This window comes from Leucogemmata humicola (assembly GCF_055379415.1).
Window position 1 is genome coordinate 3,966,565 of sequence record NZ_AP040875.1, and the last position, 56,312, is coordinate 4,022,876.

The 56,312-nt window shown below is 62.7% G+C and carries 55 protein-coding genes and 1 pseudogene (2 of these 56 only partly in view); 30 read left to right on the top strand and 26 right to left on the bottom strand.

All coding sequences use genetic code 11. The features are described 5' to 3' along the window. Positions 1-1,151, top strand: partial view of a bifunctional glutamate N-acetyltransferase/amino-acid acetyltransferase ArgJ gene (argJ, locus tag AC6H4Z_RS16900; RefSeq protein ID WP_497543131.1) — the 3' portion only. Its footprint begins 16 nt before the window's first position; the window shows 1,151 of its 1,167 coding nt (coding positions 17-1,167); its start codon lies beyond the left edge, outside the window; the stop codon is at positions 1,149-1,151. Here argJ and AC6H4Z_RS16905 read toward each other — a convergent pair. The 4 genes from AC6H4Z_RS16905 to AC6H4Z_RS16920 are packed head-to-tail and all read right to left on the bottom strand — an operon-like array spanning position 1,148 to position 4,454. Continuing rightward, positions 1,148-1,591 carry a RidA family protein gene (locus tag AC6H4Z_RS16905; RefSeq protein WP_497543132.1) on the bottom strand — a complete coding sequence of 148 codons (444 nt, stop codon included), beginning with the start codon at positions 1,589-1,591 and terminating at the stop codon, positions 1,148-1,150. The genes argJ and AC6H4Z_RS16905 overlap by 4 nt on opposite strands. Positions 1,592-1,623: 32 nt before the next feature. Further along, a complete protein-coding gene (locus tag AC6H4Z_RS16910) occupies positions 1,624-2,154 on the bottom strand; it encodes a DUF2911 domain-containing protein (protein WP_497543133.1) in 531 nt (176 codons plus the stop codon). Positions 2,155-2,164: 10 nt separating this feature from the next. Continuing rightward, a complete protein-coding gene (locus tag AC6H4Z_RS16915; protein ID WP_497543134.1) occupies positions 2,165-3,142 on the bottom strand; it encodes an amidohydrolase family protein in 978 nt (325 codons plus the stop codon). After that, a complete protein-coding gene (locus tag AC6H4Z_RS16920; protein WP_497543135.1) occupies positions 3,132-4,454 on the bottom strand; it encodes an APC family permease in 1,323 nt (440 codons plus the stop codon). Before AC6H4Z_RS16920 ends, AC6H4Z_RS16915 begins: the two co-directional genes overlap by 11 nt. 301 nt (positions 4,455-4,755) lie before the next feature. On the opposite strand from AC6H4Z_RS16920, the gene AC6H4Z_RS16925 reads away from it, so the two are divergent. The 7 genes from AC6H4Z_RS16925 to AC6H4Z_RS16955 all read left to right on the top strand — a co-directional run bounded on the left by AC6H4Z_RS16925 (position 4,756) and on the right by AC6H4Z_RS16955 (position 11,447). Continuing rightward, on the top strand, positions 4,756-5,598 hold the full coding sequence (locus AC6H4Z_RS16925) for a hypothetical protein (RefSeq protein WP_497543136.1): 843 nt from the start codon (positions 4,756-4,758) through the stop codon (positions 5,596-5,598). A 174-nt stretch (positions 5,599-5,772) separates the two neighbouring features. Continuing rightward, the gene (locus tag AC6H4Z_RS16930; protein WP_497543137.1) at positions 5,773-6,918 is read left to right on the top strand and encodes an LIC_10091 family protein; all 1,146 of its coding nucleotides are present in this window, start codon (positions 5,773-5,775) and stop codon (positions 6,916-6,918) included. A 149-nt stretch (positions 6,919-7,067) separates the two neighbouring features. Further along, a complete protein-coding gene (locus AC6H4Z_RS16935) occupies positions 7,068-8,213 on the top strand; it encodes an aminotransferase class V-fold PLP-dependent enzyme (protein ID WP_497543138.1) in 1,146 nt (381 codons plus the stop codon). Next, complete coding sequence (locus tag AC6H4Z_RS16940; RefSeq protein WP_497543139.1) at positions 8,210-9,556, top strand: sodium-dependent transporter; 1,347 nt, start codon at positions 8,210-8,212, stop codon at positions 9,554-9,556. The genes AC6H4Z_RS16935 and AC6H4Z_RS16940 overlap by 4 nt, the downstream gene beginning before the upstream one ends. 16 nt (positions 9,557-9,572) lie before the next feature. After that, positions 9,573-10,088, top strand: a complete 516-nt coding sequence (locus tag AC6H4Z_RS16945) for a thiamine pyrophosphate-binding protein (protein ID WP_497543140.1) — start codon at positions 9,573-9,575, stop codon at positions 10,086-10,088. Continuing rightward, positions 10,085-10,651 carry a thiamine pyrophosphate-dependent enzyme gene (locus AC6H4Z_RS16950; protein WP_497543141.1) on the top strand — a complete coding sequence of 189 codons (567 nt, stop codon included), beginning with the start codon at positions 10,085-10,087 and terminating at the stop codon, positions 10,649-10,651. Before AC6H4Z_RS16945 ends, AC6H4Z_RS16950 begins: the two co-directional genes overlap by 4 nt. A gap of 19 nt (positions 10,652-10,670) precedes the next feature. Further along, the gene (locus AC6H4Z_RS16955) at positions 10,671-11,447 is read left to right on the top strand and encodes a cyclase family protein (protein WP_497543142.1); all 777 of its coding nucleotides are present in this window, start codon (positions 10,671-10,673) and stop codon (positions 11,445-11,447) included. Positions 11,448-11,658: 211 nt separating this feature from the next. On the opposite strand, the gene AC6H4Z_RS16960 is transcribed toward AC6H4Z_RS16955, so the two are convergent. Next, positions 11,659-12,969 (bottom strand): Zn-dependent hydrolase, encoded by a 1,311-nt coding sequence (locus AC6H4Z_RS16960; RefSeq protein ID WP_497543143.1) that lies wholly within the window; start codon positions 12,967-12,969, stop codon positions 11,659-11,661. Between the two features lie 161 nt (positions 12,970-13,130). Between AC6H4Z_RS16960 and AC6H4Z_RS16965 the strand changes: the two genes are divergently transcribed. Both AC6H4Z_RS16965 and AC6H4Z_RS16970 read left to right on the top strand, forming a co-directional pair. Further along, positions 13,131-13,976: a CbbQ/NirQ/NorQ/GpvN family protein gene (locus AC6H4Z_RS16965; RefSeq protein WP_497543144.1), complete on the top strand. Its 846-nt coding sequence runs from the start codon at positions 13,131-13,133 to the stop codon at positions 13,974-13,976. Beyond that, the gene (locus AC6H4Z_RS16970) at positions 13,976-15,874 is read left to right on the top strand and encodes a nitric oxide reductase activation protein NorD (RefSeq protein WP_497543145.1); all 1,899 of its coding nucleotides are present in this window, start codon (positions 13,976-13,978) and stop codon (positions 15,872-15,874) included. Before AC6H4Z_RS16965 ends, AC6H4Z_RS16970 begins: the two co-directional genes overlap by 1 nt. Here AC6H4Z_RS16970 and AC6H4Z_RS16975 read toward each other — a convergent pair. Next, the gene (locus tag AC6H4Z_RS16975) at positions 15,871-16,923 is read right to left on the bottom strand and encodes a cytochrome d ubiquinol oxidase subunit II (RefSeq protein WP_497543146.1); all 1,053 of its coding nucleotides are present in this window, start codon (positions 16,921-16,923) and stop codon (positions 15,871-15,873) included. The genes AC6H4Z_RS16970 and AC6H4Z_RS16975 overlap by 4 nt on opposite strands. Further along, positions 16,920-18,212, bottom strand: a complete 1,293-nt coding sequence (locus tag AC6H4Z_RS16980; protein WP_497543147.1) for a cytochrome ubiquinol oxidase subunit I — start codon at positions 18,210-18,212, stop codon at positions 16,920-16,922. Before AC6H4Z_RS16980 ends, AC6H4Z_RS16975 begins: the two co-directional genes overlap by 4 nt. A gap of 81 nt (positions 18,213-18,293) precedes the next feature. Between AC6H4Z_RS16980 and AC6H4Z_RS16985 the strand changes: the two genes are divergently transcribed. Further along, a complete protein-coding gene (locus AC6H4Z_RS16985; protein ID WP_497543148.1) occupies positions 18,294-18,542 on the top strand; it encodes a CPXCG motif-containing cysteine-rich protein in 249 nt (82 codons plus the stop codon). Positions 18,543-18,549: 7 nt separating this feature from the next. After that, complete coding sequence (locus AC6H4Z_RS16990) at positions 18,550-19,503, top strand: ring-cleaving dioxygenase (RefSeq protein WP_497543149.1); 954 nt, start codon at positions 18,550-18,552, stop codon at positions 19,501-19,503. On the opposite strand, the gene AC6H4Z_RS16995 is transcribed toward AC6H4Z_RS16990, so the two are convergent. From AC6H4Z_RS16995 to AC6H4Z_RS17010, 4 genes are all read right to left on the bottom strand, one after another. After that, the gene (locus AC6H4Z_RS16995) at positions 19,493-19,780 is read right to left on the bottom strand and encodes a DUF3006 domain-containing protein (RefSeq protein WP_497543150.1); all 288 of its coding nucleotides are present in this window, start codon (positions 19,778-19,780) and stop codon (positions 19,493-19,495) included. The genes AC6H4Z_RS16990 and AC6H4Z_RS16995 overlap by 11 nt on opposite strands. Before the next feature lie 2 nt (positions 19,781-19,782). Next, positions 19,783-20,778 carry a ComEC/Rec2 family competence protein gene (locus AC6H4Z_RS17000; RefSeq protein ID WP_497543151.1) on the bottom strand — a complete coding sequence of 332 codons (996 nt, stop codon included), beginning with the start codon at positions 20,776-20,778 and terminating at the stop codon, positions 19,783-19,785. Positions 20,779-20,995: 217 nt separating this feature from the next. Further along, positions 20,996-22,741: a M28 family peptidase gene (locus AC6H4Z_RS17005; protein ID WP_497543152.1), complete on the bottom strand. Its 1,746-nt coding sequence runs from the start codon at positions 22,739-22,741 to the stop codon at positions 20,996-20,998. 31 nt (positions 22,742-22,772) lie between these two features. After that, on the bottom strand, positions 22,773-23,528 hold the full coding sequence (locus AC6H4Z_RS17010; protein ID WP_497543153.1) for an HAD family acid phosphatase: 756 nt from the start codon (positions 23,526-23,528) through the stop codon (positions 22,773-22,775). An 84-nt stretch (positions 23,529-23,612) separates the two neighbouring features. Here AC6H4Z_RS17010 and AC6H4Z_RS17015 point away from each other — a divergent pair, with 84 nt between their 5' ends. From AC6H4Z_RS17015 to AC6H4Z_RS17030, 4 genes are all read left to right on the top strand, one after another. After that, positions 23,613-25,022: an alpha/beta hydrolase family protein gene (locus AC6H4Z_RS17015; protein ID WP_497543154.1), complete on the top strand. Its 1,410-nt coding sequence runs from the start codon at positions 23,613-23,615 to the stop codon at positions 25,020-25,022. An 84-nt stretch (positions 25,023-25,106) separates the two neighbouring features. Continuing rightward, positions 25,107-26,156, top strand: coding sequence for a S1C family serine protease (locus AC6H4Z_RS17020; RefSeq protein WP_497543155.1), 1,050 nt, complete (start codon positions 25,107-25,109; stop codon positions 26,154-26,156). A 57-nt stretch (positions 26,157-26,213) separates the two neighbouring features. Beyond that, positions 26,214-26,957, top strand: a complete 744-nt coding sequence (locus AC6H4Z_RS17025) for an SDR family NAD(P)-dependent oxidoreductase (protein ID WP_497543156.1) — start codon at positions 26,214-26,216, stop codon at positions 26,955-26,957. Continuing rightward, on the top strand, positions 26,954-27,946 hold the full coding sequence (locus AC6H4Z_RS17030; protein WP_497543157.1) for a M14 family metallopeptidase: 993 nt from the start codon (positions 26,954-26,956) through the stop codon (positions 27,944-27,946). The genes AC6H4Z_RS17025 and AC6H4Z_RS17030 overlap by 4 nt, the downstream gene beginning before the upstream one ends. A gap of 12 nt (positions 27,947-27,958) precedes the next feature. Here AC6H4Z_RS17030 and AC6H4Z_RS17035 read toward each other — a convergent pair whose 3' ends face one another. Further along, positions 27,959-28,357, bottom strand: coding sequence for a hypothetical protein (locus AC6H4Z_RS17035; protein ID WP_497543158.1), 399 nt, complete (start codon positions 28,355-28,357; stop codon positions 27,959-27,961). 21 nt (positions 28,358-28,378) lie between these two features. Next, a complete protein-coding gene (locus AC6H4Z_RS17040; protein ID WP_497543159.1) occupies positions 28,379-28,912 on the bottom strand; it encodes a DUF1697 domain-containing protein in 534 nt (177 codons plus the stop codon). Between the two features lie 412 nt (positions 28,913-29,324). Here AC6H4Z_RS17040 and AC6H4Z_RS17045 point away from each other — a divergent pair, with 412 nt between their 5' ends. After that, entirely contained in the window at positions 29,325-30,173 is an 849-nt protein-coding gene (locus tag AC6H4Z_RS17045; RefSeq protein WP_497543160.1) for a hypothetical protein, read from the top strand. Between the two features lie 16 nt (positions 30,174-30,189). Next, on the top strand, positions 30,190-31,596 hold the full coding sequence (locus AC6H4Z_RS17050) for a c-type cytochrome (protein ID WP_497543161.1): 1,407 nt from the start codon (positions 30,190-30,192) through the stop codon (positions 31,594-31,596). Positions 31,597-31,606: 10 nt separating this feature from the next. On the opposite strand, the gene AC6H4Z_RS17055 is transcribed toward AC6H4Z_RS17050, so the two are convergent. After that, on the bottom strand, positions 31,607-33,022 hold the full coding sequence (locus AC6H4Z_RS17055) for a pyridoxal phosphate-dependent decarboxylase family protein (protein ID WP_497543162.1): 1,416 nt from the start codon (positions 33,020-33,022) through the stop codon (positions 31,607-31,609). A gap of 293 nt (positions 33,023-33,315) precedes the next feature. After that, positions 33,316-34,194, bottom strand: a complete 879-nt coding sequence (locus tag AC6H4Z_RS17060) for a hypothetical protein (RefSeq protein WP_497543163.1) — start codon at positions 34,192-34,194, stop codon at positions 33,316-33,318. A 143-nt stretch (positions 34,195-34,337) separates the two neighbouring features. On the opposite strand from AC6H4Z_RS17060, the gene AC6H4Z_RS17065 reads away from it, so the two are divergent. From AC6H4Z_RS17065 to AC6H4Z_RS17085, 5 genes are all read left to right on the top strand, one after another. Continuing rightward, positions 34,338-35,318 carry an aldo/keto reductase gene (locus tag AC6H4Z_RS17065; RefSeq protein ID WP_497543164.1) on the top strand — a complete coding sequence of 327 codons (981 nt, stop codon included), beginning with the start codon at positions 34,338-34,340 and terminating at the stop codon, positions 35,316-35,318. A 66-nt stretch (positions 35,319-35,384) separates the two neighbouring features. Beyond that, positions 35,385-36,638: a multidrug effflux MFS transporter gene (locus AC6H4Z_RS17070; protein WP_497543165.1), complete on the top strand. Its 1,254-nt coding sequence runs from the start codon at positions 35,385-35,387 to the stop codon at positions 36,636-36,638. Positions 36,639-37,151: 513 nt separating this feature from the next. Next, a complete protein-coding gene (locus AC6H4Z_RS17075; RefSeq protein WP_497543166.1) occupies positions 37,152-38,894 on the top strand; it encodes a DUF885 domain-containing protein in 1,743 nt (580 codons plus the stop codon). A gap of 9 nt (positions 38,895-38,903) precedes the next feature. After that, positions 38,904-39,728, top strand: coding sequence for a 5'-3' exonuclease (locus tag AC6H4Z_RS17080; RefSeq protein WP_497543167.1), 825 nt, complete (start codon positions 38,904-38,906; stop codon positions 39,726-39,728). A 118-nt stretch (positions 39,729-39,846) separates the two neighbouring features. Beyond that, a complete protein-coding gene (locus tag AC6H4Z_RS17085) occupies positions 39,847-40,650 on the top strand; it encodes a 3-keto-disaccharide hydrolase (protein WP_497543168.1) in 804 nt (267 codons plus the stop codon). Between the two features lie 13 nt (positions 40,651-40,663). On the opposite strand, the gene AC6H4Z_RS17090 is transcribed toward AC6H4Z_RS17085, so the two are convergent. From AC6H4Z_RS17090 to AC6H4Z_RS17100, 3 genes are read right to left on the bottom strand one after another with little or no spacing between them, the layout of a single operon-like run. Beyond that, entirely contained in the window at positions 40,664-41,326 is a 663-nt protein-coding gene (locus tag AC6H4Z_RS17090; protein ID WP_497543169.1) for an ROK family protein, read from the bottom strand. Then, entirely contained in the window at positions 41,323-42,732 is a 1,410-nt protein-coding gene (locus AC6H4Z_RS17095; RefSeq protein ID WP_497543170.1) for an amidohydrolase family protein, read from the bottom strand. The genes AC6H4Z_RS17090 and AC6H4Z_RS17095 overlap by 4 nt, the downstream gene beginning before the upstream one ends. 19 nt (positions 42,733-42,751) lie before the next feature. After that, the gene (locus tag AC6H4Z_RS17100) at positions 42,752-43,222 is read right to left on the bottom strand and encodes a DinB family protein (protein ID WP_497543171.1); all 471 of its coding nucleotides are present in this window, start codon (positions 43,220-43,222) and stop codon (positions 42,752-42,754) included. A gap of 79 nt (positions 43,223-43,301) precedes the next feature. Between AC6H4Z_RS17100 and AC6H4Z_RS17105 the strand changes: the two genes are divergently transcribed. The 4 genes and pseudogenes from AC6H4Z_RS17105 (at position 43,302) to AC6H4Z_RS17120 (ending at position 46,459) form a co-directional block, all read left to right on the top strand. Next, positions 43,302-44,951, top strand: a complete 1,650-nt coding sequence (locus AC6H4Z_RS17105) for a DHA2 family efflux MFS transporter permease subunit (RefSeq protein ID WP_497543172.1) — start codon at positions 43,302-43,304, stop codon at positions 44,949-44,951. 73 nt (positions 44,952-45,024) lie between these two features. After that, positions 45,025-45,141: pseudogene (locus AC6H4Z_RS17110) on the top strand (NmrA family NAD(P)-binding protein); the annotation flags it as partial. 152 nt (positions 45,142-45,293) lie between these two features. Further along, complete coding sequence (locus AC6H4Z_RS17115) at positions 45,294-45,806, top strand: hypothetical protein (protein WP_497547089.1); 513 nt, start codon at positions 45,294-45,296, stop codon at positions 45,804-45,806. A 137-nt stretch (positions 45,807-45,943) separates the two neighbouring features. Beyond that, entirely contained in the window at positions 45,944-46,459 is a 516-nt protein-coding gene (locus AC6H4Z_RS17120; RefSeq protein ID WP_497543173.1) for a GxxExxY protein, read from the top strand. A gap of 607 nt (positions 46,460-47,066) precedes the next feature. Here AC6H4Z_RS17120 and AC6H4Z_RS17125 read toward each other — a convergent pair. Genes AC6H4Z_RS17125 through AC6H4Z_RS17135 form a run of 3 tightly spaced genes read right to left on the bottom strand, consistent with a single transcriptional unit; the run spans position 47,067 to position 50,227 of the window. Then, the gene (locus AC6H4Z_RS17125) at positions 47,067-48,179 is read right to left on the bottom strand and encodes an ABC transporter permease (RefSeq protein ID WP_497543174.1); all 1,113 of its coding nucleotides are present in this window, start codon (positions 48,177-48,179) and stop codon (positions 47,067-47,069) included. A gap of 12 nt (positions 48,180-48,191) precedes the next feature. After that, a complete protein-coding gene (locus AC6H4Z_RS17130) occupies positions 48,192-49,178 on the bottom strand; it encodes an ABC transporter ATP-binding protein (RefSeq protein WP_497543175.1) in 987 nt (328 codons plus the stop codon). After that, entirely contained in the window at positions 49,175-50,227 is a 1,053-nt protein-coding gene (locus tag AC6H4Z_RS17135) for an HlyD family secretion protein (RefSeq protein ID WP_497543176.1), read from the bottom strand. The genes AC6H4Z_RS17130 and AC6H4Z_RS17135 overlap by 4 nt, the downstream gene beginning before the upstream one ends. A gap of 122 nt (positions 50,228-50,349) precedes the next feature. Here AC6H4Z_RS17135 and AC6H4Z_RS17140 point away from each other — a divergent pair, with 122 nt between their 5' ends. Together AC6H4Z_RS17140 and AC6H4Z_RS17145 are read left to right on the top strand one after the other, a co-directional pair. After that, positions 50,350-51,069 (top strand): TetR/AcrR family transcriptional regulator C-terminal domain-containing protein, encoded by a 720-nt coding sequence (locus AC6H4Z_RS17140; RefSeq protein ID WP_497543177.1) that lies wholly within the window; start codon positions 50,350-50,352, stop codon positions 51,067-51,069. A gap of 51 nt (positions 51,070-51,120) precedes the next feature. Beyond that, positions 51,121-51,993 (top strand): intradiol ring-cleavage dioxygenase, encoded by an 873-nt coding sequence (locus AC6H4Z_RS17145; protein WP_497543178.1) that lies wholly within the window; start codon positions 51,121-51,123, stop codon positions 51,991-51,993. 15 nt (positions 51,994-52,008) lie between these two features. Here AC6H4Z_RS17145 and AC6H4Z_RS17150 read toward each other — a convergent pair whose 3' ends face one another. The 4 genes from AC6H4Z_RS17150 to AC6H4Z_RS17165 form a co-directional block, all read right to left on the bottom strand. After that, positions 52,009-52,389: a hypothetical protein gene (locus AC6H4Z_RS17150; RefSeq protein WP_497543179.1), complete on the bottom strand. Its 381-nt coding sequence runs from the start codon at positions 52,387-52,389 to the stop codon at positions 52,009-52,011. Between the two features lie 40 nt (positions 52,390-52,429). Beyond that, positions 52,430-52,903 (bottom strand): MarR family winged helix-turn-helix transcriptional regulator, encoded by a 474-nt coding sequence (locus tag AC6H4Z_RS17155; protein WP_497543180.1) that lies wholly within the window; start codon positions 52,901-52,903, stop codon positions 52,430-52,432. Then, positions 52,900-53,322 (bottom strand): SRPBCC family protein, encoded by a 423-nt coding sequence (locus AC6H4Z_RS17160; protein ID WP_497543181.1) that lies wholly within the window; start codon positions 53,320-53,322, stop codon positions 52,900-52,902. Before AC6H4Z_RS17160 ends, AC6H4Z_RS17155 begins: the two co-directional genes overlap by 4 nt. Positions 53,323-53,405: 83 nt before the next feature. Continuing rightward, positions 53,406-54,440 (bottom strand): glycoside hydrolase family 43 protein, encoded by a 1,035-nt coding sequence (locus AC6H4Z_RS17165; RefSeq protein ID WP_497543182.1) that lies wholly within the window; start codon positions 54,438-54,440, stop codon positions 53,406-53,408. On the opposite strand from AC6H4Z_RS17165, the gene AC6H4Z_RS17170 reads away from it, so the two are divergent. Further along, entirely contained in the window at positions 54,439-55,266 is an 828-nt protein-coding gene (locus AC6H4Z_RS17170) for a sulfite exporter TauE/SafE family protein (RefSeq protein WP_497543183.1), read from the top strand. The two genes, AC6H4Z_RS17165 and AC6H4Z_RS17170, sit on opposite strands and share 2 nt — an antisense overlap. Positions 55,267-55,332: 66 nt before the next feature. On the opposite strand, the gene AC6H4Z_RS17175 is transcribed toward AC6H4Z_RS17170, so the two are convergent. Beyond that, positions 55,333-56,312 carry the end of a lamin tail domain-containing protein gene (locus tag AC6H4Z_RS17175; protein WP_497543184.1) on the bottom strand. The gene runs 1,678 nt beyond the window's last position, so only the last 980 of its 2,658 coding nucleotides appear in the window; its start codon lies beyond the right edge, outside the window; the stop codon is at positions 55,333-55,335.

The following is a 56,312-nucleotide window of genomic DNA, read 5'->3' on the forward strand; positions in this document are numbered from 1 at the left end:
AACCGGTTTTCCCGCGCGGCTTTCGTTGCGCGAGTCGGAATTGCGGGCTCAAGCCCGTCGCCAAGGATCTCGCACTCTTCGCGAGCGACGTCGAGGCGAATGCTGCTGCAATGTTCACGCGCAACCAATTTCCTGGTGCGCCTGTAGTCCTCGGCCGACAGACGATTCGCGATCGGCGACTCCGTGCGATCGTCGTCAACAGCAAAGTCAGCAACGTTGCGACTGGGGCGAAAGGGCTCGATAACGCCGCGCGCATGGCCGCGGCCGCGGCGGCCGAGGTTGGCACTACGCCGAATCGCGTGCTCGTGAGCTCGACGGGCGTGATCGGCGTCCCGCTACCGATCGACATCATCGAGCGCGGAATCCATGGAATGTCGGGCGATCTGCAGGACAATCCGCTCGTTGGCGCGGAAGGGATCATGACGACCGACACCTACGCCAAGGCGCTTTCGGTGAGCGTGGGCAACGCGACAATCACATGGGTCGCAAAAGGCTCAGGAATGATCGAGCCGAACATGGCGACGATGCTGGCCTATATCTTCACCGACGCCGCCATCGAGGCGGATGATCTCGACACGCTGCTGCGTGACGCGGTGAATGTCTCGTTCAACATGCTGTCCGTCGACAGCGATACGAGCACGTCGGATACCTGCGTGATTCTAGCGAACGGCCTCGCCGGCGCTGTCGATCGTCCGGCGTTCGCCGAGGCGTTGCGGGCGGGTTGTATTCGCATGACGGAAATGCTCGCGCGCGATGGCGAAGGGGCCAAGCACCTCATTCGTGCGACGGTGCACAACGCCGCGAACGACGCGGAGGCCAAACGCATCGCCAAGGCATTGATCAACTCGCCATTGATCAAGACGATGGTGCACGGCGCAGATCCAAACGTTGGCCGGCTCCTCATGGCCGTGGGCAAGTGCTTCGACTGCGACATTCGCACTGATCGCACCGACGCATCGATCAACGGCTTTCCGGTGGTGCGCGGTGGCGAGCGTCTAACGTTCGACGACGCCACCGTGCGCGACAGCCTCAAGACGGAGATCGTAGATCTCGAAGTCTCCGTCGGCGCGGGAAGTTCGAGCGCTACGGCCTATGGCTGCGACCTAACCGCGGGATACATCGAAGAAAACGCGGCGTACTACTCCAGCTAATTCGTCACCGCGATGCACTCGATTTCCATGCGCGCGTTCAGTGCGAGGCCGGTCGAGCCGAAGGCACTGCGCGCCGGGAAGTGATTGCGGAAGTACGTTGCATAGATCTCGTTCATGGCTGGCCATTCCTTCATGTCGGCCATGAACACCGTGCACTTCACGATGCGGTCGAGCGATGAATTGCTCTTCTGCAACACGTCCTTGATGTTGTTCAGCGCCTGACGCGCCTCGGCCTGAATGCCGCCAGGTACGAGCTTGCCCGACGTGTCCGTGCCGATCTGCCCGGCGAGATAGATCCAGTTGCCAACGCGTACCGCGGGCGAGAACGGGTTGCGCGGGGCGCCGTACGGCGTGAGGTATTCGGGATCCGGTGCCGACTGAACCACGCGCGTGCAGCTGCACAGAGCGGCAGCAGCCAAAAGGACGAGCAATTTCCGCATTGTCTTCGTTCGAGGTGGGAGTTGGTGCGCCGTTATTTGACGGCGTGAATCGACAGCGGCACGACGGTCGTTCCCCAGTGCAGCTCGAGCCGAGCGGAATCGCCATCCGCCATTGGGAACGCGAACATTAGCGATTCAACGTGATCGCCGTGCGTGGGCGTGGCGCGAACGCGAAGGACGTCGCGCCCATCAGGATAGTTCTTGTGAAACACCTCGGCGACGCTGTTGAAAATCACGGTCCACGACGCCGAATCAGGAATCGCCCACATGCTGTACGTACCGGCGGCGAGCTTGGAGCCGTTCACTTCAATGGCGTTCGATAGCGTGATGCGCGCGGCGCTATCGGCGCTCGGGGTCCAGACCTGTCCCCAGGGCACGAGCGCGCCGAAGAGCGCGCGCCCGCGGGCCACGGGTCGCCGATAGACTACCTCGATCCGCGTGCCCACGATCGACTGCGAGACGGTGCCAAGTTGGCTCCGCAGGTTGCCCTGCCCTCGCGCAGTTACGGGCGTTGCAGCGAGCAACGCCAGGCCGACCGTAGCGATGAACCGGTAAACGCGCATCGAGACGTTATTAGAGTTTGTATAACAGACGCGCGTTCTCGCCGCGAATCTTCTTGCGTTCCGCTTCCGATACGTTCACCGCGGCGATGCTCGATTTCATTTTCGACAGGCTGCCGATCTGATGTGGGTAATCGCTGGCAGCCATGACGTGATCGGCACCGGCGAAGTCCACGGCAAGGCGCACTGCGGCCGGATCGAAGTTCACGCCGTCATAGTAGAACTCGCGCAGATACTCCGTTGGCTTCCGCGAAATGTCAACGCGACAGTCCGGAAACGCTTCCCAACCACGATCTAGACGCTCGGCGAGATACGGGATCGCGCCGCCGAGGTGGCCGAGGACGAACTTGATGTTCGGGTAGCGCTCGGGGATACCGGCGTAGACGAGCTTCGCCGCGGCGAGCGTGGTATCGGCGAGGAATCCAACCAACGGCATGAGCCAGTAGTCGGTCATCGCTTCGACACCGACGGGATCCGTCGGATGGATGTGCAGGATTGCGCCAAGCCGGTCGGCTTCCGCGTACAACGGATGAAAGCGTGCGTCCGCGAGTGCCACGCCGTTCACATTGCTGAACAGCATCGCTCCCGGCATTCCGAGCTCGGTCACCGCGCGCGTGAGCTCCGTGACCGATGCGGCGGGATCATTCAGCGGCAACGTGGCGAGCGACGAAAAACGGGGCGCGCGCTCGCTGACAATCTTGGCAAACGCGTTGTTCACGAGCTGCGCGAAGCGGACCGCACGTTCGGGCGGTTCGACGTGTGTGCCAGGCGTCGTGAACGTCAGCACCTGCGTGTCGACTCCGTGCTCTTCCATCACCTCGTGGCGGTAGCCGATATCCCGATGACCGCGCACGGCAACATTGTAGTCACCGGGATAGTGCAGACACGGATTCCCTTCGTCGTCGATCGTGAGCTTGACGGCGCTGTCCCCTGCCTTGAGCGCGTCGAGATATTCGGGCGGATAGAAGTGATTGTGAACGTCAATCAGCATGTTGAGCCGTGGAGAGTGAGGGGTTACGAAGCCAGATGAAGTAGATGGGAAGGCCGACCAACACGAGCAGCAATCCGATCAGGCTTTCGTTCACGTCGTGCACGATCTGATTGATAACGATGTAGGCTGACGACAGGATAAAAACGATCGGGACGATCGGATATCCCCAAACGCGGTACGCCGGTGCGTACGACGGGCGCCCGCGAAGACGCATCAGCCCGACCGCCATGAGCGCGAAGAAGATCCATTCGGTGTACACGACCCGAGTGAAGAGCGCACGATACGTCCCCGTGGACACGAGCACAATCGCCCAGACGCCCTGAAGAAGGATTGCGCGATGTGGCGTGCGGAAACGGGGATGAATCGCTGCGGCCCAGTTGAAGAGCAGACGGTCCCGCGCCATCGCGAGATAGGCGCGTGGTCCGGAGAGAATGACACCATTCAGCGCTCCGAAGGTCGAGAGCGCGACAACCGCCGACATCATCGCGGCTCCGCCATGCCCAAGGACCGCGTCGGCTGCGTCGGCCGCGACGCGAGTGGACGACGCAATCTTGTCGGGACGAAGCACGTGGAAGTACGCCGCGTTGAGCGCGATGTAACAGCCGGTAACGATCAACACTCCGGTAACCAGCGCCCGCGGAATGGTTCGTTCCGGATCACGCGTCTCCTCGGCGGCATATGTCACCATGTGCCAGCCGCCGAACGCAAACAGCCCCGCGATGATCGCGATCGGGAATTGAGAGAACGTGAATGCCTGGGCGGTTGCAGAGGTCGGGGGAACCCCAAGCGTCTCGTGCGGACCTAGCGCGAAGGCGAGAGCAATGATCACGACAACCGCCGCGACCTTGACGATCGTCAGCGTGGTTTGGACCAGGCTTCCCTGCCGCACGCCAATGTAGTTGACGCCGGTCAGCGCAATGACCGCGCCGACTGCAAAGAGCCGCATTCCCGTATCGCCAACGGGAAAGAAGAACGCGGCATACCGAGCGAACACCATGGCGATGACCGCAATGATGCCGGTGTGCATGGTCCAGAACATCGCCCAGCCCCACAGGAAGCCGACGGCCGGCGAAAACGCTTCGCGAAGAAAGACGTACACGCCACCTGCGTGCGGATACGCCGATGCCAACTCCGCGGCGATGAGCGCACCGAACAGCGTGAGAATTCCTGAGACGATCCAAACGGAATACACTCCGCCGACCGTAGGCACCGCGCCCGTGATGACGGACGGCTGCACAAAGATCGACGCGCCGATGATAATACCGACGACGAGCGCAGTCGCGTGCAGTGGAGTGATCGATCGTGAGAGCATATCGCCGGAAACGTGCGACCGGCCACGGCGACGTGCTAGAGGCGGGCGCGTCCGTCCCACGCATCGGACGCGGCATTGTCCAGCGTTGCGGACAGTTTCGAGACACGAAGTGTGTCGTTCGTCACTTTGTGCCGGCTCGTTTTCGGCGAACCCAACCTCGCAACCGCCGATGGATCGGGCATTTGCGACGCACCAGTCCGGGCGGCACACGCGCAGGCCAAAACCGGCACAACCGCTGCTTTTCCTTGTGGCCGAAGCATCGATCGTGATGGACGCGATCGGCTCACCAAGGAGCGGTGTTATGACAATGTTTCGTTGGATTCGGCAGTCGGTTCCTTTCGCGACAGTAGCGGTGGTCGCTGCGGCGCCAATGGCGATGGCGCAGTTCGGCAGACAGGCGCCGAGTCAGGGACGCGAACTCTTCGAGTGGACTGGCTCCGTCGACCGCGAGAAGCAGATCGTGATGCGCGGCGGCCAAGTCTGGACGAACGACATCGGCCGCACGGAGCCGCGCGCTGAACGCGCGAGAACGTTCTCGTCGATCCCGCGTCAAGACGGCCACGTTGTGGTTCGGCTGGTCGACGGCCGAGGCGACGTCGACGTGATCGAACAGCCGACGGCGCGCAATAACTATCAAACGGTCGTGCGCGTGGTCGATTCGCGAAGCGGTTCCGACAACTATCGTCTCGCGGCGTATTGGGAGGACAACGGCTACTCGAATAGCGGCGCGGTGTACCCACGCGATCGCGACGGTTACCCCAATCGCGATCGTGACGACGACAACTATCCCAACCGCGGTCGCGATCGGAACGGGCAGAATGGACAGTACGGCCAGAACGGACAGTACGGCAGCGTGATGCACTGGAGCGGGAACGTCGACGACGAGCTGGAGATTCGTCTGCAGAACGGACGCATCGAATACCGCACGGTTCACGGCGCGCAGCCGACGAGCATCCGCGCAACGAATGGCAATGCGTCAATGCCGCGGTCGAACGCGCAGATGATGGTGACGCAGAATCAGGGACGCGGCTCGGTGTCGGTGATTCAGCAGCCGAGTTCATGGAATGGCTACACGACCGTGATTCGCGTGAAGGATCAGCAGGGCGGCTACGGCTACTACGATTTCGATCTGACCTGGCAGTAGCGATATGCGGCGTGTCGTGAGTGGGGACGGGTGAGGCGGACGGGTGGGGAGTGATGGGTCGCGGCGCGCGGAATGCGGAACGGGGGGAAGGGGCGAAGGCCTCTTCCCCCCGTTCTCATCTGTAGACAACGTTCCCTAATCGTCGGTGCTGCTTCCCGCTTCCCGCGAACTCGCATGATTCGAAAAGCGCTACTTCTCGCGACGGCAGTTTCGTTTGCCGCGCCGCGCGCGCCTGTCGCCGCTCAGAGTATACCTACCGCTCCGAGCATTCCCGCCAAACTCGCCGACAGTACGTTCTGGCGATTGGTGACCGACTACTCCGAAGCGAACGGATACTTTCGCTCGGAAAATCTCGTGTCGAACGAGACGACGCTGCAGTGGGTGATTCCCGAGTTGCAACGCACGACCAAAGTCGGCGGCGTGTACTTGGGCGTCGGACCCGACCAGAACTTCACGTACATCGTGGCGTTGAAGCCGAAGATTGCCTTCGTCTTCGACATTCGCCGGCAGAACATGCTGACGCACCTGATGTACAAGGCGCTCATCGAGCAGTCGACCGACCGCGCCGATTTTGTGTCACGCCTGTTCTCGCGTCCTCGACCGAACGGCCTCGACACGACATCGACACCTGAAGCGATTTTCACAGCGTTCGCGACATCGCCACCAGACAGTGCGCGTTTCCGTAAGAACATCACGTCGATTCGTGAAACGCTCACACACCGTCACGGGTTCAAGCTGTCCGAGGAAGATCTGAGCACGATCGCGTACGTGTACGAATCCTTCGTGAGCTCCGGTCCCGACATCACCTACAACACGTCGGCGGGTCGCGGTGGCGGTTACGGGCGCGGCATGATGCCGAGCTACGCGACGCTGCAGATGGAGACGGACAGCGATCGCGTTCACCGGAGCTACATGGCGACGGAGGCGAACTTCCGAACGCTCAAAGACGTGGAGCTGAACAATCTGCTCGTGCCGATCGTCGGTGACTTCGCCGGGTCGAAGGCAATTCGCTCGGTGAGCGACTTCCTCAAGGAGCACAAGGCGTCGGTCACGGCGTTCTATTTGTCGAACGTGGAGCAGTATCTGTTTCAGGATCCGGACAACTGGAAGAAGTTCTATACGAACGCCGGCATGCTGCCGCTCGATTCGAGCAGCACGTTCATTCGATCGGTGTTCAACGGCATGAGCTACGGTCGAGGACCGACGTTTGGGCCGTACATGCGGAGCCAGCAGATGCTGGCGTCGATACTCGATCAGGTGCGTGCGTTCAACGATGGGAAGTTGACGCAATACTACGACGTGATTCAGACGTCGAGGTAGGGCGAGGCGTGAGGCGTACGGCGGGCGGCGGGCGCCGTCGGCTTGACTGGCACGTAGATTCAGCGTACTCCTAACGCGTCACGCTGTTCGCCGAACGCCGCACGCGCCCCGCCGCACGTTTTTCGCGGCCCGCGCCCCGCCTCACGCCCTTGATCCACCCTCCCGCGCTCGAAGCTTGGCGTCGTCGCATCCCTCTCCTGGCGACGCTCATTCCGATGAACAACTGCTCTCAAGCGCCGCAGACTGACGTCACGCGCGCGGCGGCCGAGCGGTATTTGGAGTCGTGGAATCAGAGCGGCATGGACTGGGATGCGTGGGTCGACGAGGTCAACCTCGCGAAGCAGGAATTCGCGCGGCTGATCAACGCGACTGCCGACGAGATCGCGGTGTTCAGTTCAGTTTCCGAGGCAACAAGTGCCGTCGCCAGCGCACTCGATTTCTCGGGAGCGCGCCGGCGCGTCGTGGTGACCGAAGCCGAGTTTCCGACGATCGGACACGTCTGGCTCGCACAGGAACGACATGGAGCGCAGGTGACGTGGGTTCCAGTCGTGAATGGCGAGATCCAACCCGCTGCATACGACACGCTCGTCGACGACCGCACAGCGATCGTCTCGGCCTGTCACGGCTACTACCTGAACGGTTTCACCCAAGACATTCCTCGGCTCGCCAAGCGCGTGCACGATGCCGGCGCCTTGCTCTATGTCGATGCCTATCAGACGCTCGGCACGCTGCCCGTGGACGTACGCGCCATGGATGTCGACTTTCTCGCGGCGGGGAATCTGAAATTCCTCATGGGCATTCCCGGAATCGCGTTTCTGTACGTCCGGCGTGAGCTCGTCGATCGGCTTGCACCAACGATCACCGGATGGTTTGGTCGCGCCAATCCGTTTGCCTTTCAAGTCAAGCAACTCGACTGGGCGCCGACAGCCGCGCGGTTCGACACGGGAACGCCTCCGGTCGCCAATGCGTATATCTCGCGAGCGGGGATGTCGATCATCAACGACGTTGGCCCCGATCGCATCCGCGCCTGGTTGGAAGTACTAGGCCGCCGTTTGATCGACGGTGGACGCGAACGTGGCCTCACCCTTCACGGAACGGCCGATATGGCTCGAAAGACGTCGACGACTGCGTTCGTCGTGGCTGATTCGCACGCCGTCGAGGTGGCGATGCGGAAGCGCGGCGTTCTGCCGTCGGCACGCGGACCCGTGATTCGACTGGCGCCACACTTCTACAACTCCCTCGTCGACGTGGACACGGCGCTCGACGTGCTGGCCGACTCCGTCGGATCGGCGTGAACGACTCGAGCAAGCCGCGCGAGACGTTCGCCTCGCGCATTGGCACGCTGGCGACGATCATCGGTGTCGCCATCGGCCTCGGGAATGTGTGGCGCTTCCCGTACATGGTCGGAAAGTTCGGCGGCGCGGCGTTCGTGCTCTTCTACATTCTCGTTTCGGTGGTAATCGGCGTTCCGGCGCTCATGGCCGAGTTTGCGCTGGGCCGATTCACACGCCGCGGGCCAGTCGGGGCGTTTGCCCTTGGCGGACTGCCCTTCGGAACGTTCGTCGGTTGGTTCTTCTTCGTCGTCGTGATCGCGGCGACAGGCTATTACACCGCCGTCATCGGCTGGGTGTTGTACTACGCGGTCGGACAGCTCGCGATCGGCCTGCACATCCCGCTCGATCCATCGGCGATCCTACCCCCCGACACCGGCTTCAACGCGAAGAGCTTCGTGTTGCAGTTGATCTGCACCGGCGTGGTCATCCTCACCTGTGCGCTCGTCGTGATCAAAGGCCTGCGGGGCGGCATCGAACGCGCGAGCAAGATCGTCTTGCCCACGCTGATGATCGTGATCCTCGTGCTCATGGTGCGATCGCTCACGCTCCCGGGTGCGATGGAAGGCGTGCGCTGGTACATTCTGAAGTTTCGCTTTGCCGACCTCACGCCGGCCGTCATGGTCGCCGCCATCGGACACGCGATCTTTTCGCTGTCGCTCGGCGGAACGTTCATGGTCGTCTACGGATCGTATCTCGACGGCAAGGAAAGTCTGGCCGAGCCGGCGATCTGGACGGTGATTGGTGATACCGGATCCGCGCTGCTGTGCGGATTCGCCATCATCCCTGCCGTCTTCGCGCTCGGACTCGAACCGACGTCGGGTCCGGGCTTGATCTTCGCGACATTGCCAAAGGCATTCGCTGCAATGCCCTTCGGGGCGCTGTTCGGGTGTCTTTTCTTCGTCGGCCTGTTCGGCGCGGGCTATCTCTCCGACGTCGGTGCATTCGAGGTGCTCACCGCCGGGCTGACCGACAACACGAGATTCACCCGCAGTCGGGCGGTCTGGATCGTTTCGGCCGCGGTGTTCATTTTGGCAATACCGCCGACGATCAACAACGCAATCTTCGTCCCGTGGGATCTCACGTTCGGGTCGGGAATGCAGACGCTTGGATCGCTCGTCGCGGTGCTCACTGTTGGCTGGTGCATCAAGCGTTCGGACGCGCTGCGGCAGTTGGGTCCACAGGGCGAAGCGGCCGCTCCGATCTGGTTGTACTACTGGATTCGCTTCGGTATTCCGGTGATCATCGGCGGCACCGGAGTGTGGTGGCTGCTGTCGAGCGTTTTCAACAAGGTCACGGCAGTCTGATCGTTCACGAGGCATCATGCCCGTTTCAGTTACAAGCTCCAAACTGATCTACGAGTCACTCAAGGACATCGGCGTGCGCGTTGTATCGGCGCTGCCGGAAACGTGGCTCGTCCATCTCATTCGCATGTCGGAAGACGATCCCGAGATGACACTCGTCCGCCTCGCAAAGGAGGAGGAGGGCGTCGGCATCTCGGCGGGCGCGCACCTTTCTGGTGTGAAGTCGGCGATGCTGATGCAGAACCACGGCTTTCTCGCGTCGGTGAACGGCATCGTGTCGTGCGCGCAGCTCTATCGAATTCCCCTGCTCATGTTGATCAGCCATCGCGGCGAGTTCGGCGAGCGGGATCCGTGGCAGACGGAAGGCGGTGGCGTCACCGAGCACGTACTCGACGCGCTGCGTATTCCGCGCATCCGACTCGACTCGCGCGATCATGTGGCGAAGCGCATGCATCAGGCACAGACGCTCGCGTATTCGGCCAGCCGTCCCGTTGCGGTGCTCCTCTGCCGCGATCTGATGTGGGAGGACGCATGAAGCGCGTAGACGCGATGAAGGCCGTCTATTCCAAGCTCGAGGGCTGCGCGGTCGTCACGATCATGGGTGCCGTCGCCGCTGAGCTCCAGTCGATCGGACATCAGCAGAATTTCTTCTATCTGCAACACGCGATGGGACTCGCGTCGTCGATGGGACTCGGCATCGCCCTCAGCCGCCCGGAGATTCCCGTCGTCGTGTTCGACGGCGACGGTTCGATCCTCATGAACCTCGGCGGACTGACGACGCTCGCGCGATACCGGCCGAAGAACCTCATTCATGTCGTGTTCGATAACGAGAGTCTGCTGTCGGTCGGCGGATTCCCGACGGCGACGTCGACGGGCAGCGACATCGCTGGTATGGCTGCCGCGGCGGGAGTTCCGCGAACGACAACCGTGCATGACATCGATGCTTTCGTTGCCGCGTTCGACGACGCTCGCGCCGCGAATGAGTTGACGACCATCGTGGCGAAGGTCGAAGCCGTAGGACCGTCTGGGTACGTGACCGATCTATCGCTGTTAGAGAATCGATATCAATTCGCGCGATACCTGAAGTCGCGCTCCTAGGACCTTTCGGAGAATCGCCATGTCGCTGCTCATTCAGCTCGCCGACGCACTCAACACCGGCTCGGTGAAGGTCGTCGATCTCACGTCGCCTCTCGGGCCGGAGACGCCCGTCATCGGGCTTCCGCCGCAGTTCGGCGCGTCGCCCGGACTCAGCGTCGAGGTCATTTCGTGCTTCGACGACAAGGGACCGGCGTGGTATTGGAACATTCTCCACCTGGGCGAGCACACCGGCACGCACTTCGACGCGCCGGTACACTGGATCACGGGCAAGGATCTGCCCGATAACACCTGCGACACGATTCCCGCGCGCCGATTCGTTGGCCCCGCGTGCGTGATCGACGTGACGCGCGAGGTGGCGGCCAATGAGGATTTCCTCCTCATGCCAGATCATGTTGCCGCATGGGAGAAAACGAACGGTCGAATCCCGAAGAATGCGTGGGTCTTTCTTCGCACCGACTGGAGCAAGCGCACCGACGCGGACTCTTTTCTCAACGTGCGCGGCGACGGACCACACAGCCCGGGCTTCCACAAGAGCACATCGGAATTGCTCGCGCACGATCGCGACGTGCTCGGTGTCGGCGTCGAGACGGTCGGGACCGATGCGGGTCAGGCGGGAATGTTCGATCCACCCTTTCCCAATCACTCCACGATGCACGGCGCAGGAAAGTTCGGACTCGCCAGCCTACGCAATCTCGATCAGCTGCCGGCTACCGGGGCAATTGCAATCGCGGCGCCGCTCAAAATCGTGAAGGGGAGCGGAAGTCCGTTGCGCGTTCTGGCACTCGCGCCAGCCTGAGGTTCGTGACGGCTGGTCAACGCGAGGGACACGACCAATCAGTCACGATGACCATGAGAACAGCAGCACGGATTGACGGATTTCGCTGAATTAACGGAACAAGCTGACTCGAGAACTGCGTTCCTCCAAGCCTCGAGATGCAGTTTCCGTTTCGTTCGCGAAATTCGTTCAATCCGTCTGCTGTTTACCGTTGGTCCTCGTGGCCTCGTCGTTAAGCGAGCGCCTGATCCGCAGCAAGAACGGCTTTCAGCAGCACGTTTGCGCCGTTCACGATGTCCGCCGGCTTCGAGAACTCTTTCGGCGAATGACTGATCCCGCCGACGCTCGGAATGAAGATCATTCCCATCGGACCGAGCTGCGCCATCGACTGCGCATCGTGGCCTGCACCGCTCGGCATCACGCGCGACGTTAGCCCGAGCGCCTTCGCTGAGTCGCCGATAATGGCGCGCATACGCGGATCGCTTGGCGCTGCGATGTTCGAATGCAGATCGACGAAGGCGAACTGCGTCCCGTTCTCGGCGCCGATTTTCGTTGCCTCGGCACGGACTTGCGTGAACAGCTTGTCGATCTTCGCATCGTCGAGGTCGCGCAGTTCGAGCGTGCACACGACTTTGCCAGGAATCACATTCGGTGCGCCGGGATAGGCCTGAATTCGGCCGACGGTGCCCACCTGTCGACCGGGCATACTACGCACGACGCGGTTCACCATCTCCACGAATTTTGCGGCAGCAAGCAGCGCGTCGTGACGCTGATTCATCGGCGTCGTGCCGGCGTGATTCGCAAAGCCGGTGACGGTGGCCTCCCATTGCTTGATGCCGACGATTCCTTCGACGACTCCGATGTCGATCTTGTCGGCTTCGAGCGTACCGCCCTGCTCGATATGGAGCTCGAGATAGCCCGCGATCGAGCCCTTCTGTCGCTTCACCTGACTCAGCTTCGAGACATCGCCGCCAATGAAGGCGATGCCCTGCTCCACTGTCTTTCCACTGTTCGACACTGTCTTGAGCTCGACTGGTGTGACCTGGCCGCTCACCGACCGGCTGCCATACAGTCCACCCTCTTCGTTCTGCCAGACGACGACCTCGATCGGATGTCGGGTCACCACGTTGTGCTCGGCGAACGTCTGCGCCACCTCGATCGCCGCCGTCGAGCCGAGGTTGCCGTCGTAGTTGCCACCCTCGGGCACCGAGTCGATGTGTGAGCCGAAGAGCAGCGGCTTGAGCGACGCATCTTTGCCCGCGCGCCGTCCAATGATGTTTCCGGCGAAGTCGATCGTCGGCTCGAGCTTGGCGGCTCGCATCCAGTCGAGCACAACCGCACGCGCGGCTCGATCCGCGTCGCTATACGCAACGCGCGACACGCCGCCCTGCGGGTTCTTCCCGAACTCGCCGAGGGCCGTAAGGTGGGCGTTGATACGGTCTCCATTCACGCGGAGATCGGCCTGCGGCCAGGTCCAGCGTCGCGGCACGGCGCTCGCGGCTAGGCCGCCAAGCACGAGAGAGTTGAAGTCGCGTCGATTCATGCCGAAAGCTGCCGCCGGCCCTGCCGCCCCGTAAGGGGAACTCAACTGCCGGTCGAGTCGTAAGAGAATGCGCAGGGTGTGTCAGAAGCCGGTTAGAACGCTGGCGTGGCTCCCTGAGCCGCGCTCATCATTCGCTCCTCGAACCACCACTCAGGAGATCGATGTCAGTATTGCCAAGCCGCCCGGCGCCCCTGAACTCGACGCTGTCGCTGGAACATGGCGTCCGTTGGTTCCCACGCGAGCCGTACTATCTGCCCACGGCAAACGAAGTCTCGGTGTTCACGCGCTGCCACGAACGCGGCCTGCCCGTGATGCTCAAGGGTCCAACAGGTTGCGGCAAGACGCGCTTCATCGAGCACATGGCCCACAAGCTCAATCGTCCGCTCGTGACGATCGCCTGCCACGACGACCTGTCGGCGAGCGATCTCACCGGCCGCTACCTCATTCGCGGCGACGAGACGATCTGGGTCGACGGCCCGCTGACGACCGCGGCGCGTCACGGCGCCATCTGCTACCTCGACGAAGTCGTCGAAGCACGTCAGGACACGGTGGTCGTCATCCACCCACTCACCGACGATCGGCGCATTCTCCCGATCGAGAAGACGGGCGAGCTCATCGAAGCGGCGCAGGGTTTCCAGTTAGTAATCTCATACAATCCCGGCTACCAACACGCCATCAAGGATCTCAAGCCGAGCACGCGGCAGCGCTTCGTCACGATCGACTTCGACTTTCCGTCGCTCTCCGCCGAAGCAGAGATCGTTGCGCATGAAAGCGGCGTGAAGAAGTCGACGGCCGTGGGTCTCGTCGAGCTGGCGCATCGCATTCGGCGTCTCAAGGAGCAAGGATTGGCCGAAGGACCAGGGACGCGCATCCTCGTATCCGCGGCACGGCTCATCGCCGACGGCATTCCTGCGCACGAGGCGTGTCGCTCGGCGCTCGTGGGACCGCTTACCGACGATCCTGACCTGGTCGGCGCGATTTCCGACCTCGTCGCGGCGATGCTGTAGTGCGGCAATGGCTCGCCGCCGGACGGCGGTTGACGATCAAGGGACGATACACGATCGCGCGCACAGGCGATCGGCTGCGCGCAGTCGTGAGCCTGCGCCGGCCGACGCTGCCACTCGATCACGTGCAGCGACGCCTCGATCTGATGCTCACAGCGATGTACGGTCGGCCGATTCAGATCACGATGGTGGACGATGCGCCGAAGAATTGGCTCGCGCGCACGTTGAAGTTCGTACGACTGGATCCGAGAGCGCGCGAGTCCACGCCAGGCGTCGACGGCGAAGCGATTCATCTTCCCGCGAGCCTCAGTGCGCGCGAGGGCGTCGACGCCGCGATTGCGCGATACCGACTGCTAGCGGTCGAACAGGCCGAACGATTGGAACGCGGAACAGCGACTCACGCGCCATTCACCGACCAGCTCGAGCACGACCTGTATCTCATGCGAGAGGCCGCGGTCGTCGACGCGCGTATCTCGCGCGCGATGCCCGGCATGAACGAGACGCTCGCCAGCGAGCGACTGGCGTCGCTCAGTCGACGCCCGCGCATTCAGCGACTCACTCGGCAAGAGCGGGACGTCGAACATCTCGTTCGTAAAACGCTTGCGCGACCGAGCGAGGAAACGTCGGACGTCGATCTACCGAATGATCCGGCCGCCTCGCTGGCTTGGGCAAAGAAGATGGCGCTAAGCCTTCGTCTCACGGGCGGCGCGTATCGCGGATTGCCGATGGCGCTCTTCTGGGGAAACGTGCTTCGCCGAGTGGCGACCCGCGAGGGTGCAGGCATCGCCGAGGACCAATCGGCGAAATCGGCGGAAACGATGCCGGACGCCAAAGCGCCCCCGAGCGAGGAGAGCGACGATTCGAACATGGGTGGCCGTCCTGAGGACGGCACTGGCGAGCCGTGGTCCCATCTCGATTCGCCGAAATCCATCCAGGGTACTCGCGGCATTGTCGTCGGCGACGACGAGTTACAGATCGTCGACGAAGACACTGCTCGCGTGCTGCCAGGCGACGTCGTGTACGACGAGTGGGATTCCGACGCTGGCGCGTACATTCGCCGCGCAGCAACAGTTCGCCTGCACGAACCAGAGCTCGGCGATCATCTGTGGTCGATGAACACGCTGCACCGGCACGGCGCGCTGGTTCGGCGCATTCGAACGCAGTTCGAACGCCTGCGCGCACGTCGCACACTATTGACGCGCCAGCGGTCGGGCGACGACCTCGACATCGCGGCCTGCGTCGCGGCAATCGTCGATCGACGCGTTGGCGACACGCCGGACGATCGCCTCTACCTGGATGCGCGGCCGGCGCGTCGCGGATTGGCGCTCGCGCTGCTCGCGGATGTCAGCGGTTCGACCGAAGCCGGAGTTACGCCTGAGCTTCGCATCATTGATCTCGAGAAAATCGCACTACTGCTGGCCGGTGAAGCACTCGATGCACTCGGCGATTTGTACGCGGTGTACGCATTCGCCGGAAAGAACGCGTCGAACGTGAAGGTCACGACCGTGAAGGATTTCTCCGAGCGGAGCGGCGAGACGGTGCGCAAGCGTATTGCCGGATTGAACCCGGGCGGATTCACTCGCCTCGGCGCCGCGGTTCGACACGCAACGCATCAACTCGCGCGACAGACGGCCGGCCATCGATTGCTTTTGATACTGTCCGACGGTCGTCCGAATGACGTGGACCGATATCAAGGTCCGTATGGCGTCGAAGATTCGCGACAGGCGATCATGGAGGCGCGCGCTTCGGGCGTATATCCGTTCTGCCTCACCGTTGACCGCGACGCATCGGAATATCTGCCGCGAATTTTCGGGCGCTCGGGTCACACGATTGTTCAGCGTCCCGAACAACTTCCCACCGCACTGCTCGGTGTCGTCCGCGCGTTGATTCGCCAGCCCTAGTGCGTTTCCGCCGCTCGTCCAGCGAAGGTGCGGAAGAGATACCGCAATGAGGGAATTAGAATGACCGCTCCGCCCGACAACCCGATGAGAAGGAGTCGGAGCGTAACGGTCGGCGCGGCCGCCTGACGAATCGTCAGCGTGCCTGGAAGGATGTACGGATACTGCGATAGGGCCCAGCCCCAAAGAATGAAGCTCACCTGCGCAGCCGCGGCGATCCGCGCGAGTTGATATCGTCGCGTCCACAGCGCCGCGATTGCTGTGATCGCCGAAGCTGCCGTGCAGACGTGCAACAGCATGGACCAGGGCGACTCCATCACTCCGGCAGCGACGCGTGGCGCCCAGACGCGCGCAAGAAGTAGCGCGAGCGCGGCGAAGACGAACACGAGCAACGCCGACACGAGTGCACGCGCGCGGAAGTCTTCGCGCAGCCGGTCGTCGCGCGCCTCGATCGTGAGATACACGGCGGCGAGATACGCAAAGAGCGCGAGCGCAAAGCCGCCAACGGCGAGCGGAAAGGGCGCCAACCACGGTGATACGTAGACGCCGGCGAACGACCCAGTCGAAACACGCGTCGACGCATCGGCAACCGAACCGCTCGCAACGGCACCGATAACAGTGCCAAGCAGAATTGGTGTAGCGATGCTCGCGCTGGCGAATGCGTTGCCCCAACGCTGCCGAACTCGCGGCGACGGTTTGCCATAACTCCTGAACACGAACGCCGACCCGCGCATCACGATCCCGATCAGCATGATCGTCAGCGGAATGTGTAGCACGACGCTCACCACACCGAACGCCAGCGGAAACGCAGTGAACAGCAGGACGACCACGACGATCAGCCAGACATGGTTCGCTTCCCAGATCGGCGCAATCGAGTTGGCGATCAACTCGCGCTGTTCGTCGCGACGACGCCTGCTGGCGAGCAGGTCCCACACACCGCCACCGAAGTCCGCGCCGCCCATGAGCACATAGGCGTTGAGCGCGAGCACCATGATGCCGGCGACGATTTCCGGCATGCCGATCGATGCGAAGAAGGCGCTGAGGCTCGTCACGTCGTCTCCTTCACGATCGACGCGATGAGAAACACGACAATCGCGCCGAGTCCGAGGTACAGAAAGCCGAAGAGCAGCATTGGGACGATGAGTCCCGGCATTGGCGTCACCGCGTCAGCCGTGCGCAGGATTCCCTGCACCGTCCAAGGCTGTCGCCCAACTTCGGTGACCGTCCACCCGGCTTCTGTTGCGATGAACCCAAAGGGTGCGATGATCGCGAGTGCCCAGAGGATCCAACGTCGTTCGAACAATGACTTTCCTCTAATCGTCAGCACGACGACGACGAGGCAGACCGCGGCCATCATCGTCCCGAGCCCGACCATGACTTGAAATCCGAAGTGCACCGGGAGAATCGGCGGCCACAGTTCCGGCGCCACCGCGTCGAGCCCGCGCACCTCGGCGTTGAAGTCGTGATACGCGAGGAACGAGAGTCCGCGCGGAATCTCGATCGAGAATCTGGTCTTCTTGGCGCCCAAGTCGGGAATTCCACCGATCCGAAGAGGCGCGCCACGCTGCGTTTCGAATTGCGCTTCGAGCGCGGCGAGTTTGACCGGTTGCCACGCTGCGACCGCACGCGCACTGATGTCGCCCGACAGCGGCTGCAGTAGCGCGGCAGGTACGCCGACCATGAGCGCGATAGTCATCGCGCGTCGATGAAAGGGCGTGTCGTGTTTCTTGAGCAGCACTGCCGCGTGTATTCCAGCGACGGCGAGTCCGGTCGCCGCATACGCCGCGAGCAGCATGTGCAACGCCTGCTGAAACGTCGACGGATTGAACATGCCCGCGATCGGATCGAGGTCGACCATGCGACCGTCGACCATCGTGAGGCCCGTGGGCGTGTTCATCCACGCGTTGACCATGACGACGAACACCGCGGACGCGGCGCCGCTGATGGCGACGATCGCACCGGCCGCGAGATGCGCACGCCCCGAGATTCGGTCCCACCCGTAGAGATAGACGCCGAGGAAGATTGCTTCGGTGAAAAAGGCAAAACCCTCGAGGGAAAACGGCATGCCGATGATTGGCCCGGCGAACTGCATGAACCGCGGCCAGAGGAGTCCGAGCTCGAACGACAGAACGGTGCCGGACACCGCGCCGACGGCAAACAGAATCGCGCTTCCCTTTGCCCAGCGTTTCGCGAGATGCAGATACACGTCGTCGCCGGTTCGTCGCCATCGCCATTCGGCGAACACCATGAGCAACGGCATGGCAATGCCGATCTCGGCGAAGATGATGTGGAAGCCGAGGGACAGCGCCATCTGGGTGCGGGCGGCGAGCAGGTCGGACATTGGTGGTAATTAAGTCGGTCCGGGGAAGGAAGGCGGGCGCCTCAGACCTCAGACCTCCCCACCATCAATACCTTCCTCTTTATGATGCTCCCCGACGACGACTTCGACCTCGACCGCGACTTTCCGCTCGGCGACGGCACAGCGGACACGGCCGGCACGGTCCTCTGCCCCTATTGCGGCGAGGAAAATTCAGTATCACTCGATCCCGGCAGCGGCGACGTTCAGGACTACGTCGAAGACTGCCAGGTCTGCTGTCAGCCCTGGCGCGTCTCGGTACATTATCGCGACGACGGCACTGCGATCGTGAGCGCCACAGCACTCGACGACTGAGACTACGATGTCAGACATCACCGGCATTCATCACATCACCGCCATCTGCGGCGATCCGCAGGAAAACCTCGATTTTTACACCGGCCTGCTCGGCATGCGGCTGGTGAAAAAGAGCGTCAATCAAGACGATCCGGGCACGTACCACCTGTTCTACGCCGACGCCGACGGAAATCCGGGAACGGACCTGACGTTCTTTCCCTTCCGAAATTCTGCGCCCGGTCGGCTCGGGCATGGACTCGGCGTCGAGATCGCGCTGGCGATTCCCGGCGGCAGCTTCGACTACTGGCATACGCGGCTCACGCAGGGCGGCGCGAACGTCACGGGCACCGAGACGCGACGTGGCGAGCGCGCGATCGTGCTCGTCGATCCGCACGGCCAGCGACTCGCGCTCGTGGAAACGAACGACGAACGACTCTTTCGTGCATGGGACAAGAGTCCCGTCCCCGCGGACCGACAGGTCATCGGGTTGCACGCGGTGCGCGCGTGGGAGCGCGAGGTCGAGTCGACGGCAACGTTCCTCACGGGAGTGCTCGGCTTCAGCGACTACGGCGAGGAAGACGGCTGGCATCGCTACGGCGTCGCCGGCGGCGGCTCCGGCAAACACATCGAACTACGCGCGATGCCTGATTCAGCGCGCGGCGCGTGGGGCATCGGAACGATGCATCACGTCGCGTGGCGCGTAGCCGACGACGCCGTTGAATTGAGAGTTCGTGAAAAGATCGAGCAGGCGCACCGCCGACCGACAGAAGTCATCGATCGCTTCTGGTTCAAGTCGGTGTACTTCCTCGAGCCGGGCGGCGTGCTGTTCGAGCTCGCGACCGACGGTCCGGGCTTTACCGCCGACGAAGAGCTCGAGCACCTCGGCGAACAGCTCGTGCTACCACCCTGGCTCGAACCGCATCGCCGCGAGATCGAAGCGGGCCTGCCAAAAATCAGTTCGCCGGCCGAAGTCAGAGAATGATGTCGCCGCCGGTGTCCTTCACCGGCGGTACTTTTTTCACCTGAGCGGCCGACTCGGCCAGCGCCTTCTTCGTTGCGGCCGCGTCGACGACGATCGTGAGCGTCGACTCCTGCCCCTTCGTCGGGCGATCGTGGGCGACGGTCAGCACGTCGCCCTCCTTCGCGCCGTCGGGGATGAGCCAGCGCGGCAGTGTGATCACATGTCCACCGTCGACTTCGATCGCTGCCGCGTTTTCTTCGATCGAGTCGACCACCCAGCGATGTTGGCCGTTGCGCATTGTTACGGGACCGGGTTGCACTCCGCCTGCGTCGACCGTTTGTCGGACGCCCCTGAGAGATCGCGCGCGCCGCGCCTCACCGCAACGGTGAAATTCCCGCCCAGCGTTCCCGGACTGCGAAATTCGATCGTACCGTTCTGATCCGTACGATACCAATCGATGTGATGAGCACGATACCGCGCCTTGGCCTGCGCGTGCATGTGATGGTAGCTGTTGATATCCGCCACCGATGCCGTCGCGAACGTCGGGTGGGTCGCGTCGAGATATGCTTCTGTCATTCCGTTGCAGCTGCCGTGATGATCGGCTTTGAGCACGTCGACGCGCATTCCCGGATTAACGTCATAGTGCGCGTCGCCAAGAAACCAGTTGATCGCGTCCTGCTCGGCGTCGCCGGCCAACCACATCGTGAACGATGCTGAGTCCGGGCCGACGAGCTTGATCGGAACGGATCGATCGTTGGGATTCTCGCCATTCGGCATCGGACGCATGATGTGCAACTTGGCGCCACCCTTCATCGTGATCGTACAGATCGGCGTCCCGTCGGCGCATGGATCATCGGTGTCGCGATACACCAGCTCCTTCCGCGCGACGCGAGCGTTGATCGAATCGCGCAAGTGGCGCAGGTTCGCCGCGGCGTATGGGTCCTTGTTCTCGAAAAAGTACCGAACCTTGATGCGACGCGAACTTTCGAACAATGCCCTGAGGCCCACGAGGTGATCGGCGTGTTGGTGCGTCAGCACGACGACGTCGATCGTGGAGTTGTTGAGTCTGAGCGAATCGAGTAGCCGACCCATTCGACTCGCCTCGGGGCCACCGTCGATCAGCACCCGGCTACCACCGTTCTCGATCAGCGTCGCGTCGCCCTGGCCCACGTCGAGCACGCGCACAACGAGTTCGGTCGACGGCGTTGCCGCATCGGCCTCTGGTGATCCCTCGGCGGCAGTGCACGCGCTCAAGGCAGCGATTGCCGGCGCGAGAAGCAGGGCAAAGCGATTCAATGTGAGTGGTGTCGGAGACTGGAAAATGGATTCCGCGGTGCAATCGTGCGGCAGCACCGTCTCGCGGTGCGTGTCGTTCTCTTGCGGGTCAAATGCTGATGGTGGGGAACGGATCAACACATTAAACGGAAACGGCCGGATGAACCACGTGGGTTCATCCGGCCGTTTCGCAAGATCCGCTAACTCGCAGTCCGAGATCCTTCGTGGGCTGCTGGGGTCAGGGCTTCTTCAGCTCAACGGACTTTGGCGAATCGGTTCTTCCCGCCATCATCGAATCGCGCTTCGCCTTGAACTCGACGCCGGCCTTCCACGTCGGCATCACGTTCGACTGCGCGACGCCGTAGCCAACCTTGAACAGCGTTCCCATGTCCTGCACAGCACCGGCGAAGTCCCAATCCGACTTCACTTCGTCCGTCACGGAGTGGTAGTCCTTGTTCGTGTACTCGTCTCGCTTCTGCATGCCGTAACCGGCCGGCTTTCCGATGAATTCGATGCCGGCGTCCGTGTCGAGCGCGGGCACGCCCTGCTTCGCAAACTCGAAGTGGTCGGAGCGATAGTAGAAACCCTTCTCAGGTTCCGCATCTGGACGAACCGTGCGATTGTCGGCCTTGAGCACGGCGATCAGGTCGTCATCGAGCGTGGAGTTGCCGAGTCCGATCACCGTGAAGTCGCTCGTCTTTCCCCACTGGTTGATGCCGTCGATGTTGATGTTGGCGGCCGTCTTGTCGAGCGCGTACAGCGGATGGGTCGCGTAGTACTTGGTTCCGACGAGTCCCTTCTCTTCCGCCGTGACGGAGAGGAAGATCACCGACCGGCGCGGCGGCGTAGGGAGCAGCGTGTACGCCTTTGCGATCTGCAGCAGCGCCGCGCTTCCCGACGCGTTGTCCATTGCACCATTGTAGATCTGATCGCCCTTGAGCGTCGTATCCTTGCCCAGGTGATCCCAGTGCGCGGTGTAGATGACGTTCTCGTCTCGCTTGTCCGTACCTTCGAGCTTCGCGATGATGTTGTGCGACTGAATCTTTCGCGAATCGATCTTCACGTGATACGTCGCCTTCGCGTTCAGCGCGACCGGCTTGAAGTCCTTCTTCGTCGCTGCGGCCTTTAGAGAATCGAAATTCTGGCCCGCGGCGGAGAGAATCTCCTTCGCCTTGTCGAGTGTCAGCCATCCTTCAACGGCCACGCGCTTCTCGGCATCGGGCGACAGGACGTCGAACTGTTCCTGCGAGTTGCTGCCCTTCACCACGCCGTACGGATAGCCAGCCGGCCCCGTCTCGTGGATGATGATCGCCGCCGCCGCGCCCTTTGCCGATGCGATCTCGTACTTGTACGTCCATCGACCGTAGTACGTCATCGCGCGACCCTTGAACATCGCGGTATCGAGCGCGGTGTCGTTTGGCAGGCGAATCTGCGGATCGTTGACGAGCATGAGGATCGTCTTGCCCTTCACGTCCACGCCCTTGTAATCGTCCCAGCCGTATTCCGGCGCGACGACTCCATACCCAACGAACACGACGTCTGAATTGTCGATCTTCGTCTCGGCGCGCTCGTGGCGCGAATTCGCGATGAAGTCATCGGGATACTTCAACGAGATCGTTTTGCCGGCGGCCGTGTACGAGCCGGTAGGATGCGCCTTGTATCCGATCAGGTCGACGTTCTGGATGTACGAGCCATCCGGATTGCCTGGCTTGAGGCCGAGCGCCTTGAACTGACCTTCCATGTACGCGACGGTCTTTGTCTCGCCGGGCGTTCCCGGGCCACGGCCCTCCATCGAATCCGCCGAAAGATCTTTGATGTGCTGCAGCAGGCCGTCCGCGGTAATTGCGCCGGCAGCGGCGGCGGCGCCGGCCATATCAGCGGAGCCAGATGTCGCCTTGTCGGACTTGGTACACGACGCGAGCGCGACGACGAACGCCGTCGTCGGCAGCAGCACAGCGGACGCGCGGAACGAAATCGATTTCACGATTCTTTGGGCGAAGGTGACGATCGACGGGTCAGGGCTCCCGAACCTGCTCCCACGACCCGTACATCGGATTCGGGAGAATGAAGTACCGGACGCCGAAGTCGGCAAGCACGCGTGGATCATTGCGCGCGGCCTGAGTCATACCCGGAAAGTCGAGAATGTTGTCACCAACCCACGCCACAACGGCGAGCGCCGGTGTGCCGGGCACGGCCGTCCCGTTCAGAACGCGCTGAAAGCGCGGGTTCTTATCGCCCTCACCGGGCGGCTGACAAAGGACCATGTCCGTCTCGATCCCCGCCGACTGTAGGTTCGCCTTGGTGGCGTCGCACACAGCGAGTGCGCGGTTGGTGACGATGACCACGCGCCCACCGGCCGCCCGTACGCGGCGCGTGAACTCCGGCGCGCCTGGAATTGCCGTGGCGGCACGCTCGTTTACCCAGGCGGTCCACGACGCCGGCGTGTAGCCGCTGTCGACCACCGCCCGGCGCCGCTGGTACTCCGAGTTGTCAAGCACCGTCTCGTCGGCGTCGAGGATCACGGCCCACGAGTTCCGCGGCCGGTCGGCGGCGAGCGCCGGAAGACGCGATTCCGCGACCTGGTAAGCCTGCCGAGCGAGCGCGCGGTATTCGGCCGAAACACGGAACCAGCGAATATCGTTGGGTAACGGGCGGCCAGCAGCGGACGCAACCGCTGGGGCCGGCTTTGTAGACGAAACGACCGCACCGCGCGAACAGGCGCTGAGCGCCAGCAGCGAGATGCAGCCGAAAATGGCCGATATAGCTTTCATAACCCCTCTTTATGCGTGACGTACCGCGGACAAACTATCGATTGTTCGCGCTCCTGTCCCGCCCAGGTGACCGCTGATATGAACATGACTCTGCGTGCCGCATTGACGGCCGCCACCCTCGTCACGACGACGGCATCTACGGTCGTGGCTCAAGCGGCCGACCGATACGTCGGCAACTGGCTTGGCTCGCTCGCGACACCGGCGATGAAGATGCGACTCGCACTCAGCGTGACGCGCAATACGAACGGCACGCTCGCTGGCGAGATGACGAGCATCGATCAGGGCAACACGAAGATCCCGGCGTCGCTCACCATGCACGGCGATACGCTGGTCGTCACCCTGGGCGGAGGCGCCGCATCGTACACGGCCGTGTTCTCGACCGCGGATGATTCGCTACACGGATCCTTCATGCAGGGAATGGCAATGCCGTTGAACATGGGACGGTCCAACGGCGTCCCCACGTTGGTTCGTCCGCAGGAGCCAAAGCCGCCGTTTCCATATGACGCTCAAGATGTGACGATCGAGTCCGTGCCTGGCGTGAAGCTCGCCGGCACGCTCACGATTCCTCCCGGCGCGGGGCCGTTCCCTGCTGTCGTCCTCGTGACCGGCTCCGGTGCGCAGGACCGCAACGAAGAACTGCTCGGCCACAAGCCCTTCCTCGTGTGGGCCGACTACCTGTCGCGTCGCGGAATCGCGGTGCTGCGCTACGACGATCGCGGTACGGCGAAATCGACGGGCAATTTCGCAACGTCTACGAGCGCCGACTTTGCCAATGATGCCGAGGCGGCCGTGCGCTTCCTCAACACGCAGCCGAAGATTGCACACGACAAGATCGGCGTGATGGGTCATAGCGAAGGCGGGATGATTGCGCCCATGGTTGCGGCGCGCTCCAAGGACGTCGCGTTCATCGTCCTGCTCGCCGGTCCGGGAATTCCCGGCGATTCCATTCTTCTGCTCCAGCAAGCGCTGATCGCGAAGGCCAACGGCGTCCCGGACGCGGCGGTCGCACAGGGCGAAGAAGTGAATCGTCGACTGTACGCGGTTCTCAAAACGACGAAGGACTCCGCCGCCGCGGCAACACAGATCGCCGCGCTATCGGCGAAGATGGTAGCAACCCTGCCGGCGGCCCAGCAGGCCACCGCGACTGCGCAGTTGCAGGCGGCGCAAGCGCAGCTGATGTCGCCATGGATGCGCTACTTCATCACCTACGATCCGGTTCCGACGCTCAAGAAGGTTCGCGTCCCGGTGCTCGCGTTGAACGGCACGCTCGATCTGCAGGTGCCGTACAAGCAGGATCTCTCCGCGATCGGCGCCGCGTTGACGGCCGGTGGTAACAGCGATTTCCGTCTCGTAGAACTTCCCGGGTTGAATCACCTTTTTCAGACAGCAACGACTGGCAGCCCGAGCGAGTACGTGAACATTCCTGAAACTGTCTCGCCCGCCGCGCTCGAGACGGTCGCGACGTGGATCAACACGCGCATGCGGCCCAAGTAACGCGGTCGTACGTGGCGACATTCTCCGGTTCAACCTTCCCAGGGAGCGTACCTTTTCCTGAGTTGGTTGAACCAGGAGAAGGACATGTTGGTATTGGCGAACGATCCCCACGGGTCCGCCACGGCGAGCGAACCGAACTCGGCGCTCAGCCACGTCGCGGCGCAGCCAGCGCACGCAACTGACGGCGAACTCCTCGACGCCTACTCGAACGCGATCGTTGGTGCCGTCGAGGCTGTTGGACCCGCTGTAGTACACCTCGAAATCTCCGCGCCGCGCACAGACCGGCGCGGTCGAACCACGAATCAGGAAGCAGCCGGATCGGGCTCTGGGTTTTTCTTTACGCCCGATGGCTTTCTGCTCACGAATAGCCACGTCGTGCACGGAGCCACGTCCATTCGCGCAACGTTGAGCGACGGAAGCACTCACATTGCGCATCGCGTCGGCGACGATCCAGACACTGATCTCGCAGTCCTCAAGGTCGACTACACGGCGCCGGCATCGGCCGTATTGGGCGACTCATCCATGTTGCGCGCCGGGCAGCTCGTGATCGCGATCGGCAATCCGCTCGGCTTTCAGGCGACGGTCACCGCTGGCGTCGTGAGCGCACTCGGTCGGTCGATGCGATCGCAGTCCGGTCGCTTGATCGAAGGCGTCGTACAGACTGACGCCGCGCTCAATCCCGGTAACTCTGGCGGCCCGCTCGTGTCATCCCGCGGCACAGTCATCGGCGTGAACACCGCAATTATCGCCGGCGCGCAGGGAATCTGTTTCGCAATTCCATCGCGTACGGCGGAGTTTGTGGCGTCGCGTCTCATTCGGGACGGGCGCGTACGTCGTGCATACCTCGGCATCGCGGGTCAGACGGTTCGTTTCACGCGCCGACAAGCGGATCGGTATCATCTCGCCGCTCCGGGCGCCGTGCTCCTCACGAACATCGAACCAGACAGCCCTGCAGCTCGCGCAGGACTCGCGACGCGCGATCTGCTCGTCAGCGTTGGCAATACGCCCGTCACGAGCGTCGACGACCTGCATCGCTGCCTCACCGAAACATCGATCGGGACGGATGTGGAGCTCGTATTCTTTCGCGGGGGCAACCGTCAAGCGCGAACAGTCACACCAATCGAACGCGACTAGCCGACCGAGGCTGGAGGTCCGATACTCCCTCGCTCGGATCTCCTACCCTCTGACCTCATGTACGATTTCTCCAACCGCGTCGTTCTCGTCACCGGTGCCTCACGCGGCCTCGGACGGGCGACTGCGACGCGGTTTCTCGAACTCGGCGCCACCGTCGCGGTGAATGTGCGCAGTCCCGAACGCGCCGCGGAGCTGGCGCGCGAACTGGGGCCGAACGCCATCGCGGCGCCTGCCGATCTCTCCGACGGAGACGCAATTCGCGCGATGATCACTGGTACCGTCGAGCGCTTTGGGCAGCTCGACGTTCTCGTGAACAACGCCGCGGTCGCCTATCCCACCCAGATCGACGCGATCCCAGAACACGAGTGGCGCGAGACGCTGAACGTGAACCTCACGGCGGCGTTTCTCTGCCTCCACGCCGCGATCCCGTCGATGAGAGAACGCGGATACGGCCGTGTGATCAACGTCTCGTCAACCGCCGGGCGAAGTGTCAGCACGCTCGCCGGCGCGCACTACTCGGCGTCCAAAGCAGGGCTGCTCGGCCTCACACGCGCCGCAGCGAAGGAACTCGGGCCGCACGGCATCACCGTCAACGCGGTCTGCCCCGGAATGTTCGATACGGAACTCGTTCACTCGAACGCAACGGACGAACGTTTGGAAACTCTCAAGGCTGGGTTTCCCGCGCGGCGTTTGGGCCGACCACCCGAATTGGCGGAACTGATCTGCTTCGTGGCCTCGGAGCACGCCGGATACATCAACGGCGCATCGATCGACATCAACGGCGGAGCGCTTCTGTTGTGACACAACCTCTGATTGTCGGAACAGCCGCCGCGCGACGCGGCGAGAAGATTTCGGGCTTCATCGATGTGCCGGGCGAGGGCAACGACGCCACGAGCATCCCGGTGACAATCGTTGCAGGCGATACGGATGGACCTGTGCTCGCGCTGATCGCTGGCATTCACGGCTCCGAGCCGTCGCCAATCCTCGCGCTCCAGCGCGTGCGCGCGGAGCTCGATCCGCAATCGCTCACGGGCACGGTGATCATCGTGCAGATCGCGAACGTGCCGTCGTTCGCTCATCGCACAATCTATCGCGGGCCGTGGGATCAGAAAAATCTCAATCGCGTTTTTCCGGGCGGCCCAAACGGCACCGCGTCCGAGCGAATCGCGCACGCCATCACGACGCAGGTGATCGACCAGTGCCAGGTCCTCATCGACATGCATTCCGGCGACGGCAACGAATCACTGCGCCCGTATTCGTATTGGAACAACCTCGGACTCGACGAGTCGGTGGACGAGCGTGCGCGTGACCTCGCGTTGGCGTTCGGTCTCGACCACATCGTCATCGATCGCGGTCGGCCGCGCGATCCTGGCGCGTCGGTCTTCTGTTCGAACACCGCACACGTACGCGGCAAACCTGCCGTGACGACCGAAGCCGGCAGTGTGGGCGTGCCGACGGACGACATGGTCGAACTCAATGTCCAGGGCGCCTTTCGCGTGATGCGGCATCTCGGAATGCTGCCCGGAACCGCGGAACTGCTCGACAAGCCGATATGGATCGAACCGTCGGAGGTTCTCACGAGTCCGGCCACGGGACTCTGGTATCCCGCGGTTGTCGCGGACCAACACGTCGAGAAGGGCACGCTGCTCGGAACGCTCACGGACTACTTCGGCGAAACGATCGCGGAAGTTCGTGCGCCGCTCAGCGGCGTCGTGCTCTACATCGTTGTATCGCCAGCGATGACGAAGGGCGAGCCAGTCGGGATGGTCGGCACACCAACAGCGCACTGAGTCGACGACGACTCAGTGCTGCCATCCGCCGAGTGCGGCGGCCATGAAGCGCGCGAGCGCCCAAAACGCGGCGCTTGTTCCAGCCACGGCCACGACGCGCTGGACATCGCGAAGCAGAGACACTCGATCGCTCGCGACGTATCTGTCCTCCGCGCCAGCGACCGAACGATCGAGCAGTCCCCATACGGCGTACGCAGCACACGCCGCGAATCCTGCGGATAGCCAGGAGATACTGGGGTAGCGCCACCAGATCACCGCGGCATTGATGCCGCAACCAACGGCGGTAGTCCGCAGTTCACCGAGCGTTCGGTGACGCGCATTGTTCGCGAGAACCTGAAAGACGTTTTCGGGTGCGCGCCGATCTGCGATCGAAATTTCGGAATGACGAATGTTCGTGTCCGTGTCGACCATCGTCTCCCTCCTCCCCGCGGCTCAGCCGCCGGCAGCGAGTCGTCGAATCGTCGTGATGTTCCGAAACGTCGCGGGCATTTTGATCGTGCGCTCCAGGAGCGCCCCGGAGAATTTCGACGTGCCAATGGTCGCCGCGGACGACCAGTAGATCTCGTTCTGATGGAAATCGAACGCGTCGATGTCGTTCTGAAACGTCAGCACCTTGGCCGCGACGTCGCGTGGCGGGGCGCTCTTGAGGAATCCGACATAGAGCGACTTCGTCTGCGGGCCGCGCTTTGCCGCCTTTGGCAGATATTTGCCAGCGGCCGCGACCTGCGCGGGCGTTCGAATGAACGTTACGACCTCGTAGCCCAGCTCTTTCTGTAGATGCTGCTCAATGCGCTCTTCGAGCGCCGCGATATTTCGCGCTGCCGAGTCGAACAGAACGTTCCCGCTGGCAATGAACGTTTCCACATTGCGCAGCTCGAGGTCTTCGAATAGACCGCGAAGAACGTTCATCTTGACGGTGTGCCCACCGACGTTGATAGCGCGGAGAAAAGCGATGTAGCGCGACATCAGAGTTGTTTGTGCTGTAGACCGCGGGTGCGTCCCCGCTGACTCTTAGCGATCGAAAATCCCTGCTGATCCTTCGAGCGAGCCATCGTTGTAATGGATAGAATCGGTTCGTAACTATCCGCGCTCGGCCTGCCCTGCGTATTGCCACAATTAACGTACTTGCTGAGGGGAACGTTCCCCAATTGGGCGACGCATTTTTGTACGCCGGATTGCGAATCGTACTGCTCGCCTGGTCGAGGCTGGTGACCGCAATTTTCCCCCGTAAGAGTGGGACCCATGGGCTACCGCGTGACGTCACACGTCGCCGCAGCGCTACGAAAGACAGATCCCTGGGGGCGAGCGGGACCGTTGGGGGTTGCGTGAACTCGCCAATGGGAAAAGGTTCAAGCCAACGTAGACGGAGATTGGATTGGTGCGCTTCCCCGCCCGCTGCAGCCTCGCCGCCGTACTCGCCCTCTGCTCAGCCTTCGCGACTCCCTCCTCTGCACAGGGGCCTCTCGCTCCACTGAAAGCGTCGGGGCAGGACGTTACACCTGCCTTCGAGGGGTGGTACAAGAATCCCGACGGCACGTTCAGCCTGTCTTTCGGCTACTACAACCGAAACACCGAAGAGGCGCTCGAAGTCCCTGTAGGCCCGGACAACTTCGTCGAGCCAGGAAATCGCAATCAAGGACAGCCCTCGCACTTCGAACCTCGCCGTCACTGGGGAGTGTTCGCCGTGCGCGTGCCCGCCGATTTTGGCGATAAAAAGGTCGTCTGGACAGTAAAGATTCGCGGCAAAACGTGGGCAATCCCGGGCAGTCTGCATCCGAATTGGGAAATCGACGCGCTAGAAGGCGAAGCTGGTTCGGGCAACACGCCGCCGCGACTCAAGTTCGCCGCCGATGGCCAGGAGGGCGCCGGACCCGGTGGAATCACAGCCGGTCCGCTCACCGCGACTGTCGGTAAACCGATTCCCGTGAATGTCTGGGCACACGACGACGGCAAGGGCGGCGGCAGTATCGCTCGTGACAGCCGTAGCAACGTCCCAGTCACCCTCACGTGGTTCAAGCATCAAGGCCCCGGCACCGTGACGTTCGCACCCGCCAACCCGCGTGCAAACGCGGCGGCAGACGGGCTCGCGGCAACGCAAGCAACGTTCAGCGAGCCCGGCGAATACGTCCTTCGCGTTCGCGCCAACGATGCGTCAGGCATTGCGGGCGCTGGGCACGCGCAGTGCTGCTGGTCCAACGGTTTTGTGAAGGTGACGGTCAGCCCATAGGAATGAGGAACCCACGATGACCAGCTCCATGCTGACGCGGTACTCGCGATTCGCTGCGGTTGTCTGTTCTCTCATGGCGACTATCGGCCACGCCGCTGCTGCGCAGAACGCAATGAACGCTCGGCCGCAGGGCAGCCCGGCGCCAACGACGCATGCCGATGAGCCCGTGACGTTCACCAAGAACATCGCGCCGATCCTGCAACAGAAGTGTCAGGTGTGCCATCAGCCAAACTTGATCGCGCCGATGTCGCTCCTCACGTACAAGGACACGAAGGAATACGCACGCGAGATTCGAGCGAACATCACCGAACGCGTGATGCCACCTTGGCACCTCGACAAGACCGTAGGCATTCACGATTTCAAGAACGATCGCAGCTTGAGCGACGAGCAGATCGCCACGATCGTGCGCTGGATGGACAGCGGCATGCCAGAAGGCAAGAAGGAAGACATGCCGCCGCCAGTTAAGTTCGCCGATCAATCACAGTGGCAGTTCGCCAAAGACCTCGGCGCACCGGATCTCGTGCTCAAGTCGCCGGCATTCACGATGCCGCCGCGCACGCAGGACAAGTGGTTCCGTCCCGTCACCGAAACCGGCATCACCGAACCGCGCTGGGTTCGCGCCATCGAGATTCGGCCGGCGAGCACGCAGGGCCGCAAAATCGTCCACCACGTGCTCACGATGCTCGAGCAGCACGAGGAAGACGGCATCATGGGATTGGCGAGCAGCGCGCACGATGCTCAGATGAGCGCCGGCCTGTTCATGGAATGGTCGATCGGAAAAACCGGAGAACTGTTCTCGCCCGACGCCGGCAAGCTGCTCCTCCCGGGATCAAAGATCCGTTGGGAGATTCACATGTTCGCCATCGGTCAGGAGATCAAGGATCAAGCGGTGGAGATGGCGATCTACCTGTATCCGAAAGGCTACGTTCCAAAGCATCGCACGGTGCTGCGGATGTTCGACGTGACGCGCGGCTCTGAGCTCGACATTCCGCCTGGTGAAAAGACGATGACGCAGAACTTCTACGTCATGCCGGCACCCGCGCGTATCGAAAATTTCCAGCCGCACATGCACATGCGCGGCAAGGCGATGTCCATGGAAGCGGTGTATCCTGACGGCAAGCGCGAACTTCTGAGTTCAGTGAACAACTTCCAGTGGAAGTGGCACGTCAACTACGTCTTCGCCGACTCGGCGGCGCCGCTCCTCCCCAAAGGAACGATGCTCGTGTTCACCGCGTGGCACGACAACACCGCCGACAATCCGAACAATCCCGATCCGAAACAGTGGGTTGGCTGGGGCGATCGTACCGTCGACGAAATGGCCCACGCGTGGGTCGATGTCACGTATCTCGATCAGCCTGAGTTCGACACGCTCGTTGCGGCACGCAAGGCCAAGAAGGCCGCGCCCGCGGTACGACCGCACTGACGAACGCGCGTTAGGGCTGAGGCAGTTTCTCCCGGGCGGCTGAATCCTTCAGCCGCCCGTTTGCCATCACGCCGGTTGCGCGCTCCGCGGCAACGCGCAGCATCGCGGCGATGCTCCGTTCGACGTCGTCGTCCTGGGTGTTCCAGCCGATGACGCTGATGCGCATAGCGGTCTTGCCCTGCCAGACCGTTCCGCCGCACCAACAGGTTCCGTCCTCCTGAATGCCGGCGATCACGCGCTGCGTCGTTTCGGCATCGCCGAACGACACGAGCACCTGATTGAGCACGACGTCATTCAAGATTTCATAACCCGCCGCCGACAGCGCTTCGCCGAACCGACGCGCGTGCCGGCACGAGCGTTCGACCATCTCGGTCACGCCACTCCGGCCAAGCGCGCGGAGCGCCGCCCACACGTCGACGCCACGAGCGCGCCGAGACAGCTCGGGCGTGAAGTCCGACGGATTGCGATGCTCACTCGCTGACGGCAGATATTCCGCCGTCACCGCCATGGATGCGCGGAGTGCATCGGAGTCGCGTACGAAGGCAATGCCGCTGTCGTACGGAACGTTCAACCACTTGTGGCCGTCAGTCGCCCACGAATCCGCCCGCTCGATGCCGCGCGCATACTCGGCGCGCGTCGGTGCGGTTCGCGCCCACAGGCCGAACGCGCCGTCCACGTGCACCCACGCACCTGTGCCGGCCACGCGATCGCAGATTTCGTCAGCGGGATCGAACGCGCCGGTGTTCACGTTGCCCGACTGCACGCAGACGATCGTCGGCCCGCTGATTTTTGGCATCGCGTCGGCACGCATACGGCCCTGATCGTCCACCGGCACCTTCACGACGCGATTGCGTCCCATGCCGAGCACGCCCAGCGCCTTCGAGAGCGTCGGATGCGCCTCGCCTCCGATGATCACCGTGATTGCCGGCGCGCCGAACAGTCCGTCGGCTTCGACGTTCCAACCAACGCGCTTGAGCACCGCGTGTCGCGCAGCCGCGAGTGCCGTGATGTGCGCGACCGTCGTGCCGGTGACGAACGCGCCAGCGCAATCGGACGGGAGTCCGAGCACCTCGATCAGCCAGCGAAGCGCGACCTCTTCGAGCACCGCGGTAGCCGGCGTGATGTTGTAGAGACCCGTGTTCTGATCCCACGCGGACGCGAGCCAGTTCGCCGCCAGCGCTGCCGGCAACGAACCGCCGATCACGAAGCCAAAGAAGCGCGGACCGGCAATCCCCATCGTCGCCGGCGATCCGACGCGATCGAGCTCCTCGAGCACCCGCTCCGGCGCGATAGACTCGTTTTGCAGCGCGACGTCAAACGCCGATAAACCAGCAACCGCCTCCGGACTCGGGCGAACGCTACGGTTATTGATGTCGTCGAGGTATCGAGCCGCGCGCGACGCGGCGGCGGAAAGCAGATCGGTCATTTGGGAGTCGGATTTCGGTCAGCGTACCAGTCGCGGTGGGGCGACGCCTGTCCACAGCGCGGACACCAGGTGATAGAAAACTGCGCTTCGCAGAGCGGGCAACGGCCACGCGTCGCGAACGTGTCGAAGGCGAAGCCGCAACCATCCGGTCCGCACGCCCAGCGAACGCCGGGCGTGTACTCCCATCTGCACTTCGGACAACTGATGTCGGACAGACGAGCCCCCAGCCGCGCGTTCAGAGTCAAACTGGGCGGCTGGGGTTTCGTTCGCAAGAAACACCAAGCAACACTGAGCTAGAAACGCAGTGCCACGCTCAATCCGGCCTTTCCTTCTGACGTCACCATCGGAGCGACCGCGACCTCTCGTTTCTTCGCCGCTTCTCGCTCCGCGCTCACGATCTCACGATGGCGGTGGATAGAGCTGGCCGAGAGCCCGAGGCTGAGCGCGCCAATGGCGCCGCTCGCGTAGCCGACTGACTGATAGGACTGCGGAAGGTCGCGCTTGCCAACGAGAATAGCTCCGGCCGCGATCGCCGTGACACCAGACGCAACGCCGGTCCAACTCACCGCGCGCTGATGGCCATCGCGATTGGCGACGACGTTCCACACGCTCGTCGTCAGCGCCGCACCGAGGGCGATGGGCGTCGTCACGCCGAAGGCGACCTGTCGTGCGACCTGCGCCTTGGTCACGGGCTGGACGTACGGTACCTGAATGCGGGCTGCTTCGGCCAGCGTCAAACCGTACGCGTCGAGCCAACGCGTGAACGCCGTATCGTTGGCGAGTTCAGCGACCCACACGTTGTTATTCGCACGCGCCACGCGATCGACGATGTCTCGGCGCCCGGTCTGTTCGAGCAAGTTCGCGACGGCGCACAGCGTTCCTGTTTTTCGATCGACGAAATACGGAATGGCCTGGCCGGGAAAATCGTAGTTGTGCGGGAATACACCCCGGTCGCGATAGGCCTCGAGCGTTCTCGAAAGCTCGGTGCGACGTTCATGCTGCTCGGTGCTCAAGCCGCGCACGTCGCGCGCGGCGAGCTCCTTCAACACGGAATCGAAGTGGGTTCGAATCCGGCGGACTTCCGTGCCGTCGCCGGCCTGGAGCGTCGTCGCGGCAACAGCGAGGGGACCAGCGACCAGCGCGGAGACAACCAACCAACGAGACAGACGCACGGAGCACCTGACCTGTGAAAGGGTTGTCCGCTGAACCAGACTGCCAGACCGACGGTCACTCGAAGCGTCCGGCCAACCACGAGCTTGCCTGGCGGGCGCATACTACGAGACCCGCTCTATCACTAACAACAACAGGTACCCACATGCAGCGACGCACACTCGGCCAGGGCCTCGAAGTCTCCGCCATTGGACTCGGCTGCATGGGCATGAGCGAATTCTATGGCGCGACGAATGATGCTGAGTCCATTGCGACCATTCATCGCGCCATCGAACTCGGAATCGACTTCCTGGACACGGCCGACATGTACGGCCCGTTCACCAACGAGCGTCTCGTCGGCCGAGCGATTGCTGATCGCCGAGATCGAGTTGTGCTCGCGACCAAGTTCGGGAACGTTCGCGACGAGAGCGGAAAGTACCTGGGCATTCGCGGCGACGCGGCATACGTCCGTCAAGCATGCGACGCGTCGCTCCAACGCTTGGGCGTCGACCACATCGATCTGTACTACCAGCACCGAGTCGACACGAAAGTGCCGATCGAGGAAACCGTCGGAGCCATGGCCGACCTGGTGCGCGCTGGAAAAGTCCGGCACATCGGACTCTCCGAAGCGGCACCAGCAACGATTCGTCGCGCGCACGCGGTACACCCGGTCACCGCACTGCAGACCGAATACTCGCTCTGGACGCGCGACGTCGAAGAGAACGGCGTTCTCGCGACGGTGCGCGAGCTGGGAATTGGTTTCGTCGCCTACAGTCCATTGGGACGAGGCTTTCTCACTGGACAGTTCACCACGTTCGACGATTTGCCGGCCGACGACTTTCGCCGGCGCAATCCACGCTTTCAGGGCGAGAACTTCCAGAAGAACCTGGATCTCGTCGCGGAAGTCGAGCGGCTCGCAGCGGAGAAAGGTGTCACGTCCGCAGAGCTGGCACTGGCGTGGGTGATGTCGCGGGGCCACGACGTCGTTCCAATCCCAGGCACGAAGCGCGTAAAGTATCTCGAGCAAAATGCGCGCAGTGCCGACGTCGAACTTTCACCGGCCGATGTGGATCGTCTCGATGACATCTTTCCCATTGGCGCAGCGATGGGGACGCGCTATCCCGACATGAGCACAGTCAACAAATAGGCTGGAACGGAGCACAACCAGGTTCCGCCAGTTGGAATGCACGAGTAGGGCTGATACGCTTCAGCGATGCCGCGCCTGCGCCCTCATTCTGTTGCGTTCACCCTCCTGCTCGGCACCCTCGTCACGCTGGCGTCCTTCGCCACCGACATGGGACTGCCGGTGCTGGCAGCCACGGCGACGTCGCTCGGTGTCACCGCGGGAAAGGCGGCGCTGACCCTCAGCGTCTTCATGGCGGGGTTCGCACTTGGCCCCCTGCTCTTCGCTCCACTGTCCGACGCGCGCGGCCGACGTCCAATCCTGCTGTTGGGTAGCACCATGTTCGCGCTGTTCGGCGGACTCGCGGCGCTCTCGCAAACGCTGAACACGCTGCTGCTCTTCCGGCTGTTGATGGGAATGGGCGCCGGCGCGTGTCAGGTGACGGTGATCGCGATGATTCGCGATCTCTATTCGGGCACCGAAGCGCGCGTCAAGCAATCGTACGTGAACCTCGCGGCTGGCGTCGCACCCGTGATCGCGCCGACGATCGGCGTCGGCATCGCGACGCTCGGCGGTTGGCGCGCCATCTATGGCGTGCTCGGCGTGGGCGGCACACTGCTCCTCGCCGCAGTCGCCACGCAAATCGACGAGTCGATCAAACTTGGTGCGCCACGACGTGCGCTCGCCGCACTCACGAGTTACGTCGACGTCGTTCGCCATCGCGTGACGCTCGGCTACATCCTCATCATCGCGCTCAACTTCGGGTGTCTGTTCGCCTACATCACCGGTTCGTCGCTCGTACTCATCGGACTGCTCGGCGTGTCGCGCCGAGTGTACGGGTTGTTGTTCGCGGTGACGGCGTTTGGGCTGATGATTGGGGCGCTGTCGAGCGCTCGTTTGAGTCGCCAGGGTGTATCGCACGCGCGGCTGATCTCGTGGGGACTCAGCGCAATCGTGACCACGTCGATCGTGCTGCTCTCGTTGACGCTCGTCGGTTGGTTGCCGGTGTGGCTGCTCGTTCCGATCGCTTTCGTCGGATTCGTCGGACAGGGTTTGGTGCGGCCGAACGCAACGCAGGGCGCGCTCGAGCCAATGGCGGCGATCGCGGGAGTGGCGAGTGCGGTGATGACCGGAATTCAGACGTTGACCGGCGCGGCGTCGAGCGCGCTGGTGGCGGCGCTGTTCAACGGGCGATCGGCGATCGCGATGACGGCGATGATGGCGCTCTGCGCCACCGGGTCAGCGCTCGTGTACCTGTTTGTGGTTCGCGGGGGTGAGCGTCGTCTGCACGCGCGTGGAGAGAGGAGCGCGACTCGCGCCGGCGTCAACGACGCTGCGGCCTGACGGCATCGCGGAACGTGTAAGCGCTACGGCGACCCCCAAACGGAGCGTGTCGGCCACAGTCGCATCGGCCTGGCTGCGGGCGACGATCAGAATGACTCCCGGTCGCGGATAGGCGAGTACCAAGCCGTCGCTGAACACCGTTCCGTCGCTCTCGCCCAAGGCTGTCCACAATACCGTGGTATCTGCACCGGGGTCGGCGCCGAGAATGGCCCGTAACTGAAACGTTCCTCCTCCAGCGAGGCCGATGTTTCGTGGCTCGATCCGCAGACTGTGAATGCGTGGCGCCGGGGGAGCAATCGTCTCAGTCGACGATCCGCAGGCCAAGGCAACTGCCAGGATCGCAGTCAGCAAAACGCCGGGGACGAGTCGCGAACGCATATGAGATCTTTGTATGCGCAACCGAACCCAGTCAAGGCCTCCCGCGCGTTGTGGCCCAGACGTGACTTGCGGGACCCCGCGCGAGAGAGCGATTCTAGCTCAACCAATGCCTGGCCAACCCCGGAGTTTCGCGCCATGAACGTCATTTCACGCTTTGCGATCGCCACCATCGCCATCTCTGCGGCGTGCACATCTTCGTCAGACACGCGAGCTTCCGGCTCTGCGTCCGGCGACTCGGCCTTCACCGCCCTGACCCGTCAGATCATCGACGACCACCTCAAGCGGAACCCGAGCTCGGCGACGGACCTCGGCGTGCACGCGTACGACGCTCAGCTCGAAGATGCATCCCAGACCGCGATCGCGGCCGAATCGCAGGCGTCGAAGGACTTCAGAGCAAAACTCCTTGCGGTCGACACAACGAAGCTCTCGCTCGAGAAAACGCTCGATCGCCAGCTGCTGATCCACTCGATGGACGCCGCGATCCTCAACATCGACTCGATCCGCGGCTGGACGAAGAATCCGGATTCATACAGCAGCCTCGTGACGAACGGCGCGTATGTCATCATGAAGCGGCCATTCGCCCCGTCGGCAGACCGTCTCCGCTCGCTGATCGCGCGCGAGCGTCTCATGCCGGGACTTCTCACCGAGGCCCGAAAGAATCTCGTCAACCCACCGAAGATCTATGTGGACATCGCCCTCGAACAGATCGACGGCAACGTCAGCTTCTTCAAGAACGACGTCACCGCCGCGTTCAAGGACGTCGCGGATCCGGCGTTGCTCAAGGACTTCAAGCAGACCAACGACAGCGTCATCGCGGCGCTGCAGAGTTATAAGACTTTTCTCAAGAGCGACCTTTTGCCCAAGGCAAACGGCTCATACGCCTACGGCGCGGACAACTATCGGAGGGCGCTCGCGGCGAACGAGATGGTCGAACTGCCGCTGGATCAGCTGCTCGCCATCGCCGATGCGGATCGGCAGAAAAATGAAGCTGCGTTCCTGGCGACCGCGAAGCAGATCGATTCGACCAAGTCCGCCGACGCGGTGCTCGCAGGACTCCAAGCCGATCACCCTGCACCCGACAAGCTCCTAGCCACGACACAGGGCGCTCTCGACGAGCTACGCCAATTCATCGTCGATCATCACATCATTACGATCCCGCCGTCCGATCCGGCCCACGTGAAGGAGACGCCGCCCTTCATGCGCTCCACGACGTCCGCTTCGATGGACACTCCCGGACCGTTCGAGCAAGCGAAGCTTCCTGGCTTCTACAACATGACGCTGCCCGATCCCCGCTGGGCCAAAGCGGAGCAGAACGACTTCATGCGCCAGTGGTACAACGCGGCGATCACCAACGTGTCGGTGCACGAGGTCTATCCGGGGCACTACCTGCAATTCCTCTACGCCAAGAACTTCCCTGGTGACGCGCGGAAGGTGTACAGCGCGGCGACGAACTCCGAAGGCTGGGCGCACTACGATGAGCAGATGATGCTCGACGAAGGGCTGCACGCCGGCGACTCGAAGCTCAAGCTCGCCCAACTCCAGGACGCTCTGCTGCGCGACGTTCGCTTCATCGTCGGCATCAAGCTTCACACGCAGGGTCTCACCGTCGACTCGGCCACCAAGCTGTTCGAAGTGCAGGCGCACCAGCCGCATCCCGTCGCCGTGTCCGAAGCAAAGCGCGGTACGGGCGACGCGCTCTACGGCTACTACACGATGGGCAAGCTGATGATCTTGAAACTGCGCGACGACTATAAGGCGAAGAAGGGCGCCGCGTATTCGTTGCAAGGCTTCCACGACGAATTCATCAAGCTCGGACCGTTGCCGCTGCCGCTCGTTCGTCGCGCGATGCTCGGCGAAGTCGGCACGCCGCTGCAGTAGCACTGAATCATGCTCATTCACTTGATCGACGGCACGTACGAGCTCTTTCGCCACTTCTACGGGCTGCGACGCTTTACGAACGGCGAAGATCCGCCGTTCGGCGCAGCCATCGGTGTCCTGAATACGGTCCTCCAAACAATCGAGACGGGCGGACCGTACGTGGGCGTGGCGACGGATCACGTCATCGAGTCATTTCGAAACGACCTGTGGGCCGGCTATAAGACCGGCGACGGTATCGAGCCGGCGCTATGGAATCAGTTCCATCCGCTCGAAGAGGCGCTCGCCGCGATGGGCGTTGCGGTGTGGCCCATGGTGGAATTCGAAGCGGACGATGGCCTCGCGTCCGCCGCGCACATCGCCGCGGCAGACGAGCGCGTGCAAAAGGTGTCGATCTGGACGCCCGACAAGGATCTCGGGCAGTGCGTTGTGGGCGACCGCGTCGTGCAGGTCGATCGGCGCGCCAAGAAGATTCTCGACGCGGCCGGCGTGCGCGACAAGTTCGGTGTCGATCCGAAGTTCATTCCGGACTATCTCGCACTCGTCGGTGACTCCGCCGACGGGTATCCCGGCATCAAGGGAATCGGCGCCGTTGGCGCAGCGCGGCTGATCAATCGCCACGGTGCGATCGAAGACTTTCCGCCCGACGTCCTCGGCAGCAACCGCGACGCGGCACTTCTCTTCAAAACGCTCGCGACACTCCGCACGGACGCGCCGCTGTTCAAGAACGTCGACGAAATTCGCTGGCAAGCTCCAACAGCTGCGTTTGCGGCCTACGCTGAGCGACTTGGTGACACCAAACTCGTGGCACGATGCGAAAAGATCGTACTCGAGTAGTTCTTCGCGTCCTTCGCGGTAATCCTTATCGCTCTCCGCGGTTCAATATCGTTTTGACTTGCGGCTGGATAGGCCGTGGACGATTCTTTCCTCTCAAACATCAACGGCCGAGCTCACCGTGCGCTTTCTTCGCCCATCGCTGACCGCCGCCGCACTGCTGGCGACCACCGCGCTGTCATCCGCCGCGCAGAACCCAGCGGGCGCAACAAAACCGATGAAGCCCGAGGACACCGAAATCTGGAAACCGGTGCCCAGGATCGTCACGCCGGGCCGCACCAACGCCGATCCGTCGTCCGACGCCATCGTGTTGTTCGACGGAAAGAACGCCGACGAATGGCTCACCGCCGCCGACAACTCGCCGGCAAAATGGACGGTTGCCAATGGCGTGATGACCGTCGTGAAAACTGCCGGCGATATTCGAACAAAGCGGTCATTCACAAACTATCAATTGCACATCGAGTGGCGCATCCCGGAGAACATCACCGGGAAGGATCAAGCGCGCGGCAATAGCGGCGTGTACCTCGCCGCGGCCAAGAACTTTGGCTACGAGCTTCAGGTTCTCGATTCCTATCAGAACGAGACGTACGTGAACGGTCAGGCGGGAAGCATCTACAAGCAGTTCCCGCCGCTCGTGAATGCCATGCGAAAGCCCGGTGAATGGCAGGTGTACGACGTCGTCTGGACCGCGCCGACGTTCAAACCCGATGGATCACTCGCGACGCCGGCGTACGTCACGGCCATTCACAACGGCGTGCTCATTCAGGATCACGTCGCACTCAAGGGCGACACGAAGTACATCGGCCTCCCCGAGTATCGCGCGCACGGGCCAGCGCCCATCCTCCTGCAGGCCCACGGCGATCCGAGCCCGCCGATCAGCTTTCGGAATATCTGGCTGAGAGAGTTGGGGCCGGCTCGCCCATAGCGGTGTGCGGGCGCTAATCCCAGAGACGAAAACCGCCCTTGAACGCATTTGCGTTGCTCCCTAACCGAACATTCGGCGGGAGCTTTTTCATTCGCCGAGCATTTCCGCCGCCGAGCACCACGTAGTCGACGATGAACGCGGCCTGGAAGAACTCGGTGATGATTCGAACGTGCTTCCGCCACGCGCGCTTGCCGAGCCGCTCGTACCCCTTCGCGCCGATGTACTCCTCGTACGTTTTGCCGCGACGATACGGCAGATGTGCGACCTCCATCGGAACCACCGTTCCGTCGAGGATCAGCGCCGCGCCTACGCCAGTGCCAAGTCCGAGAAAGAGCATCGCGCCGCCCTCATAGCTGCCGAGCGCCTGCATCGCCGCGTCGTTGATGATGCGCACCGGCTTACCGAACGCCTTCGCGAAATCGAACTTCGTCCAACCCGGGCCGAGATTGAACGGATCCTGGATTGGCCGATTGTCGCGTACGGGCCCCGGATAGCCGATCGATACGCGATCGAACTTCCAATCTGCCGCGGCCTCGAGCACCGCGGCCGCCATCACGTCAGGCGTCATCTCCGGCCCCGACGGAATCTTGGTCGCGGTACGATGTCCCGACGCAAGCACTTTGATGTTCGTTCCACCAACGTCGATGACGAGAGTCCTCGTCGGGGGAACGGTCATGGCGGAGTTTGCCGGCGAGGCGTCGGCGCCCACGCGGCGGAATCAGCCGCGCTCGCAGGCCCGATCTTCCCTTCCACCGACTTCATCAGCGCCGCGGGATCGTACACTCGGCCCGCCTTGACGACGACGCGCGGCAGTCGCGTACGACGAATGTCGGCGAGCGGATTCCCGCGCACGACCACGAGATCGGCCCACTTCCCCGCCTCGATCGTGCCGAGGCGATCGCCGAGCCCGAATGCGCGCGCGCTGTTGATCGTCGCGATCTTGAGCACAGCGGCATTCGGAATTCCCGACAGCGACAGCGATTGCAGCTCGCGGTGTACCGAGAATGGCGTGAAGAACTCGCCCCAACTCGGATGGTCGGTACCAAGCGTGATGAGGTCGCCGCCACCGGCGTCGAAGAATGCTTTGACCTCTTTCCGCTTCGTCCAGTAGATGTTCTCGAACTGCTGATTCACGGTGCGCGGCGGCCGAGCGTCGACTACGGAGCGCATGTACGGCGTGAGAAACTTCTTTTCGTCGACGAAGTATGTGAACACTTCGGGATCTTTCTTTCCGTAGTAGCCGTACGCACTCAGCGTAGCGTCGAAGTTTGTGCGATGCTCCTTGTACAGCGCCACGATCTTGGCGAACGCCGGCCCGTCGAACGTCATGTGCTCGTACGACGCGTATGCCGACTTATCTGGCGTGAAGGCATCGCCGCCCATGAAGTGCTCGATCCGATCGATCCCCATCATGATCGCGTCGCGCGGATTCACGCTATTACGATTTCCTGAATCCAGGTGGCCCGTCACCGTGAGGCCATGAAAGTGCGCGCGTTCGATCAGCGCGCGCAGCTCGTCGGGCGTCACGCCCTTCGCCTTGAAGCCCTTTGCGCCGAGTTCGACCCAGTGGTCGACTTCAGCGTAGATCTGCTGGGGTGTGATGTTGCGATCCCAGCCAGGCCGCGCCGTTCCGAAGTACGGACCGGAGTTGAGCAGCCGCGGTCCAGGCTCGACGCCATTCTCGATGCGAATGCGCAGATCGCGCATCGCATTCGGATCCATCTCGCCTGCGGGGAACGTTGCCGTTACGCCGTTGGCGAGAAAGAGCGACGGATAGGCGGCGGTTTCGTCCTTTCGTCCGGCACCGAACAGCTCGATCGCGTAGTGCGCGTGCAGATCGAACAACCCGGGAATAATCGTCTCCGTGTCAGCGACGACGAGACGCTCGGCGTTCGGCGCGGCGGCGCTGAGGTCGCCTCCGACGCGCAGAAATTTTCCGCCTCGAATGAGAAGTCCTGGATTCCTGACGCGCTCGTTGCCGGTCGACGCGAACAGCCATCCGCCGGTGACGACCACGTCGCGCTCCTGTGCGCGCGCGACGTTGACGACGAGGAGGAGCAGAAGGACGAAGAAGCGTTTCATAGCGAATTGAGTCGTGGTATCAGCTGCGGTCGTAGAAGGCCGGCGGCTCGATGCCGAGCGAGCGCAGGTAGACGTAGCCCTGTCCGCGATGGTGGATCTCGTTGTCGATCGCGTAGAGGATCATCCAGATGCCGGTGCCCTTCCACTGGCCGAATGCAGTGTCGACTTCCTGAAACCGATGCGGCGGAATCGTCTTCCACACGCGATCGAGCTCGGCCGTTGCCTCGTCCCACAGCTTTAGGATTTCAGCACGCGTCGTCGGCTTCGGGTCTTCACCCGTCCACGCGCCGCTTGCGACGCCGCGAGCGATCGGCACCGCCATGTTCAACATTTCGGTGGCGAGCACGGCGAATGGTCGCATGCCGCCAATGGAGTACTCGAACAACTCTTTCTCGGGGAACGCCTCGATCATTCGCCGCGTGACGCGACGATGGCCCTGCCAATGCTCAAGCAGAGCTTCTGGGCTGATGACGGTGTCGGTATTGGGCATGAGTAACGTTGGCGAAACTTTGCGCGGCGCGGAAGCATCGGCTCGTCCCAGCGCTTGTCAGCGTCCGTAACTTTTATTCATGACATCGCAGTCCCGTCCTGAGTCGGCCTCGCCCGAACCGAACCTCCCCGTGGCGGCCGCCTCCGCGGCCGCCGCCGCCGTTACGGCCCTCGTTCCCTATCGCTGGTTCATCCTCGTCGGTCTGATCACCGCGGCGATCATGGAGGTGCTCGACACCACCATCATCAACGTCGCGCTGCCCCAGATGGCGGGAAACCTCGGCGCGACCACGCAAGAGATCGCTTGGGTCAGTACCTCGTACATCCTCGCAAACGTCGTCGTGCTGCCGATGACCGCGTTCTTCACCGAACGTTTCGGCCGCAAACGCTACCTGACGTTCTCGATCTTCCTGTTCATCGGCGCATCGTTCATGTGCGGAACGTCGTCGAGCTTGGGCGAGATCGTCCTGTGGCGCCTCCTTCAGGGCGCCGGTGGCGCAGCGCTCCTCTCGACCGCGCAAGCAACTCTCCGACAGATCTTTCCGCGTGAACAGCAGGGCTTGGTGCAAGCCATCTTCCTGCTCGGCATCATCGTCGCGCCCACGCTCGGCCCTACGCTCGGTGGTTGGATCACCGATAACTACACCTGGGGCTGGTGCTTTTTCATCAACGTGCCGATCGGCCTCGCGGCGGCGTTCCTCGTCACGACGTTCCTGCACGATCCACCGAATCAGAAAACGCACAACGCGTCGGTCGACTGGCTGGGGATCGGGCTGCTCATCGCCGGCATCGGCTCGCTTCAGTACGTGCTCGAGGAAGGCAATCGCGAGGATTGGTTCTCCAGCGCGCTGATCATCCGGTTGTCGATCGTGTCGGCCCTCTCGCTGATCGCGCTCTTCTGGTGGCAACTATCGAGTCGCAACGAGCACCCGGTCATGAAACTCGGCGTGCTCAAGAATCGCGATCTGAGCGCGTCGATCTTCCTGTTCATCGTGCTTGGCTTCGGCCTGTTCGGCGGTGCGTTCCTCTTTCCGCTTTTCACGCAGACGCTCCTGGGCTTCACGCCTACCGAGACAGGCTTGGCGATGCTGCCGGGCGGTCTGACCACCGCCTTGTTCGCGCTCATCTGCGGCTTCCTGCTCAATGGCGACAAGCCCAAAGCTGACGCGCGCGTGCTCATCCTTCTGGGGATGACGCTGATGCTCTGGTCGATGTGGCGTCTCGGACACCTCACGACCGCCGCCGGCGAAGTGGACGCACGCACCGCCCTGATCATCCGTGGCGCCGCGCTCGGCTTGTTGTTCACGCCGATCAACAACGTCGCATTCGGCAGCCTCAAGCCGCACGAGGCACAGCAAGCGTCTGGTTTAATCAACCTGTCCCGACAGCTCGGCGGCTCATTCGGTATCGCCGTGCTCGGCACGTATCTGACGCGGCACGTGCAGTATCACCGAGCGGATCTGCTGTCGAATTTCTACCCAGCCAACCCGGCGTTCGACGCTCGGCTTCAGTCGCTGACGCAGGGAATGGTTGCCAAGGGCGCCGCGCCGTATGTCGCCCACGAACGCGCTCTTCAGATTCTCGACGGTCAGTTGATGCGTCAGGCCACGATGCTCGCTTATAACGATGCCTGGCTGCTCATCCTGCTGTCGTTCCTCTGCGTGGTGCCTGCGGTTTTCCTGCTGCGCAAGCGCCGAGGTACTCCGGGCGCCGTGGTCGACGCACACTAGCCGGCTGAGCCTGCACGCTTCCACGTCCGGATGGCTTTTCGCTCCCTTCACAGAACTCGTACGGGAGCACGACATGGCGGATAAGAAGATCATTGCAGTCGTAGGCGCGACGGGCGCACAGGGTGGCGGGCTCGTTCGCGCAATCCTTGCCGACAAGAACAGCGAGTTCGCGGTCCGTGCGCTCCAAAGATGCGACTCTTTGGCGGCGGCGCTAAAGTCTCACGGGACCCTGCCGATAATTGACTGTGCGACCTTCGCACTCCGGCAAGCGACCCTCCCCCACCCAGGAATCGCCCCCACTCGGCCGGCCCATTTCCTGTTTCCCTGTTGGGGGAGTCTCACATGTCCATTTCCGGAATCGGCTCGTGCACTAGCGCGAGCCAGGCGTACGCCACGTCGTCGACCGCGAGCGCCACACAGTCGGCCACCGATCCACAGAACGACAAGCGTTCGACGCGCACCCAGTTCCGCAGCGACTTTGCGTCGCTGCTCAGCGCCGTCCAGTCGGGCGACATGTCGTCGGCGCAGCAGGCGTTGACGGCCGTGCAGGACGATATGTCCTCGACCAGCGCGACGTACTCGAATTCGTCGAGTCAATCCACGAGCCAGGTGCCGACTGATCTTCAGTCACTGTTCTCTGCCGTCCAGCAAGGCGACGCTTCGGGCGCCCAGCAGGCGCTGACGAAGTTGCAGACCGACGCCGATCAGAAGCCCCAGGCGTCGTCCGGCGCGCAGGGGCATCATCACCATCATCACCATCACGCGTCGAACGGCGCGAGCGACGCCACGAGTCCGACGACGTCGAGCGATCCGCTCGCCGCACCAGTCGATCCGAGCACGACGACAGCATCGTAACCGCAGGAGCGCCGGTCGCCGCTTAGGCGACCGGCCGCTCCGGGCCGTCGCGAAAGACCTTCAGAAGTGCGGTTTTTTGATTCGCCTCGCAACCGGATGGTGCGAGCGAAGCACATGAGGCGTGTTGAATTGGCGGCATGACAATCCATCGCTCCGGCGGCATCCTCGAAGAGGAGCTCAGTCGCTCAGTAATCGGCGCATTTTACGCCGTCCATCGAGAACTCGGTTTCGGGTTTCTCGAGCATGTCTACCAGCGCGCTCTCGAAATCGAGCTGCGAGAGCGCGGTCACGACGTTGCTCGGCAGTACGGCGTCACGGTTCGCTACCATGGAATCGAGATCGCGCACCAACGGCTCGATCTGGTCGTCGATCATCGGCTCGTCGTCGAGATCAAATCGACTGAACACCTCAATCCCGAAGCTCAACGGCAGCTGCGCAGCTATTTACATAGCACCAGCCTCGAGGTCGGACTTCTCCTGCATTTCGGTCACTCGGCAAAGTTTCGGCGCGTGATTCACACGAACGACCGGAAGCGTCCCCAGCAAAACGCGCCGGTGCGTCCGCAGCATGTTGGGAACCGCGACGTCAATACGCGAAGGGATTCGCGGAGACGGACCGCCGACGTTCGTTCGCGGCATCCGTTCGATCCGTAAGTCCGTTTTGCGGTTAAACGCTGAACCTTTTTGCTGGATTGGCGGCGCGATGGTCGGCCGGCTTCGATGACCAAGGGGAACAGCAATGAACGGATTTGACGGATTTCACGAATCGACGGAACCTACGCGTAGCCGGGCGAGAGAACACGAAGTCTCTCCGCCCAATCCGTTCAATCGGTGAATCCGTTTGCGGTCAATCGCTGAACCTTTTTGCCGGATCTGGCGCAACCTGGTCGACGGGCCGGCTTCGATGACCAAGGGGAACAGCAATGAACGGATTTGACGGATTTCACGAATCGACGGAACCGACGCGTAGCCGGACGAGAGAACACGAAGTCTCTCCGCCGAATTCGTTCAATCCGTGAATCCGTTTGCGGTCAATCGCTGAACCTTTTTGCCGGATCTGGCGCAACGTGGTCGACGGGCCGGCTTCGATGACCAAGCGGAACAGCAATGAACGGATTTGACGGATTTCACGAATCGACGGAACCGACGCGTAGCGGGGCGAGAGAACACGGAGCCTCTCCGCCGAATCCGTTCAATCCGTGAATCCGCTTGCTGTTAAACGCTGAACCTTTTTGCTGGATCGGCGCGAACGGGTCGCGAGTTAAAGCGTTCGGCGGAACAGCTTCACCGAACCGGCGAACATGATCGCCGCGAACAACGCCAGGAACATCACGTCGGGCAGCACAACTCGCAGCGACGCGCCCTTGAGCAACAGCACGCGCAATCCATGCACGGCGTACGTGAATGGATCGACGCGCGTGATCCAGCGAAGCCACGTCGGCAGCGACTGCACCGGATAGATCGCGCCGCTCGGGAAGTACAACAGCGTGTTCAGGATCCCGAACATCGCGCGCGGCAGCATGGGGTTGTTCATGCGCGCGACGAGACACGACATCATCGCCATGAACGCGAACGACACCATGATGATCAACAACACGAGCGCGAGAAAGCGCAGCGGCTGAAATATGTCCCACACTCCAGCCACGAGTGCACCGAGGATGGTGACCATCGTGCCGCTGACGACAGCCTTGATCGTACCGGCCAGGTTCTGGCCGAGCACCAATTCCAGCTTCGTGATCGGCGTGACGAGGTAGCCTTCGTGGACGCCGCGCTGCTTGTCGTCGAGATACGACATGCCGCCGCCAATCATCACGGTCATGAACATGCCGAGCGTGATCACGCCGGGAAGCATGTACTTCATGTACGGAATGAACGGAAACAGCTCGACCGGATCGAGTGTCACGGCCTTGATCACACGCGGTGCCGGCTCTTCGCGGCCTGCCTGCTGAATTGCACCCGACAGGACGCCCTGCAGTGTGCCGCTGACCACGTTGTCCGTGTTGTCGAGCAGCAGCCCCGCGTGCGGACGATCGCCAGAATACACGTGGCGCGAAAAGCCCGGCGGTAGAATTATCGCGCCCTGAACGACGCCATCGCGCACGTCGCGCGCCGCGTCCGACTCGTTGTCGTACGAGATCGGCCGCAGAATGTCGCCATTCATTTGCAACGCGTACACGGCTTCGCGCACTCGCCGCGCCGCAGGCCCACCGTCTTCGTCGACGACGGCGACGTTGAGATGACGAATGCGTCCGCCGAACGCGTTGCCGAGCACGACGAGGTTCAGCACCGGCATGAGCAGCGTCATCACGAGCAGCGCCGGCGTGCGAATGAACTTTCGCAGCTCGCGTTCGACAATTGGAAGCGCACGTTTCATTGATCGCTCCCTTTAGGCTGCCGACTTCGTTGGCGCGCGACCACCCGCGCCCGCGTCATGCAGACCGCGGCCAGTGTAGTGCACGAACACGTCGTCGAGTGTCGTCGTCGTCACCGACAGCGATCGAATCGTCACACCTGCGCCCAGCGCCGCCTCGGCGAGAGCCATGGTCGTACGGCCGGCATCTTCACTCACGATGCGCCAACTGTCGCCGCCGAGCGATTGTGCAGTGATCGCACCCGCGAGCGCGGCCAGGCGCGCATCCCAATCAGCTGGGACGTTTATGAATTGGGCTTCGATGGAGCTCGATCCTGGCACCGACGCCTTGAGCGCTCGCGGCGTGTCGAGCGCCACCAGTTGGCCCTTGTCGACAATCGCGATTCGGTCACACAGGCGATCGGCTTCGTCCATATAGTGCGTCGTGACGAGAATCGTCAGCGAGCGCTCGCGCTTGATCTTCGTCAGCATTTCCCACACATCGACGCGCGACACCGGATCGAGGCCGGTCGTCGGCTCGTCGAGTACGAGAATGAGAGGACTGTGAACGAGGCCTCGCGCGATTTCCACGCGCCGGCGCATACCGCCCGACAGTGTTCCGACGAGCGACTTGCGACGATCGCCGAGATTCACCAGGTCAAGTAGTTCCGGAATGACCTTCTTCCGTTGTTCGCGCGACACGCCGTACAGCTTCGCGTAGATGCTGAGATTCTCTTCGATCGAGAGATCGGTGTCGGTCGTCATCGCCTGCGGAATGACGCCGATCGAGAGACGCGCGCGATCGGGATCGAGCGTGACGTCATCGCCGTGCAACATGATCCGGCCGCTCGTGATCGGCACGAGCGTTGTGAGCATACGAATGAGCGTACTCTTTCCCGCACCGTTTGGCCCGAGCAGGCCAAGCGTTTCGCCGGTGCCGACCGAAAGCGACACGTCGTTTACCGCGGTGAACTTGCCGTACTGCTTCACCGCGTGCTCGATGAGAATCGCCGGGTGACTCATCGATGCGTTGGCATCACCACGGTCACCGTCATTCCGGGCACGATGGTGTGGTTCGGATTCGGGATCGCGACACGCAATGCGATCGCGCGAATGTCGCGCTTCGAAGTGCTGACGTCGTGCTGCGTGGCAAATTCGCCCTCGGCGCCTTTGCTGATGACGCGTCCGCGCATCGTCTCGCCAGACGCAATGCGCACCTCGAGTGAATCACCCACGGCGACGGCACCCGATTCAGTCTCCGGCGCGGCGACGCGAACCCAGAGGTGCTCCGGATCGACGATCACAGCGACGGGCGAGCCAGGTCCGACGAGCTCACCACGTCGCGCCGACAGCACCTGGATGACTCCAGATACCGGCGCACGCAGCTCTGCATAGTTGAGGCGAGTTGCCGCAGCGAGAGAGTCGGCGCGCGCACCGCGCACGCGTGCCTCAGTGGTCGCAACCGCGCTTTGGGCCGCGGCCACCGCATGCGTTCCCGACACCGCGCTCGCGAGATCCGCCTCCGCGGCGGCGATCTCTTCGCGCCGTGCCGACACGATGGCCTGCTGTGCGTGCAACGTGTTCGTGGCGCGCTCGACGTCGGCCGGCGACACGCCGCCCGTGCGCGCGAGTTCGATCGCACGGTTGGCGTCAGCGCTGTCCTGCGCGGCAGTTGCCTGCTCACGGGCCAGCGTTGCCTTGGCCGACGCAATGCGAGCGCGGGCCGAGGACAGCGTCGCTTGGTTCGTGCCGCTCACCTGAAGGGCGCTCGATCGTGATTCGTTGAGCTGCGCCATCGCGCCCGACGTCGACGCCGCGACCGATGCCGCCTGGGCCGCGAGCTCCGACGATTCGAGCGAGGCAATGAGCTGCCCGGCTTTCACCGTGCTGCCTTCGTCGACGAGCAGACTATCGACGCGCGCTTGGACTCGTGGCGTGACCACGACGTCGTAGGCGTCGACGACACCAATGAGAAGGAGTTCGTGTTGCCGTCCCCGCATGACTGCCGTGGCAGTGGCAACGAGCGCGAGGAGCACGACGATCCCGAGCACGAACCGGCGGGATTTGTTCATCTATCGAGGGGATTTGTGTCGACCGGTTGCCAATGTCTGCGGAACCGGCGATGTTTTGGAGGGACTTTAACGGTGTTAAACTCACCTCGAATGTCGTACTTGAACGTGGAATTGTCAACGTCGTGAATCGACACGGTCATCGACCCAGTCGGGGATTTCCCCATGAGCCGCAGGAACGGCGCACCGAAATCGTTCTCGCGGCGCTTGGCATGCTCGGCGAAACGGGGTTCGATGGATTGAGCCTGCGCGGGCTCGCGGGTCGCCTTGGGATGCACGCGCCGGGGCTCTACTGGTACATCGAGTCGAAGCAAGAGTTGATCGACTTGATGGCGAAGGAGATCCTCGACAAGGGTCTCTACCCGATCGCTCCTCTCGCGCCGGGTCAGACCTGGGACGATTGGCTCGTCGAACTCGCGTGTACGGCGCGTCGCGCGTTGCTCGCTTACCGCGACGGCGCTCGTGTCGTCGCCAGCGCCTTCCTCGTGCGCACGGACGCAATCACGCCGGTGATCGAAGCGTCGTTGACGATTCTCGAAGATGCTGGTTTCGATCGCGTCTTCGCGCTCGGCGGAACGATGACGTTGCTGCGATACGCGACCGGCATCGCGCTCGATGAGCAGGCGTCACCAATTCACACGGCGCCGGGAATGTCGATGAAGGAGCGCCTGGCGACGCTCCCGCCGCCCGAGATTGATGCGCGACGTTGGCCGCGCACGGCCGACGCGATGCGCACAGTGTTCGACCGAAACCTGCGCGATCCTGATCGCATGTTCCGGCTCGGCGCACTGATGATCGTGCGTGGGCTCGCTGAAAACCGGAGAGTTCCGAAAGCCAACGGTTGAACGCGCAACGTGACGATGGAGTGAACCGTCACGATGCGGTGTCCATGAGGCATGGATAACGACGATCTCCCAGTCGGCCGACTGCTGTCGCGCCGCGACGCCGTGCGACTGCTCGCTGGCGCCTCCGTTCTCATCGTTGGCGGACGACGTTACGGGCTCGCCGCGCCAGCAACACTCGTCACGCCCGCGCTGACGTGGCCGCCAGCATGCGTCGCCAAGCCGGAGCTCACCGAAGGCCCATACTTCGTCGACGAAAAGCTCAATCGCTCCGACATTCGCGGCGAGCCCGGCGGCGGCGCGGCAAAGGCAGGCATTCCCTTCGCACTCGCGTTCACCGTTTCGCGACTCGGCGACAAGAGTTGCACGCCGATCAGCGATGCGATGGTCGATGTCTGGCATTGCGACGCGCAAGGCGTGTACTCGGATTCGCACGACCCGGGCTTCGATACGAGCGGGAAGAAGTTCTTGCGCGGATATCAGCTCACGGACAAGAATGGCGTCGCGAACTTCACGACGATCTTTCCTGGTTGGTACCACGGCCGCACGGTGCACATCCACTTCAAGATCCGCACGAAGTCGGCGACGAACGCGCCGTACGAGTTCACGTCGCAGCTGTTCTTCGACGACGCGTTTAGTAATCGCTTATTCGCCGAGCAGGCGGCCTACAAGCGGTCGGATCGTCGAGATACGATGAACGCGAACGACGGCATCTTTCAGGAGAGTCGCGGCCAACTCACGATTCCGGTCGCGAAGAACGGCGAGAGCCTCGCGTCGACCTTCAACATCGCGCTCGATTTGTCGGACGCTGAAGTTGGAAAGCCGGACGGGATGGGTGGGCGTGGTGGGCCACCGCCGGGCGGACCGGGTGGACGTCGCGGCGGTCCGCCGCCGGGCAGGCCGCCTGGACCGCCGCCTGCCTGGTAGTCCGACGAAGACCGCCTATGGCTTGGAGGGCTTCTCCGCCTCGGTGGCCTTCTTCGTCAATTCGAATGTGCCCGCATTGTCGTTACCGACCCAGAGGGTGCCATTGAATTTGGCGCCGGCAATGAGGCCCTGAATCCAGATCGTCATTCCGTTGTACGGAATACCGAAGGACAGTGTGTCGGCCTTGATCGTCACCGTCGAGAGCGGCACGGCATCGGGGCCCATCGACGACACGATCGTGCCCTTCCAACCGGCTGCCACGCTGTCGAGCACCACCGTGACCTTCTGCGACGAGTTGCCCGTGTAGGCAAAGCCGTCCCAAGTACCGCGGGCTGATTGGGCGAGCGCAGGTGAAGCGATGAGCGAGAGGACGAGGGCGGCGCGAAACAGCTTCATGATGCGGCTCCAGATCGCGGGTGAAAGTGGGTCGCCAATACTAGCTGTTTTCGCGCACGAGCGCGACGAGCGCGCGATGGAAGGCCTCGACGTCGCCGGCGGGTTGGAAGAACGTGCCGTCGAGCGCCTCGATCTGCTGCACGGCCGCGTTTGTCACCCGCGTGCCTCGCGCCGTAGGGCGCACGAGCGAGGAACGCGCATCGTCCGGATGCGCGGACTTCACGACGAGTTCCTTCCGCTCGAGCGTTTTCAAAAGGTCCGACACCATCATCTTGTCCATGCCCGCGTGCGCAACGATTCGCGATGCCGTGACCGGCCCGTCGCTCGCGAGATAGACGAGGCAGGTCATCAGCGAGAATTGCGTCGGCGTGATGTCGAGATCCCTGAGCGCCTGCGCGTGCAAGCGCTGCAACAGATTCGCTGCCTTCCAGAGCATGAATCCGGGGCTATCCTCCGCCTTGGCGAACGTCGTGTCGAGCGTCGTCTTCGCCGCCGCGCGTTTGGATCGCGTCATCGCGCGCGCGTCGCCCACGATGCCAGCGCGCGCATTTGCGCCGGTGCCTCGTCGGCCACGCCCTGCGCGACCAACTTGCGCCAGAGCGGCGCGAGCAGCCCTTCGACGCGAATGGTGATCGTCAACTTGAGTCCGTCCGGTGTGTCGGTCATGTCGTGAATGCCGTACATGCGCGCGAGCGGAAAGATGGCGAGATCGGTGTAGCCCTGCATGGGCGCGGCGCGCAGCAGTTTGATGTTGACCTTCGGGCCGCCCTTGGGCTTGAGGACGAAACCGGTGCCTTCGCGAAATCCCTCGGGCGCCTTGGCGTACTCGATGTCATGATCCCATTCGTGCCAGCGGTCGACGTCGGACCACACGGCCCAGACGTCCGCGCGGGTGAGGCCGGGGAAGGTTGCTTCGTGGGTCGCCTGCCACATGGTCGTGCCTCCGATGTAGTAAGTGTGCTTACTAAGATAGTAAGTCCACTTACTACATCAGTCAACCCCTCCTAACCCCGAAGTCAGTGCTGGCGACCCTTGATTGGATCGGCGGCCACTCCCGCCTTCGTGATCACCACTGGCCGGATGAGTCCGTCGGCGCCGAAGTGGAGCTCATCGATGCTGACGACTCGGTGATTGCGGTCCGTTTCGCCAAGTGGCCGCCGATGGTACACGATGTACCACTTGTCCGATGTGGGCGAGTGCAGCACCGAGTGATGCCCTGCCCCGGTGGCGACCGTAGAGTCCTGCTGCAGAATTTTGCCGACTCGCTCGAACGGTCCGAAGGGCGAGGAGCCCACCGCGTAGGCAACCGCGTAGTTGGGTCCCGTCCATCCTCCCTCGGACCACATGAAGTAGTACTTGCCGTCCTTCAACAGCATGAACGCGCCTTCGACGTATCCGGTCGGCGTGATCTCCTTGAACATCGTGCCGTCCGGCAGCGGGACGATCGCCGTGAAGTCGTCGTTCAGCTTTGCGATGTTGCAATGCCGCCAGCCGCCGTAGACGATGTAATACGACCCGTCTCGATCCTTGAATACCATCTGATCGATCGGCTGCGCGCCGTTGTGAAATCTGTCGATCAGCGGTTTGCCGAGTACGTCCTTGAAGGGACCCTCGGGCCGCCGTGAGCGCGCGACGCCGATCCCGCCCAATTGCTCATCGTTCTGGATGTCATTCGCGCCGAAGAACAGGTAGTACCAGCCGTTCTTCTCGACGATCGACGGCGCCCACACCGCGCGCTTCGCCCACGAAACGTCGGCGACGTCGAGCACACGCGGATGCTTCTCCCAAGTGATCAGGTCCCGGGACGAGAACGCGTCCATGAGTGTTTGCTGATCGTACGGCGCCGAATATGTGGGATAGATCCAGTACTGGCCGTCGAAGACGTGCGCCTCTGGGTCGGCGTACCAACCGGGCAGAATCGGATTCCCCGATCGCGCCACCTGCGCACCGAGTCCCGCGCTCGAGGCGAGCGCACCAATCGTCGCAAGCAGAATAGTGACCGCGCGCCTCACCGATGGCCTCTCCCAGCCCCAGTTAATCTTCTCTGCCATGGCTCTCCCACAAACGCTGCAGTTCGCGACCGTCATCGTCATCTCCGCCGTGGCTGGCGTGATGAATTCTATCGCGGGCGGCGGTACGCTGCTCACTTTCCCCGCTCTCGTCGGACTCGGTATCTCGCCGATCGTCGCCAACGCGACGAGCACCGTGGCTCTCTGGCCCGGTGCCGTGAGCAGTATGTGGGGCTACCGCGCCGAACTTGCCGGCGCGCGGCAATGGGCGATCGGCTTTGCCGCACCGAGTCTGATCGGCGGCGGCATCGGTGCGTGGCTGCTTCTGCGAACGCCGCCGTCGCGCTTCGCCGCGCTGGTTCCGTGGCTCGTGCTCATCGCGACGACCCTGTTCGTCCTACAGCCGTTCATGATGCGACGCTTTCAGCGCCGCAACACCGCTCCCGCACTCGCGAATGCAGATGGCGATGCAGTTCCCGTCGACCCGACGGCTACGGGTCACTACCCGTCAGTCCGCGTCGTCGCGCTGCAACTCGTCGTCGGGATCTACGGCGGCTACTTCGGCGCCGGTGTCGGAATCCTCATGCTCGCCGTCCTCGGCTTCATGGGGCTGACGAACATCCACCGGATGAATGGCCTCAAGAATTGGGGCGGCCTATGTATGAACGCGGTCGCCGCGTTCGCGTTTGCGTTCAGTAGTCTGGTGCGCTGGCCGATCGCACTCGGCATGGCCATCGGTTCGGTGAGCGGTGGTTATTTCGGATCTCGCATTGCCCAGCGGACGCCGCAACGCTACGTGCGCCGCGCGGTCGTCGCAATCGGGTTCGTCGGCGGCATCTGGTTGTTGATGAACTCCCACGCAGCCTGAGGTCACAGGTCTCTGATCTCTGGTCTCAGGGGTTTCCCAGAGACCAGAGACCAGCGACCAGAGACCTCACGGGAACTTCACGCAGGGAATCGTTCCGCGACGGATCGAGTGTCCGTCAGTATTGCTGTCGTCGGACCAGAACGCCGGCCGCAACCCGCCCACGCATGCAGACAGCGGCGCGAACGCGAACCCTTCGTTGTTGATGTTCGGCATTCCCGTCGGGCGATTGAAGATGTGCGTCAGCTTCAATCGGCCAAGCGTCGTCGGGCCCGGCGTAGCGTCGATCTCGAAGATGTCGGCGAGACCACCGCAGGTATCGTCGCACGTCGCCCAGAGCTGACCGAGCTCGCGATCGAACTGCAGTGCCATCACTCCGGCCGGGAAACCGGTGGTGATCGATGCGATCTGCTTGAAGCCGTTCGTCGTATGATTGAGCGCGTACACGTAGATCATGCTGTTGCCTTCGACGCCGATGAAGAACAGGCCACCGCCGTGATCCGCATACTCAGCCGGATTGTACGCATGGCCTGCTGCGACGTCGAAGAAGCTGTGTGACGTGAGGAACGCGTCGGGCACCCAGGTGATGCCTTCGATGCCGAGGTTCGCACCGAGCACCGGGAGATCGGCGGTGAGGTTCCACTCGTTCGTCGCTGTGAGCGTCGTGCCAGCAGCGGTAATGTCGTAGCGCAGAATCGCGGGGCGACTCACGCCATTGTTGCTGTTGTTCCGCTCAGTGGCGACGTACATCCCGGCGGAGCTTCCGGTCGTGAAGGTGAGATCTTCCGAATCCGGTTCACCAGTGCCGTCGGTGTAGCGGAGTCCCTTGCCGGCGGCCCACCCATTGTTGGGGTCGGGGATCCAGTTGTTGCTCTCGCTATCGAAGATCATGCGGTAGATGCTCCCGGGACCGTTGCGCGCGCCCCAGAGCACGTCCGGCGAACCGGCCGCTCCGACTTCGTATATGAGACCACTCAAGTTGCTGCTGAACTGATTCAGCGCGTCGACCGTAACAATGTCCGGTCCGCCCGGCCACGCGGCTGCGACTG

Excerpts from the sequence above, each read along its gene's own strand:
- AC6H4Z_RS16905 (WP_497543132.1), bottom strand. The coding sequence starts at position 1,591 with ATGCGGAAATTGCTCGTCCTTTTGGCTGCTGCCGCTCTGTGCAGCTGC.
- AC6H4Z_RS16910 (WP_497543133.1), bottom strand. The coding sequence starts at position 2,154 with ATGCGCGTTTACCGGTTCATCGCTACGGTCGGCCTGGCGTTGCTCGCT.
- AC6H4Z_RS16915 (WP_497543134.1), bottom strand. The coding sequence starts at position 3,142 with ATGCTGATTGACGTTCACAATCACTTCTATCCGCCCGAATATCTCGAC.
- AC6H4Z_RS16920 (WP_497543135.1), bottom strand. The coding sequence starts at position 4,454 with ATGCTCTCACGATCGATCACTCCACTGCACGCGACTGCGCTCGTCGTC.
- AC6H4Z_RS16925 (WP_497543136.1), top strand. The coding sequence starts at position 4,756 with ATGACAATGTTTCGTTGGATTCGGCAGTCGGTTCCTTTCGCGACAGTA.
- AC6H4Z_RS16930 (WP_497543137.1), top strand. The coding sequence starts at position 5,773 with ATGATTCGAAAAGCGCTACTTCTCGCGACGGCAGTTTCGTTTGCCGCG.
- AC6H4Z_RS16945 (WP_497543140.1), top strand. The coding sequence starts at position 9,573 with ATGCCCGTTTCAGTTACAAGCTCCAAACTGATCTACGAGTCACTCAAG.
- AC6H4Z_RS16950 (WP_497543141.1), top strand. The coding sequence starts at position 10,085 with ATGAAGCGCGTAGACGCGATGAAGGCCGTCTATTCCAAGCTCGAGGGC.
- AC6H4Z_RS16955 (WP_497543142.1), top strand. The coding sequence starts at position 10,671 with ATGTCGCTGCTCATTCAGCTCGCCGACGCACTCAACACCGGCTCGGTG.
- AC6H4Z_RS16960 (WP_497543143.1), bottom strand. The coding sequence starts at position 12,969 with ATGAATCGACGCGACTTCAACTCTCTCGTGCTTGGCGGCCTAGCCGCG.
- AC6H4Z_RS16965 (WP_497543144.1), top strand. The coding sequence starts at position 13,131 with ATGTCAGTATTGCCAAGCCGCCCGGCGCCCCTGAACTCGACGCTGTCG.
- AC6H4Z_RS16980 (WP_497543147.1), bottom strand. The coding sequence starts at position 18,212 with ATGTCCGACCTGCTCGCCGCCCGCACCCAGATGGCGCTGTCCCTCGGC.
- AC6H4Z_RS16985 (WP_497543148.1), top strand. The coding sequence starts at position 18,294 with ATGATGCTCCCCGACGACGACTTCGACCTCGACCGCGACTTTCCGCTC.
- AC6H4Z_RS16990 (WP_497543149.1), top strand. The coding sequence starts at position 18,550 with ATGTCAGACATCACCGGCATTCATCACATCACCGCCATCTGCGGCGAT.
- AC6H4Z_RS16995 (WP_497543150.1), bottom strand. The coding sequence starts at position 19,780 with ATGCGCAACGGCCAACATCGCTGGGTGGTCGACTCGATCGAAGAAAAC.
- AC6H4Z_RS17010 (WP_497543153.1), bottom strand. The coding sequence starts at position 23,528 with ATGAAAGCTATATCGGCCATTTTCGGCTGCATCTCGCTGCTGGCGCTC.
- AC6H4Z_RS17015 (WP_497543154.1), top strand. The coding sequence starts at position 23,613 with ATGACTCTGCGTGCCGCATTGACGGCCGCCACCCTCGTCACGACGACG.
- AC6H4Z_RS17020 (WP_497543155.1), top strand. The coding sequence starts at position 25,107 with ATGTTGGTATTGGCGAACGATCCCCACGGGTCCGCCACGGCGAGCGAA.
- AC6H4Z_RS17025 (WP_497543156.1), top strand. The coding sequence starts at position 26,214 with ATGTACGATTTCTCCAACCGCGTCGTTCTCGTCACCGGTGCCTCACGC.
- AC6H4Z_RS17035 (WP_497543158.1), bottom strand. The coding sequence starts at position 28,357 with ATGGTCGACACGGACACGAACATTCGTCATTCCGAAATTTCGATCGCA.
- AC6H4Z_RS17040 (WP_497543159.1), bottom strand. The coding sequence starts at position 28,912 with ATGTCGCGCTACATCGCTTTTCTCCGCGCTATCAACGTCGGTGGGCAC.
- AC6H4Z_RS17050 (WP_497543161.1), top strand. The coding sequence starts at position 30,190 with ATGACCAGCTCCATGCTGACGCGGTACTCGCGATTCGCTGCGGTTGTC.
- AC6H4Z_RS17055 (WP_497543162.1), bottom strand. The coding sequence starts at position 33,022 with ATGACCGATCTGCTTTCCGCCGCCGCGTCGCGCGCGGCTCGATACCTC.
- AC6H4Z_RS17065 (WP_497543164.1), top strand. The coding sequence starts at position 34,338 with ATGCAGCGACGCACACTCGGCCAGGGCCTCGAAGTCTCCGCCATTGGA.
- AC6H4Z_RS17070 (WP_497543165.1), top strand. The coding sequence starts at position 35,385 with ATGCCGCGCCTGCGCCCTCATTCTGTTGCGTTCACCCTCCTGCTCGGC.
- AC6H4Z_RS17075 (WP_497543166.1), top strand. The coding sequence starts at position 37,152 with ATGAACGTCATTTCACGCTTTGCGATCGCCACCATCGCCATCTCTGCG.
- AC6H4Z_RS17080 (WP_497543167.1), top strand. The coding sequence starts at position 38,904 with ATGCTCATTCACTTGATCGACGGCACGTACGAGCTCTTTCGCCACTTC.
- AC6H4Z_RS17090 (WP_497543169.1), bottom strand. The coding sequence starts at position 41,326 with ATGACCGTTCCCCCGACGAGGACTCTCGTCATCGACGTTGGTGGAACG.
- AC6H4Z_RS17095 (WP_497543170.1), bottom strand. The coding sequence starts at position 42,732 with ATGAAACGCTTCTTCGTCCTTCTGCTCCTCCTCGTCGTCAACGTCGCG.
- AC6H4Z_RS17100 (WP_497543171.1), bottom strand. The coding sequence starts at position 43,222 with ATGCCCAATACCGACACCGTCATCAGCCCAGAAGCTCTGCTTGAGCAT.
- AC6H4Z_RS17105 (WP_497543172.1), top strand. The coding sequence starts at position 43,302 with ATGACATCGCAGTCCCGTCCTGAGTCGGCCTCGCCCGAACCGAACCTC.
- AC6H4Z_RS17115 (WP_497547089.1), top strand. The coding sequence starts at position 45,294 with ATGTCCATTTCCGGAATCGGCTCGTGCACTAGCGCGAGCCAGGCGTAC.
- AC6H4Z_RS17120 (WP_497543173.1), top strand. The coding sequence starts at position 45,944 with ATGACAATCCATCGCTCCGGCGGCATCCTCGAAGAGGAGCTCAGTCGC.
- AC6H4Z_RS17125 (WP_497543174.1), bottom strand. The coding sequence starts at position 48,179 with ATGAAACGTGCGCTTCCAATTGTCGAACGCGAGCTGCGAAAGTTCATT.
- AC6H4Z_RS17130 (WP_497543175.1), bottom strand. The coding sequence starts at position 49,178 with ATGAGTCACCCGGCGATTCTCATCGAGCACGCGGTGAAGCAGTACGGC.
- AC6H4Z_RS17135 (WP_497543176.1), bottom strand. The coding sequence starts at position 50,227 with ATGAACAAATCCCGCCGGTTCGTGCTCGGGATCGTCGTGCTCCTCGCG.
- AC6H4Z_RS17145 (WP_497543178.1), top strand. The coding sequence starts at position 51,121 with ATGGATAACGACGATCTCCCAGTCGGCCGACTGCTGTCGCGCCGCGAC.
- AC6H4Z_RS17150 (WP_497543179.1), bottom strand. The coding sequence starts at position 52,389 with ATGAAGCTGTTTCGCGCCGCCCTCGTCCTCTCGCTCATCGCTTCACCT.
- AC6H4Z_RS17155 (WP_497543180.1), bottom strand. The coding sequence starts at position 52,903 with ATGACGCGATCCAAACGCGCGGCGGCGAAGACGACGCTCGACACGACG.
- AC6H4Z_RS17160 (WP_497543181.1), bottom strand. The coding sequence starts at position 53,322 with ATGTGGCAGGCGACCCACGAAGCAACCTTCCCCGGCCTCACCCGCGCG.
- AC6H4Z_RS17170 (WP_497543183.1), top strand. The coding sequence starts at position 54,439 with ATGGCTCTCCCACAAACGCTGCAGTTCGCGACCGTCATCGTCATCTCC.
- AC6H4Z_RS17165 (WP_497543182.1), bottom strand. The coding sequence starts at position 54,440 with ATGGCAGAGAAGATTAACTGGGGCTGGGAGAGGCCATCGGTGAGGCGC.